Here is a 55,108-nt window from a genome sequence, read left to right as displayed (position 1 = left end):
CACCGAGACCACCGACGCACCGGCCCGGTCGATCCCGGTCTCCGAATGCACCCGCTTGCCGACCCGCAACCCGTGCTGGGCCAACTCGTGCAGTGTGCGCCCGACCGCCTGCTGACCGTCGGCGCTGGCGTAGGCACTGCGGATCTGGCTGAGCACCTGCTGCTCGCCGACGACCATCGAGTCCAGACCGCTGGCCACCGCGAACAGATGCTCGGCCGCGGCCTCGCTGTAGCGCACGTAGGCGTGCTTGGTGAGATCGCCGAGCGGCAGCCCGGAATGCTTGGTAAGCAGCTCGCTCACCTCACCGAGGCCGCCGTGGAAGGCGTCGACCACCGCGTAGACCTCGACGCGGTTACAGGTGGAGACGATCATCGCCTCGGACACATGGCTCGACGAGAGCAGCCGATCCACCAGTTTCGGCCGGTCGGCCTCATTGATGGCGACCTTCTCCAGCACCGATACCGGGGCGCTCCGATGCGAAATCCCGACCAGCAGCACACTCATGCCCGCACCTCACCGTGTCGCTGATTCGCTCGCCGACGCTCGCTCATGGCGTGATCACCGATCCCTTGGTGCTTGGCTCCGTTGCCGAGTGGGGGGTTGCCGAATGCGGCGCGGTGCGACGCGACGGCCTGCCGCGAGCCGGTTCGACCGGCGCGGCATGCGTGAGGTGGTTCGGCGGCGGCACCCGGCGCGCGATGCGGCCGGAGCCCACCTGGGCGATCTCGGGTGCGTCGTTGCGGGCGGCGTCGAACGACAGCATCTGCAGTTCCATCGCCAGGTCGACGCGGCGAACCTGCACATGGGCGGGCGCGCGAAGTTCCAGCGGCGCGAAGCTCAGAATCGACGGCAGTCCGGCGTCGACGAGCCGATCGCACACATCCTGGGCGGCCTCGTCGGGCACGGCCACCACGGCGATCGTCGGTGCCAGCGCCGGAATCTGGGCGGTCAGCAGCTCGACATCGCGCACGACGAGACCGGCGTACGACTGACCGATGACCGCCGGGTCGTTGTCGAAGATCCCGACCACGGTGAAGCCTCGTACCCCGAATCCGCCGTAACCGACCAGCGCGCGGCCGAGATTGCCCGCGCCGATCAGCACTACCCGATGTCCCTGCGACAGTCCGAGCACATCTTCGATCCTGGTGCGCAACTTGGCTACGTCATAGCCGACACCCCGCACACCGTTGGGTCCGAGAAAGGAAAGATCCTTGCGCAGCTTCGCCGAATTGACACCCGCCGCGACAGCGAGTTCCTCACTCGATACGATGGCAACACCGGAGTCGGCCAAGCCGGCGAGAACCCGGAGATAGGTAGCCAGACGAGTCACCGTGGCCTGCGGGATGTCCCGCACGAGAGCCTTGCCGGAGACGCCACTCGGCGTCTCGTGCTGCTCTGTCACGTCGTCGGCTCCTCGTTCCGGGCCTGATCACGGTCCGGTTCCTCTGCTTGTTCACCGGTGTGGGTCGCTGCGATGTCGAGAGCGCGACCGGTGCCATAGGGGCGGTACAAACCCGGCCACCGCCGCCGCGTAGTGCGGCGGTGCGGATTGCGTGTCACCACCGTAACCGCTTGTGCAGGCGTTCACAAAGTCGGTGAATTCGGCCTCATTTTCCGTCGCGACCAGCGATCCGGCTCAGGTCGGCCCGTAAACGGGGCTCATCGACGTCGAAATAGCTGTGTTCACGGCCGTTCAACAGGACCACCGGCAGTCGATCGCCGTATTCGGCGCGCAGTCCCGGGTCGCTGACCGCGGCTTCGTCGACGTCGATGGTCGCCACCGGGAGACCGAAATCACCACAGATCGTCTGTAATTGCGTCAGTGCCGTGGTGCACATGCCGCAACCTGCGCGGGTCAACAGGGTCACCGTCGGTGTGGGATCAGTCATGAGCCCTATTTAATCCCCGAGCCCCCAGCGAGTTGTCGGTGCCGCCGGTTACTGTGGACAGGGTTCGCGCGACTAGCGGAGGGTACTGGTGCCGGAACGTTCGAAGGTGACTAGGTCCGGATTCGTCGCAGGGCGATTCGGGGAGTTCCCTGCGCGGTGGCAACCGAGCCGCCTCGGTCAGGAACTGCAGGAACAGTTCGCACGGCTGCCGCGCAGCCCGTTCGGGCCGAGCGAAGAAGAGCTGCGCGCCAATCTGGCCGGTGAGGCCAGCGCCGACGCCGCGCTCGAGCTCCACGATGCCGAGCTCGCCGAGCAGGGCACCGACGACGGCCCCGAGGTCCCCCGCGACCTCACCGCGGCGGCGTTCTTCGATGTCGACAACACCCTCGTGCAGGGTGCCTCGATCGTGCACTTCGCCCGAGGATTGGCCGCGCGCAAGTACTTCAAGACCTCCGACCTGGTCGATGTCGCCTGGAAGCAGGTGAAGTTCCGGGTCACCGGTAAAGAGAATTCGTCGGACATGGTCTCGGGCCGGGAGAAGGCGCTCAGCTTCATCGCGGGCCGCCCCACCGCCGAACTCGCCGCGCTCGGCGAGGAAATCTACGACGAGATCATCGCCGACAAGATCTGGCCCGGCACCCGCGCACTCGCCCAGATGCACCTCGACGCCGGCCAACAGGTCTGGCTGGTCACGGCCACCCCGGTCGAACTGGCGAATGTGATCGCCAAACGCCTCGGCCTCACCGGCGCGCTCGGCACGGTCGCCGAAAGTGTCGACGGCAAGTTCACCGGCCGCCTGGTCGGCGACATCCTGCACGGCCTCGGCAAGGCACACGCCGTGCGCACCCTCGCCGTCCGCGAAGGCCTCAACCTCAAGCGCTGCACCGCCTACTCCGACAGCCACAACGACGTTCCCATGTTGTCACTGGTCGGCACCGCCGTCGCCATCAACCCCGACTCCGACCTGCGCGAAGTAGCGAAGAACCGAGGCTGGGAAATCCGCGATTTCCGCACCGGCCGCAAAGCAGCCAAGATCGGCGTCCCCACTGCACTGGCACTCGGCGCGGCAGGTGGGGCGGTGGCGGCGGTCGTCGCCCGCCACCGCGAGCACTAGCTAGCCGAGCACCACATTCCGGCGCTTGGCCAGCAGCTTGTAGAGAGTCTGCTGGATGGTCTCGCGGACCTGGTCGGTGACATCGAACATCGTCATCGGGTCATCGGCCTCTTCCGGCTCGAACGCCGTGGTCGCGATCGGCTCACCGAACTCGATGTACCACTTCGACGGCATCGGCACCGCACCCAACAGCCCCAGGTGCGGGAACAGCGGCGTCACCGGGAAATACGGCAGCCCGAGCAGACGAGCGAGCGGCTTGATATCGGCCAGCTTCGGGTAGATCTCTTCCGAGCCGACGATCGACACCGGAATGATCGGCACCCCGGCCCGCACCGCCGCCGACACGAACCCGCCGCGCCCGAATCGTTGCAGCTTGTACCGATCGGCGTAGTTCTTGCCGACGCCCTTGAACCCCTCCGGGAACACCCCCGCGATGTGCCCGGAGCGCAACAGCCGCTCGGCATCGGGATGGCAAGCGAGGGTGTGCCCGGCCTTGCGCGCCAGCGCGCCGAGCAGCGGCATCTCGAAGATGAGGTCGGCGGCCAGTAGTCGCAGTGCTCGCTGCTGCGGGTGCTTGTCGTGCACGGCCAGCTGCAGCATCAGCCCGTCGATCGGCACCGTGCCCGCGTGGTTGGCGACCAGCAGCGCGCCACCGACCGCGGGAATGTTCTCGATGCCAGCGACCTCGACGCGGAACCAGTAGTCCGACAGCGGCCGCAGCGCGGGCAGGATGACCGATTCGAGCAGGTGCCGGTCGTAGCCGAACTCGTCCACCTGGTAGTCGCCGGTGAGCCTGCGGCGCGCGAACTCCGCGGTCTTCTCGATCTGCTCGCCGACCGCATCGCGCACGATGTCGGTGAGCGACTTCGCGGGCAGCGCGGGCATGCCGGGCCGACGCTCGCTGAGGGAGGTGACCGGCATCGCCTGCATCGGCTGATCCGGCCATCGCCGGGTCTGCGGTCGCTGTCGGGTCTCGACATTCACGTCGAGACGAATGACTTTCGCTCCCTCGTTCATGTACGCGCTCCTGTACCGGCCCCGATGAGGCCGAGCAGTTTGTGTTCTGCGGCGTCGATCCAAGCCGGATCGAAGACGGGCCGCAACGCTGCGCCCGCGATGAAGTCATCGAACGCCTGGATCGTGGTCCAGCGTGGGGTGAAACCGAGTTCGGTACGCATACGGGTGGTGTCGAGCCCGCAGCCGAAATAGAAATAGTCGGGTTGTTCGCCACTGAATCCGCGCATGATCGGGCCCATCAGCGAGCGGCCGAAGGTGCGGAAGACGAAAAAGGGAACCGGCGCGACGATGCGCCCGGCTCGGCGGATGGCCTGCGACATGGCCAACGCGCCGTCACCGGCGACATTGACCGTGCCACCGTGCGCACGCTGCGCCGCGTGCACGAGCACCGCGACCGCGTCTTCCTCGTGCAGCAATTGCAAGCGGGCTTCGCGACCGAGCACCGTCGGGGTGATCGGCGAACGCAGATATTGCACGCCACGATCGGCCAGGCGTGGACCGACGATCGGCGCGAACCGCAGAATCGATGCGGAGATATCGGGCCTGCGCCGCGCCATGCCACGCACCAGCGCCTCGATATCGATCATGTCGCGCGCGAACCATCCCGCGGGCGGGGTGCGCGCGCCCATTTCCTCGGTGAATTTCGCCGGGTCCTTGGCGCTGCAGCCGTATACCGCCGACGACGAGCGCACGACCACACGCCGCACCGACGGCGCCTTCTGACACACGGCGAGCAATTGCATAGCGCCGAGCACATTGAGGTCCTTCATCACCGCGCGACCACCACCGGCGGGCGGACGGGTGAGCACGGCCGCGTGCACGACGGTGTCGACGTCGTTGTTCTCGACGACCTTGCGGATCAGCGGGTTTCTGATATCGGCGCGCACGAACTCGGCACTACCCATTTTTCGGCGCAGCTCACGGCTAGGGGTGACGGTGTCCACCGCGATGACACGTTCGACGCCGGGTTCGGCAGCCAAGCGTGCCGCGACGTTGCCACCGAAGAAGCGGCTGGCACCAGTGACCAGCACAACCTTCGGCGCGTGTCGTTCCCGTGTGTCGGAACTCGAACCTGACCCCACTCAAAGCCCCCTGCTCATCGTGTTTCGCGTACCAGAGTAGCCGCATTCGCGCCACTCACCGTAACGATCTACAAGCTTTTAACACTGGCGAGGTATTCGCACACAGCAAGATTCACAAACCTGGTCATTTCACAGCGAGAGCCCGCCACCATCGAAACGGTGACGGGCCCATCGCAGGCACGCAGGCTTACTTGCCGAGTTTGCGCCGCTGAACACGCGTGCGGCGAAGCAGCTTGCGGTGCTTCTTCTTCGACATACGCTTGCGGCGCTTCTTGATCACAGAACCCATAGGGTTTCCTCGCGTTCTCTCTACTCGGCATACACACGCGGTCTTCACGTGCGTCGTTTGGCGCCCGCGCCGCCGGGGCAACCGGACACCACGAACGGTGCCACCGGCAGGCGGACACGAACCAGTTGTCCATGCTACCGGGACACCCTCGCAGCAACGAAACCGCCCTTATACCTGGCCGGACCAGCTCATCCGGCGTCGAAGTACGACGTCTCCAGGTAGTCGTGCACCGCCTTCGCGTGCACCCGGAACGAGCGTCCGACCCGCACCGCGGGCAGTTCACCCGAGTGCACGAGCCGGTACACCGTCATTTTCGACACCCGCATGAGATCGGCGACTTCGGCGACGGTGAGAAACTGAGTGCCACCGCCGATCACCGTTTGCGGGGTGGCGCCGACCCGCGGCCCGGGCGAACCCGAACCACCGCCCGACGCCGATGGATTACTTGACATTCTGTTCGCAGACATCATGGCACCATTGACCTCCGGCACGCCCGCGCCGCCGGCTTCCCCACCAGCGGAACAGACACGCACGTGCTTCTACGAGCTTAGCGGGACCAGTGGGATTACTGCGACGGGTGGGAGAAATCGGTTTTCAAACCGGGTACCCGTTTGTCACTCGTTCGTTGCACCCTGTTCGGCGGAGCGCCGCTTGGCCGCGTGTAGCGCCTCGGTGAAGGTCGAGCGCAGCGCGCCGCGCTCGAGTTCGCGCAGTGCCGCGGCGGTGGTGCCCGCGGGCGAGGTGACCGCGGCGCGCAGTTCGGCCGCGCTCTGGCCGGTTTCGTCCAGCAGGGCCGCCGAGCCGATCATGGTCTGCACCACCAGTTCGCTGGCCACCTCGCGGCTGAGACCGAGGCCGACACCGGCATCGATCATCGCCTCGACGACGAGGAAGAAATACGCCGGTCCCGACCCGGACACCGCGGTGACCGCGTCCATCTGCGCCTCGGGCACGGTCACCACTTTGCCGACCGCTTCGAGCATCTCGCCGACCTGCTCGAGCTGCTCGGGCTTGGCGTAGCGTCCGGGCGACTGCACGCACATACCCTGTCCGACCAGCATCGGAGTGTTCGACATCACGCGCACGACCGGATAACCGGCAGGCAGTTTCGACTCGAGACGCGAGGTGGAGACACCGGCGGCCAGCGAGACCAGCACCTGATCGCGACCGTTGTCGAGGTCGGCCTTGGACAGGTCGGTGAGCACCGAGTCGACCACGCCGGGCTTGACCGCGATGACCACGATGTCGGCGCCCTCGACCGCGTCGGCGACCGAACCGCTCACCCGAATCTTGAAGCGCTCGGCGAGCTGCGCGGCGCGCGCGGCGACCGGCTCGACGACAACCAGATCCTTGGTCGCCCTACCGGATTCCAGCAATCCGGCCACCAGAGCCTCACCGATCCGACCGCCACCGATAACCGCAATTCTCGTCATGGTGACAAGGTTAGTTGGCCGGTCGGGGTCAGCGCGCCGCCGGGATCAAGGCCAGCTGACGACTCTGCGCGACCACGGCGCCGGTGGAGTCGATGACCAGGTGGTCCTCGTCGAACATGCGCTCACCGACCTCACGCGCGGTGGCGATCACGCGCAGCCAGCCGGGGGCGGGGATGCGGCGCAGGTAGGTGGTCATCTGGACGGTCGGCGACCAGCCGAAGTGGCCGAGGTTCATCGGCACCGGCGGGCTGATGTCGGCGGCCATCATGGCGAAGGCGGCGCGGGCGCGCGGGTCGGCCTCGTCACCGTCGAAGGGGCGGATCCACAGCCGCAGCCGGGGCGGGCCGGTCTCGCCGCGCAGGAATTCGCCCCAGGTGGGGTCGATCACCATGTGCGAACCCTGGCTGACGTGCACGATCTTGCCCATCGGGGAGTCTTCGGTGTAGCGGAACGCCTCGTCGACGGGCTCGGCGGCCATGTCGGTATCGGGGCCGCTCCAGCGGGTTTCCGTCGAATCCAGGTGACCGAAGGTGAACGCGGTGCGCACGAGGGTGCGGCCGTTCTGGATCAGGTCGACGTCGGCCAGGCAGATCTGGCGGCCCTTCTTGCGGATGTGCACCGCGTATTCGACCTCGCCCGGATCCGGGGCGCCGAGGAAGTCGGTGCTGGCCGCGATGGGGGCCATCTGGGCGAGGGATTCGTCGGCCTCGGTGAGCCAGCGGGTGGCCGCGGCGGCGGTGGCCGCGACCATGGTGCCGCCGTGGACCTTGGGGCCAATGGTCCAGGTGGGGGCGATGACGCCGGCGTAGCGGCCGGTTTCGGCATCGGTGGTGAGCTCGGTCAGGTCGAGGACCTGGCTGAACGGCGCGTCGGTCGCGAGTTCTCGCGTCATCGGTCACTCCTGGTCGGGGGCACAGCGGTTCGTACAGCGTACAAGCGTGGTGGGGTCGGAAGTATTCCGCGCTGGGTGGTGACAGGCAGGGGTGTGCTGGGGTCGGGTGGGTTTGGCTGGTGGTTTACCGGGCCCGGGTGGTTTTGGCTGGCGGTTTACCGGGCCCGGGGTAGCTGTGCCTTGCTGTATTTTTGGAGCGCTGGCGCGCTCGAGCGGGGCCCTCCGGTGCCCCGATCTTCCCTCCCTGCGGGTACTCCTTCGTCGCACCCTCCGGTCAGTCCAGATCGGGGCGGGCCCCTTTGGTAGAGACTTCCTGGGGATTACCCGGCCCAGGTTGTGGACACATCGGTCTTTACACATCCACGCCTACCCGACCCAGGATGTAGACATCGATGGTCGCTACGCATCCACCCGACCCAGGATGTGGACACCTGTCGCTACGCATCCTGTCGACCCGACCCAGGACGTGGACACCGGGCGCAACGCATCCTGCCGACCCGACCCAGGACGTGGACACCGGGCCCAACGCATCCTGCCGACCCGACCCAGGACGTGGACACCGGGCCCAACGCATCCTGCCGACTCGATCCGTTCCGTTACGGGAGGTCGGCGTGGTGGGGTTGGGGGTCGGGGGTGGCGCCGGTTAGGTGGCGGCGGGCGAAGTCCAGGGTGCGGGCCAACTGGGCGGAGCGTTCGGTGGTGGTTCGGGCGTTTTGGGTGTTGATCTCGGCTACGGCGTGGCCTCGGAAGCCGGTGTGTACCAAGTGTTCACAGAGTTGGGCGCAGGGTTGGGTGCCGTCGCCGGGGACCAGGTGTTCGTCGTGGGCGGCGCCTCGGCCGTCTGCCAGGTGGAGGTGGACCAGGCCCTCGCCCATTCGGCGGGCCAGGGCGAGGGCGTCGGTGCCGGCGGTGGCGGTGTGGGAGAGGTCGAGGGTGTAGTGGTCGAAGCCGGTGTCGGTGGGGTCGTAGGAGGGGCTGAAGGCGCTCACCGCGCGGCCGGGGCCTGCGCGGCGTTCGAGCCTGCGGACGGCGCCGTCGCGGAACAGGGTGTCGGCGCGCATCGGGAACATGTTCTCCACGGCGACCTTCACCGGGTGGTGCGCCTCGAGCTCGCCGACCTGATCGGCGAAACCTCTGGCGTAGCGGCGTTGCCAGCGGAACGGCGGGTGCACGACCACGGTGTCGGCGCCGAGCGCCTCGGCGGTGCGCACGCTACGTTCCAGCTTGGCCACGGGGTCGGCGCCCCAAACCCGTTGCGAGATCAGCAGACACGGCGCGTGCACGGCGAGCACCGGCACGCCGTAGCGCTTGGCGTAGGACTGCACGGTCGCGATGTCCTGGCTGGCCGGTTCGGCCCACACCATCAATTCGACACCGTCGTAACCCAATTCGGCGGCATAACGGAACGCCGCCTGCGTGTTCTCCGGATACACCGAGGCCGTCGACAACCCGATCGCGATGTCCGCTCGTGCGTTCCCCACAGCCCACTCCCTGTATTCAGCTGGTACTGAGGAGAAAGGCTAGCGGTCCCAGCGTCACGAAGACGCCCACGACGACGGCGATCACAGTGCTGAAGATGTCGTCGGTGCGGCGCAGGATGCGGACCAGTGCGACCAGACCCAGGATCACGACCGTGGCCAGCGCCAGCGCCACCAACGCCATCGACTCCCACAGCGTCTCGAAACCCTTGAACAGCAACATTCCGGCGATCGCCGCGCCGACACTCTGCGCACCGAGAATCATCCACTGGCGGCGGTTGTCGTTGTCGTCGTTGCCGCGCGCCATGCTCGACACGCGCGCGGCCCGGCCCGCCATCGATCCACCGGCCCGATTGCCCGCCTTCCGGCTCGCTGCTCGCGACTCCGCGAGACTCGCGGGCTTCGACCCGGCACGACCCTTCGACTCGGCGCGGCTCGCGGTCTTCGAGTCCGCGCGGCGCGACATTTTCGACTTGGCCCGGCTGGTCAGCTTCGACGCGGCGGCCTTGGTCGCAGCGCGCCTGCCCGCTCTGGTCGGCTTCGGTTCGTAGTCGTCGTCGTAGTCGTCGTCGAAAGCCGCGTCGTCGTAATCGGATTCGGCGTAGTCGGCATCGGAGTAGTCGTTGTCGACGTAATCGCGGTCGACGTAATCGGACTCGGCGTAGTCGTCGGTGTCCTCGTCCTCGGTCTTGCCGACGCCGAGGCGGTGCACCTCGGTGTGCGCGTCGGAATCGTGATCGGCCCGCTGCCGCAGCAGATCCCCGGCCACCGACTGCCCGGCAACCAGCGGCTGTTCCTGGCTGACCGGCGACCAAGCGGCCGTCGGAAAACCTCCACTCTCCGGCGCGGACGCACCCTTGTCCGGCCGGTGCCTACGCGCCGACCACGACGGCAGCCCACCGGACTTCGGCTGACCGCGTCGCCGATCGAGCGAGGGTCGCTGATCGCCACCGCGGGCAGGCGGAGCATCCACACCCGGCGCGAGGTTGTAAGCCTGTGTCGCATCCGCATTGGGCGAATACCCGTTGGAAGCAGCACCCCCGCTGAATCCGGGAGCGTCCCCACGACCTGGCGCGGACTGACCATTGAACCCGGGAACAGCGTCGCCACTACCCGGCGCGGGATGTCCGTTCGAACCCGGCGCGTTGAACCCCGGCGCACCGTTACGCCCCGCTCCGTTGAACCCTCGCGCGGAATCAAGGCCCGGTCGTCCATCGGCGGGCTGACCGTCGAAAAACTCACCAGGGCGCCCGTTGAAGCCCGATGCGGGCCTGCCGTCGAAAGACTCGCCCGGTCGGCCGTTGAAGCCTGGCGCGGGCCGGGGGTCGAAGCTCGGCTGCTCGCCGAACCCGGGACCGATCTCGGGAAGATCGGCCAACCCACGCGACTGCCCCGGACGACCCATGAACGCCTGCGGCGCGTCGATACCCGCCTCGTACAGCGGCGCGTCGAACGACGGCCGAGGCGCGGGGCTCGGCTCAACAGCTTCTTCCGCGGCTTCGGCGGCCCGCCTGCGCGCCGCGCGCCCACCGGTGACCGGCGGCGGCTTCGGCGGCTCGGGATACGCCGTGGCCTCTGGTTCCTCCGGCCGATGGCGTCTGCCGCCGCCGACAGCGGGCAGCGCACCGGAACCGAACATCTCGGCGATACCGGGATCGACAGGCTGGGCGGGACCACCGGGAGCACCGAGTCGACTGGGAACGCGCCCACCACGTGTGGTGGTGTCGCGTGCTTCGGCGCGGAAGGGCCCGAACGGATCCGACGCCGGTCGCTGTTCGCCGAGACCGAGCGGATCGGAGTTACCCGCGTCGGGGTCGAATCGAGTGATGGGCCCCGACATCGGCGAGAACGCGGGCTCGGCCGGTCCGGGCGGCGGGTAGGGCGCGGGCTGATAGCTCGCGGGCGGTTCGTACGCCGGTTCCGGCGCGTAGGTCGGCACGTAGGCGGGCGGGGGTTCCGGTGCGGGCGCGGCGTGCGAATTGGGCTTCACGGCCGCGTTCTCGCCGGTCAGGTCGTTGACCGAGACTCCGCGTCCGCTGCGCCGACGTCGTCCGCCACCGCCGGAAGCCGCGGGTGCGGCGCCTTGCGCGGCGTTTCGAGCCAGCAACTCGGCCACCGACAGCTGTTTGGAATCCTCGCCACTCATACTGCGTCCCTCCGGCACGCTCTACTGCCCCGCGAACTGCCGCGAGCCACCGCCTTCGACCCAGCAACACCAACAATGCTCATGCTGTTTCCCTCCGGCATGCTCGGGCGCCCTGCGTGGTTACGCTCCGCTACCGCCTCCGGGCGCTGACCGCTCATGCTGCTTCCCTCCGGCATGCTCGGGCGCCCTGCGTGGTTACGCTCCGCTACCGCCTCCGGGCGCTGACCGCTCATGCCGACTCCACTTCCGCGACTGGTGTCACCGGCGGCACACCGACCGGTCCGCCTCCATTGGGCTCGGCATCCAGTTTGCGCAAGATGAGGCCTTCGCGCAGCGCCCATGGACAGATTTCGATGCTGTCGAGCGACAACGCCCGCATACTCGCCTCCGCGACCAATGCGCCTGCCACCAATTGCTGGGACCGGTCCGAACTCACGCCTTCCAGTTCCGCGCGGTCGGAGGCGGTCATCCGGGAGATGAACGCGATCAGCTGGCGCAGACTGGAGCTGGTCAGTGTACGGCGCACCCGTGGGCCCGCGGCCGAGGGTGCGGATCCGGTCAGCCGGGCCAGCGAACGGAATGTCTTGGAGGTGCCGACGGCAAGATCGGGGCGGCCCGCGTCGATGATCGTCTTGGACGGCGCCACGAGTTCGGCGTCGAGCCAGTCGCGCAGGACCGCGATCTTGCGCTTGCCCGGCGGGTCGTCGCGCAGCCATTCGCGGGTGAGTCTGCCCGCGCCGAGTTGCAGCGACAGCGCCACGTCGGGTTCCTCGTCGCCACCGTTGGACAGCTCGAGCGAGCCGCCGCCGATGTCGAGATTGATGATCCGGCCCGCGCTCCACCCGAACCAGCGACGCACCGCGAGGAACGTGAGCCGGGCCTCGTCGTCGCCGGAGAGCACCTGCAGATCGACCCCGGTCGTGGCTCGCACACGGGCGAGCACGTCCTCGGAATTGGTCGCTTCCCGCAGCGCCGAGGTGGCGAACGGCATCAGCTCCACGCACTTGGAATTGCGTGCCAGATCAGCGAATTCGAGGATGGTCGCGATCAGCCGCGCCTCACCCTCCTCGGTGATCCGGCCCATCGAGTCCATGCTCTCCGACAGCCGCAAAGCCGACTTCGACGAGCTCATGGGCATCGGGTGGCCACCACGATGCGCGTCCACCACGAGCAGATGGACGGTATTGCTTCCGACATCGAGAACACCTAGCCGCACACGAATACGGTACTTGGTGATCCGGTACAACAGGCCAGGCGACTGAACTGTTAGCGTCACGAGTTGTGACCGAAGGCGCAGCTGGCACCGCGGAGACCGGGCTCCGACCTGGGGGAAAGATCGATCCGACCCCAGAAGTCGAGCTCGATTTCCCGCGTGAGTGGATCGAGTTCACCGACCCAGCAAACGACGAGCACCAGATCGTCGCCGATCTGACGTGGCTGCTGTCGCGCTGGTCGTGCGTGTTCGGCACGCCTGCCTGCCAAGGCATCATCGCCGACCGCCCCGACGACGGCTGCTGTTCGCACGGCGCTTTCCTGTCCGACAAGGACGATCGCAAGCGCCTGGCAGCCGCTGTGAAGATGCTCACAGCCGATGACTGGCAGAACCTGGACGAGGCCACCGAGAACGGCAAGGTCGTCAAGAAGGGTTACCTCGAACTCGACGAGCTAGAGGACGAACCGGCCCTGCGCACCCGCCGTTTCGAGGGTGCGTGCATCTTCCTCAACCGCCCCGGTTTCGCGGCGGGCCCCGGCTGTTCGCTGCACATCATGGCGGTGCGCAAGGGCATCGAGCCACTCGAGGTCAAGCCGGACGTGTGCTGGCAGCTGCCGATCCGGCGCACCCAGGACTGGGTGGAACGTCCCGACGGCGTGCAGATCCTGCGCACCGTGGTCACCGAATACGACCGGCGCGGCTGGGGGCCGGGCGGCCTGGATCTGGACTGGTATTGCACCGGTTCTCCGGACGCCCACGTCGGCGCGAAGCCGGTCTGGCAGTCCTACGGCCCGGAGTTGCGTGAGCTGCTCGGTGCGCCCGCCTACGAGGAACTCTCCCGGCACTGCCGCCGTCGCGAGGGTCTCGGCCTGGTGGCGGTGCATCCGGCGACCGTCGAAGCCGAGCGGATGAATCCCGAAGCTCACAGTTCGAATCACGCGGAGTGAAAGCCTCGTAACCATGTGGTTCACCTGTAGGTCGTGCAACTGTCACCGAACTCGGGTTGGATAGCTGACCATGTCCAAGAAAGCGATCTACGCCGCGACCCTCGCGATCGGCGCGACCCTCACCATGACCGGCCTTGCCAACGCCGAACCGAACGGCGACCCGGCCGCGTACGCGGACTTCACGGCCGACTTCGTGAACTACAACGACCCGGCCGCGATCGATGCGGCCAAGAACGGCAAGTACATCATCATCTCCACGGTGGGCACGTCGTCCCCCATCGGCTGCCGTGGCAACGGCGCCGACGTGCCGATCTACGACTGCAAGCAGTTCGACGGCGTGGACGTGGTGTCCCTGAAGAAGATCGAGACCCCGCTCGGCGCCGCATGGAGCGTGATCTGAGCACGGTCGCACCACACGACAGAACCCGGCATCACGTGATGCCGGGTTCGTTCGTTTCTAGGCTTCGAGCTTGTAGCCCAGGCCGCGCACGGTCACCAGGTGTTCCGGCTTGGCGGGGTCGGCTTCGATCTTCGAGCGCAGGCGCTTGACGTGGACGTCGAGGGTCTTGGTGTCGCCCACGTAGTCGGCGCCCCAGACCCGGTCGATCAGCTGGCCACGGGTGAGCACCCGGCCGGAGTTGCGCAGCAGGTATTCGAGCAGGTCGAACTCCTTGAGCGGCAACGTGACCTGGCCACCGTTGACGTGCACGGTGTGGCGATCCACATCCATCCGCACCGGACCCGCCTCGAGCACACCGTTCTCGCTGCCGGAGTCCAGCTCGTCGCCGGCACCGCGACGCAGCACGGCCCGGATGCGCGCGATCAGCTCGCGCGCCGAGTACGGCTTGGTGACGTAGTCGTCGGCGCCCAGTTCCAACCCGACGACCTTGTCGATCTCGCTGTCACGCGCGGTCACCATGATCACCGGCACGCCGCTGCGCGTACGCAACTGCTTGCACACATCGGTGCCGCTCATGCCGGGCAACATCAGGTCGAGTAGCACGATATCGGCGCCGGAGCGGTCGAATTCGGCCAGCGCGGACGGGCCGTCGCCGACGACGGTGACGTCGAAGCCTTCCTTGCGAAGCAGGAACGCCAGCGGCTCGGCCAGCGAATCCTCGTCTTCGACGATCAACACACTCGTCATCTGCGTGCCTCCACACCGTTCGTTCGTCCCGCGAGAGTGCGCGCGACGTTGGTTTCTCTTGTGGTGAGCTCCGGCGTCTGTTCCACGTCCTCGTCCCCATCGGTTTCCAGATGGGCGGGGATGCGCAGCGTGAACGTCGAACCGGTGCCCAGTTTGCTCCACAGGGTGATCTCGCCGTTGTGGTTGGCCGCCACGTGTTTGACGATGGCCAAGCCGAGCCCGGTGCCGCCGGTCGAGCGGGAGCGGGCCTTGTCGGAGCGGAAGAACCGCTCGAACACCCGTTCCTGGTCTTCCTTGGCGATCCCGATGCCACGATCGGTGACCGCCATCGCGACATGATCGCCGCGCAGCGACCGGCTCACCGACACGTGCGAACCCTGTGGCGAGTACGCGATCGCGTTCTCCACCAGGTTCGACAGCGCGGTCACCAGCAACGTTTCGTCACCGAGCACTTCCAGCCCACTCGGCCGGTCGGTGCTGACGGTGATGCCCGCGGCCTCGGCGGCGGTGCGCGAGCGGTCGACCGCCTGCTGCACCACCGTGTCGACGTCGACCACGGCCAGGTCGGGCAGTTTCTCGGCGCCCTGCAGTCGCGACAGCGCGATCAGCTCGGTCACCATCTTGCCCAGGCGCCGCGACTCACCGAGCACGCGGGAACCGAAGTGGCGCACGGCCTCGGGATCGTCGGCCGATTCCAGCATGGCCTCGGCCAGCAGGCTCATCGCGCCGACGGGCGTCTTGAGTTCGTGGCTGACGTTCGCCACGAAGTCGCGCCGCGTGGCTTCCATGCGGGCCTGCTCGGAATCGTCGTCGGCGAACAGCACGACGAAGCTGGTTTCCTCGCGGGAGAGTTTGCGGGCCACACCACGCACAGCGATCCGGCCGCGACCGGGTAGCGGGTTCTTGGCGGTGAGGTCGTATTCGGCGGATTCGCCGGTCGCGAGCACCTTCTCCACGGCGGCCCACGCGCGTTCGTCGAGCAACCGGTTACGGACCAGCCCGAGTTCCTCGGCACGCGGGTTGACCAGCACCACATCGCGGTATTCGTCCACCACGGCGATGCCGGACTCGGACGCGAGCACGATCAGATCGAGCACCTGCGACATCGTCAGCCCGGTGTCTTCCTGGGTCCGGGCGGCCTGCCTTGCGGTGACGAACGGGATCAGCAGGCCACCGACTGCCAGTCCGACGACAGCCGCGAGGACTGCCAACAGCACTGCCTGCGGAACACTCACATGATTGATCGTACGAGCACAGACCGACATAACGTCGCCGGGTCGACGAAGTTTCGCGCAGGTCACAGGCACTTGGCACGGCGTTCTCTTGCCGTTCACCCGGCAGGCACCTTGGCCTCCGCCGGGCGTGTCAGCCGGGCGGTTCGCCGTACATCGCGGTGGTCACCGCGGCCCCGTGCCGGTCGACCCATGCACCGAGCGCATAAATGGGAACGAGCAGATCGCGCCCCGCTTCGGTGAGTTCGTATTCGACCCGTGGCGGTGCCTCGGCGTACCGCCGCCTGCGTACGAGCGTCATCTTCTCCATCCGCCGCAACGTCTGAGTCAACATCTTCTGACTGATCCCACCCGCGCCGGCGAGAAGTTCGCTGTGACGTTGCGGACCATCGCGCAGCAGGTACACCACCACCGGCAGCCACGAATTCGCGAACAGATCCACGGCCATCCGCGCGGGACAGTCGGCCTCGAAGTCGCCGTAGGGCGGGAACTGCGCCGCGGTGGTCACGTGTTCCAGCGTGCCACCGCCGAAAGGCACCCGCAGGTGCCTTTCGGCCTTTCTAGCGTCGATGTGGTCGATGCCACCCGGCTCGACACTGCGACAGGAGTTCACATGCGAATCGGAATCATCGGCGCGGGCGCGATGGCGGCGGCCTTGGGCGGTGGCTGGACCGCGGCCGGTCACGAGGTGCGGATCGGCGCCCGCTCGATCGACTCGGGGCGGGCGCTCGCGTCCGAGATCAACGCGGGACACGGCGGAGCTCACCGGAAGGTCGACTCGAACGGAACGCCCACCCCGGTCGACGTGCACGCGACGACCATCGACGAAGCAATCGCCTTCGCCGAGGTGGTGCTGCTCGCGGTGCCGGTGAGTGCTCTCACCGAACTGCTCAGCACACATGATCTGGCCGGAAAGATCGTCATCGATTGCACCAATGCCTTCCTCCCCGACGAATCCGCCCCCGACGGCGTCACCGCGTTCGTCCTGAGCGAGGACGCGGTGGCCGAGCGGATCGCGGCCAGCGCACCGAAAGCCCACGTGGTCAAGGCTTTCAACCTGCTCGCGGCCGAGGTCTGGGCGGGCACCGATCGAGTCTTCGACGGTGTGCGCCTGGCCGTCCCGATCTGCGGCGACGATCCCGAAGCCATCCGAACTGTCGCCCACCTCGCCGAAGACCTTGCCCTGCAAGCCTTCCCGGCAGGCGGACTGCATCGAGCCAAATATCTGGAGGCCACGTCGGTGTTCACCGTCGGCCTCTGGTTCGCAGGCAGCGACGCCCGCTCCATGCTGCCCCCGCTGTCGGCCGCCTTCGCCGTAGCCGACGCCTGAACGGCGATCAGCCCGGCGTAATCGTACAAAACGACGCTCGAGAATCAGTTTTCTGATTGTTCGGCGGCGAAGTGGGCGATTACGCCGGGCTGGATGGACCGCAGTTCACGCCGCGAGGCCGAGGCCCAGTGCCACTGCGACCGGGGCCAGGTACAGCACCGGGAAGGCGACGGTTTTGTACGACCGGGCCCGCAGGACCGTCACCACGGCGCCCGCGAAGTAGAGGATCAGGCCGATGGCCGCGGCAACCCCGATCACCGGGACGAACAAGCCGATCAGCAGCCCGACAGACCCGAGCGCCTTGGCGATGCCCAGCGGCGTCCACCAGGTCTGCGGGACGCCGTAAGCCACCAGGGGTTCCACCACGAACGGGGCCCGGCGCAACAGTGAGAACGCCGAGAACCCGACCCACAGTGCGGCGACGACAGTGACGATGACGTAGGCGGTGTGCATGTGCGTAACTCCTTCGGCGGCCGCGTTTTTCGCGGCGTCTACTCCAGGTGACGACACAGCCGACGCGAGTGTGACATCACGGCCGGGCCGACCTGTGGATCGTGGTCGCACCACCATCAGATCGACGCCGCGTCGCCGGCGAAACGCGTCCAGCAGCGCAAAACGGCCCCACACCGTTCGCGCGGTGTGGGGCCGAAAAGGCTGACGGGTTACTTGCCGCCCTGGTTGGCGACCGCGGCGGCGCCGGCAGCGGCGGCGGCCGGGTCCAGGTACTCGGCGGGCTTCACCGGGCGCATGTTCTCGTCCAGTTCGTAGACCAGCGGGATACCGGTGGGGATGTTCAGGCCGGAGATGTCCTCGTCGGAGATGCCGTCGAGGTGCTTGACCAGCGCGCGCAGCGAGTTACCGTGCGCGGCGACCAGCACGGTCTTGCCGGTGCGCAGTTCGGGCGCGATGGCGTCTTCCCAGTACGGGACCATCCGGGCGACAACGTCCTTCAGGCATTCGGTCTTGGGGACCTCGATGCCCGCGTAGCGCGGGTCGCCTTCCTGGCTGTACGGGTTGTCGGGCTGGATCGGCGGCGGCGGGGTGTCGTAGCTGCGACGCCACAGCATGAACTGCTCCTGGCCGTACTGCTCGCGGACCTGCTCCTTGTTCTTGCCCTGCAGGTCGCCGTAGTGGCGTTCGTTGAGGCGCCAGTCGCGCACGACCGGGATCCACAGCCGGTCGGCGGTGCCGAGCGCGTTGTCGGCGGTGCTGATGGCGCGGCGCAGCAGCGAGGTGTAGACGATGTCGGGCAGGATGCCTGCTTCTTTGAGCAGCTCACCGGCCCGTTTACCCTCGGCGATGCCCTTGTCGGTGAGTTGCACGTCCACCCAGCCGGTGAACAGGTTGAGGGCGTTCCATTCGCTCTCGCCGTGGCGCAGCAGCACGAGGGTGTAGGTCATAGGGTCATTCTGACATCACGGCGATGTCAGGCCCACTCGACCTCGTCGAAGCCGATGTTCAGCTCGTAGGGTCCGCCTTTGACCAGCGCGTCGACCTGTAATCGCGACGCCACCGAGTCGACTTCGCGCACTACGGCGCACACCCCTTGGAACGGACCCTCCGGAATATGGACGACATCGCCCGGCACGTAGTCGGTAGCCACCTGCTCGAGGCTACGCCCGCCGCGGTCCACTCCGAGCGAACGCGGCCGAAGACATCGGAAGTCTTTGGCGCCCTGGTTGCGACCAGGGGCCCGTAACCCGCGGCGCCAGCCGCTAATTCGACAGAGCGTCGACCGCGAGCACTCCGGCCCCCACCAGCGTCGCCCCCTCGCTCAGTGTCGAGAGTTCGACCGTCAGTTCCCGAATGAAATCGAGCCGCGAATGCCTGGCGACGGCGGCACGCAACGGCCCCCACAGTGGCTCCCCCGAATGCGCGAACCCACCGCTGATCACCACCCGGTCCACATCCAGGAGCGCGGCCGCCGATGAAATCGCCTGGCCGAGAGCGGTTCCCGCGCGAGCCAATGCGGCGAGCGCGATCGGGTCACCATCGTGCGCCGCCGCGGCGAGCTCCACCCCGTTGTCCCCTTCCCAGCCGCGCGCCCGCGCCCACCGCACCGACGACATCCCACTCGCCACCGCTTCCACACACCCGAATCCCCCGCAGGGACAAGCGGTGTCGTCGCCGGGCACCACGATGTGCCCGATGTGTCCGGCGTTTCCCGTGCGTCCCACCACAACTCGCCCGTCGGCGATGATCCCCCCACCGACCCCCGACGACACCGTCAACGCCAGCCCGTTGTCCACCCCGCGCAACCCGCCGACCCGGTGCTCGGCCAGCACCAGACACACGCCGTCGATCGCCAACCGCACCACCGCGTCAGGGAACAGCGCCCGCACGTGTTCGACGATCGGGAACCCGTCACGCCACGCCGCGAGGTTCAACGGCCTGATCACTCCGGCGGGCACATCGACCGGCCCCGCCGACCCGATCCCGACCGCGCTGACCTCGTTGTCACCTGCCACAGTGACCAGAAGGTCCCGGCACGCCGACCACGGATCGTCCGAGGCGGCGACCACCCGCCGCACCCCCTGCAGCGCGTAGTGCGGATCCACAACTCCCGCCGCGAATTTCGTCGCCCCGATGTCGAGCGCGAGCACCGTCATCACCACTCCTGCCTACCGCGTCGGGCCGAACCGTCACCCATGGTGCCGAGCTCGATGTGAATTATCACAACATGTGGCACGCGACACTTTGACTACTGGTCGGTACAAATCACAGCTTTTCGTTAGATACTTCTGCACGGGTCGGGTCATTTGGTTGGGCAGCACTACTGTTGATGAAGGAAAGCTGTGTCGAAAATAGCTGTTTTGGTGTTGAGTCTGCTCACAGTGGGCTTGTTCGCCGCTCCGGTGGGTGCGAACCCGCTGTATCCAACGCCTGATCCGGACCCGTTCTTCACCGCGCCCGCGAACATCGGCGCGCTGGCGCCCGGCGATGTGGTGCGGACCCGGCACATCAACACGTGGATGTACCCCGGTACCGAGGGCCACCAGGTGGCGTTCCGCTCCACCAACTCCGCGGGCAACGCGATCATGGGCGTCACCACCGTGCTCATGCCGGTCGGCGTGAAGAACCCGCCGCTGGTGTCGTACCAGGCGCTGATCAACTCGATCGGTACCCGCTGCAACCCGTCGCAGTCGCTGTTCAACGGCGAGCTACAGGACGCGCCGGGCGCGATGTTGCCGCTGGCGCGTGGCTGGGCGATCTCGTTCCCCGATTACCTCGGCCCGACGGTGGCCTACGGTGCGGCCAAGCTCAGCGGCATGGTCACCCTCGACAGCGTGCGGGCCGTGCAGAAGGTCGCCGAGCTCGGCGTCGGTAACTCGCCGGTCGCGATCGCCGGTTACTCCGGCGGCGGCATGGCCACCGCGTGGGCGGGCGCGTTGCAGCCCACCTACGCACCGGAGCTGAAGCTGGCGGCCGTGGTGTCCGGCGGTATCCCCGCCGACCTCGAGATGATGGCCGACGCACTGGGTTTCTCGCCGCACCCCGGGTTCGGTCTTGCCTTCGCCGCGGCGATGGGCATGGAGCGCGAGTACCCGAAGGAGCTGCCGATCTCGGATCAGCTCAATCCTGAGGGTCTGTGGTTCCGGGAGTTCACCAAGGACGCCTGCCGCCGCTTCCTGCTGTTCCACGGCATCCTGCGCAACGCCGACCAGATGGCGGCCTCACGCGAGTTGATGACCAGCGAGGTGGCCCGCGGCGTGCTGCGCGAGAACAGCCTGGTGCACTTCAAGGGCGCGCCGACCGCACCCACCTACATCTGGCAGGGCAAGTACGACATCCTCACCCCGTACGAGCCGGTCGCCCAGACCGTCGCGCACTGGTGCAAGTCGGGTTCGCCGGTGCAGTTGAACACGGTCGAGATCTCCGAGCACATGACCGCCGCGGTGGCGGGCTTCCCCGATGCCTGGAACTATGTCGAGGCCCGCTTCCGCGGTGAACCGGTGCCGACGAACTGCTGAACCGAGAAATGATGCCGGACAGGAACTCTCCTGTCCGGCATCATCTGTTTCAGGACTTGTCGGCCTCGTCGATGAGGTGCTCGAAGGCGCGCAGGTTCTTCAGCGACTCACCCCGCGAGACCCGCCACTTCCATTCCTTGCGAATGGATTCGGCGAAACCGAGCTCGAGCAGGATGTTGAAGTCGTTGTCGACGGCTTCGAGGATTTGACCGAAGATCCGGTCGAGTTCGTCAGCGGTAACCGATTCGGCCGACATCCGGCCGACCAGGTAGATGTCGCCGACATTGTCGAGGGTGTAGGCCACGCCGTAGAGCCGGCGGTTGCGCCGCAGCAGATATTTGTAGACGCCTTCGAAATTCTCGTCGGGCTTGCGGCAGACGAACGATTCGATGCGAACCCCGTGCTTGCCGACGGTCAGCATCACGGTCGTCTTCAGCTTGCGCTCACCCGGCAGCACGACGATGAACGTGTCGTCGCCGTGGCGGGTGTATTCGATCTCGCGATCGCGCAGCGTGTCGTCGATGACCTGCGAAACTGCGCTCACCTGCGCACTCCTGTCCGGCGCCGCAACAGCGCCCGCGATCTGGCCTGTCTGGTCTCGCCCGCGTGCAGGGCGATGGGACCGCGTTCGGCGCGGAATCCGGCCATCGCGGCAGCGTAGCTGTCGAGCAGGCCGTCGGCGGTGTGCGCCCAGGAGAACCGGCTCGCGTGCTCGACGGCGGTGGCGCCCATGCGGGTGAGCCGGTCGGGATCGTCGAGCAGGGCGGCCAGGGCATCGGCCCAGTCGGGGGTGCGATGGCCAGGTACCAGCAGCCCGGATTCGTGATTGCGGACCGCGGTGCCGAGACCGCCCACGTCGGCGGCGAGCACGGGCGTCCCGCTGGCCTGCGCCTCGATGGCGACCAGGCCGAAGGATTCGTTGTAGCTGGGCACGGCCACCACGTCGGCCGCGCGATAGACCTGGACGAGCCTGTCGGCAGGTTGCGGCGGCAGGAAGGTGACCTGTTCGGCGATGCCGAGGTCGGCGGCCAGTTCGATCAGCGCGTCGGGCCTGGCCAGCCCGGTACCGGACGGCCCGCCCACGATCAGCACGCGCAGCTTGCGATTCGGGTCGCGGCGCAGCAGCTCGGCCGCGGCGCGCACGAGTACGTCGGGGGCCTTGAGTGGCTGGATGCGGCCGACGAACGCCACGATCTGCTCGTCGGCGCGCAACCCGAGTTCGGCACGCGCGGCGCGCTTGTCACCGGGCCGGTAGCGGGTCAGGTCGGCGCCGGGGGGAACGACGTCGATGCGGTCGGGCGAGGCGCAGTAGAGGTCGACGAGCTGCCGCGCTTCGTCACCGGTATTGGCGACCAGCCGGTCGGACTCGGCGATCACCTGCTTCTCCCCGATCACCCTGGTCTCGGGTTCGGGGGTGTCACCGTCGGCGAGCGCGGCGTTCTTCACCGCCGCGAGAGTGTGCGCGGTGTGCACCAGCGGCACCCGCCAACGATCGCGCGTGAGCCAGCCGACCTGACCGGACAGCCAGTAGTGCGAGTGCACGAGGTCGTAGTGGCCGGGCAGGTGCCGGGCTTCCTGGCGCAGCACCTCGGCGGTGAACGGGCACAGTTGGGTGGGCAGCTCGTGCTTGTCGAGTCCCTCGAACGGTCCGGCGACCACATGACGCACGATCACGCCCGGGCCGGCTTCGGCGACCGGCGGCAGTTCCGAGGAGGTAGCGCGGGTGAAGATCTCCACCTCGGTACCACGTTTGGCCAGCTCGAGCGCGGTTTGCAGCACGTAGACGTTCATCCCACCCGCGTCCCCGGTGCCGGGCTGCGCCAGGGGCGAGGTATGCACCGACAGCACCGCGATGCGATGGGGCAGAAGATCGGGACGACGCTGGCTCACACCCTCCAGTGTGCACGCCGCGACGCCGCCACCGTTGCCCCTACCGGGTTCGGTGACGGCTGTCACAGCTCAAACGCGTGTGAGTTCACGTACTCGTCAGCGTCGAGACTGCCCGATCCGGCGGCCGAGCGCGAGCGGATTTCGGACGTCACGCTCGGTTCAGCGCCGCCTCGAACACGGGCCACGATTTGTGCATGTCCTCTTCCCAGTAGCCCCACGAGTGGGTGCCGTAGGGGCGCATGTCGATTGTCGCGGGGATGCCGAGCGTCTGCAGGCGATCCCGCAGCTGCTGGGTGCACACATGGGTGATCGCTTCCAACGAGGAGCCGAAAAGCAATTGCTGGGTGAGCTGGAGCACGCTGCCCTGTGCGCCCGCGATGGTGTCGTACGGCCCGGGCAGGCCGGTGCCGGAGGAGATGTAGACCTCGGTGCCGCGCAACGACTCCGCGTGCAGGTAGGGGTCGTTGGCCGACCACTCGGGGTCGGTCGGCGGGCCCCACATATTGGCCGCGTTGCCGAGCCTGCTGCCCACCACGGTCCGCACGATCGCCTGCCCGCGTGGGTCACTCGTGCGCACGCACCCGCTGTAGGACCCGATGGCCCGGTACAGGCCCGGTTCGGCGAGCGCGAGCTGGAACACCGAGGTCCCCGCCATCGACAGTCCCGCAATCGCATTGGCGCCGGTGCCGTCGAACTCCGCGTCGATCACCGGCGGCAGTTCCTTGGTGAGGAAGGTGGTCCACCGCTGCTTGCCGAGCACCGGGTCGTCGGTGCGCCAGTCGGCGAAATAGCTGCCTGCCCCGCCGAACGGGATCACGACGTTGACCTGTTTGTCCTTGAAGAACTCGACGACATCGGTGCGATCGAGCCAGTTGCCGTCGCTACCCCCGCCGACCCCGTTGAGCAGGTACAACGTCGGCGCCGGCGCCTCGGGATCCGCGGCCCGCAGCACCCGAACCCTGGTGACGATATCCATCGCGGGCGAGTACACGCCCATGTCGATGGTGCGATCCGGCTCGACCCGCTGATCCTCGATCCGCGCGTGCCCAGGATCGGCGGCGACCGGCCCCCCGACAACCGCCCCCGCGACCAAACCCAGCACAGCCACTACGACCCGAGCGCCCACTGCTCGACCGAACATCATCGAACTCCGTTCTCGACGCCGAATCTTCCACTCCGTCTTCGATCCAACGACATTCCAGAACGCTACATACGGATTCGCAATAAGTCTGTGACGATTCCCAGAAGATTATCCGGGATACTGTTTCCGCAGCTGGGGATAGTTCGCCGAAACAATCACGGCACGATCACGTCGGCGCCGCGAACCAATCAAATCATCCGGTCGACCTGCGCGGATACCTCAACCATACCCACCCGCACCGGCAAATTTATGCGGCGTATACAGACCAATAGGGCCATCGCACCGATGCCACGAATTGCAAAAGGCGAACGCAAGAGGGTTGCGAATTTATTTGCCGAACGGAAAACTTCGAGGTCAGGCCGAAGATGCCGACACTCAGCCGACGCGCAACGCCTCGGCGAACAGCGGCCAGGAACGTCGCAGGTCGTTGCGCCAATATCCCCAGGAATGGGTACCGTCGGGCCGCAACTCGACAGTCGCCGGGACGGCCAGGTCCCGGAATCGCGTGGCCAGTTGCTGAGTGCACACCGCGGTCACCGCGTCGAGGGCGCCGCCGATGACCAACTGATCGACGAGCTTCATCGAATCCCCCTGCAGCCCCGGCCCGTCGACGGTGTCGAGCGCGCCGGGCAGTCCGTTGCCGGAGGAGACGTAGATGGCCAGCCCGCGCAGGCGTTCGGCGTGCAGGAACGGGTCGTTGGCGGCCCAGAGCGGGTCGCCGGGGTGTCCCCACATGTTCACAGGGTCACCGTTCTGCCCGGAGACAACGGTTTTGACGATGGCATGACCCTGCGGACCGCTGGTGGAGACGCAACCGCTGTACGAGCCGACCGCGCGATAGACACCCATGCGCCACCTCCATGCCCGGCCACGGACAAGGCCGTCGACCACAGAGTAGGTGGTCTTCACCCACCGCGGACATGTTTCTGAAACATTTACGATTCACAGTGAGTGAGGGCGGGTGGAGCTCACTCCAGCGCGTCGACGAATGCGCTGACCTCGGCGAGGAAGCGCGCACGGTCCTCGATGAACAGCCCGTGCTGCGCACCCTCCCAGAACGAACCGCGCGCGTTCGGGACGTTGTCGACGATGTACTGACCGGCGGCCGCCGGAACCACCGGATCGGCGGTGCCGTGCAGTACGAGCACCGGAACATCAAGGGCGCGAAGGGTTTCGGTGTTGTCGATCGTGCGGTAGAACAGCGCCTTGCGCACCGACGGCGGGGTCGCGAGGCTGCCGCCGAACAACCGCTGCGCATCGACACCCTTGTCGTCGCCGGGCCCGGTGTTGGCGTTGCCGAACACCGCGAACGCGCGCACCGCCCGCCCGGCCGCCTCGTCGAACACCCCCGGTATCGCCTTCTCCATCGCCGGTCCTGGCGCCGCACCGGGCACATCGCGGCCGATATGGGCGGGCGCACCGCAGTAGATGACACCGGCGACCGCGGAAGTCCCATAGGTGGCGAAGTAATCGGTGGCGACGATCCCGCCATAGGACCAGCCCAGCAGCACCGCCCCGGCATCGATGCCCTCGGCGGCCAGCACCGCGGCCACATCGCCCGCCCACGCCTTCGGATCGTCGTAGCCGGCACCGGGATCGTCGGAGTAGCCGTGCCCGCGCAGGTCCACCGCGATCACCCGGTACCGTTGCGCCAGCTCGTCGGCGGCCGCACCCCAGCACCGCAGATTCCCGGCCCACCCGTGCAACAGCACCAGCGGCCTACCGGTCCCGCTCACCCGGTAGACGATCGTCGTTCCATCAGCGCTGACAACGTCACGAATAGCCATCCCGACAGGTTAATCGGCACCGTGATCTGAGCCATGGCGACCGGATATCCAGGGCGAATAAGATCGACAAACATGAGCATTCGCACCGCTGTCGTCACCGGAGCCAGCTCGGGCATCGGTGAGGCCACCGCCCGGGAACTGGCCAAGCAGGGTTATCACGTCTATGTGGGTGCCCGGCGGTTCGACCGAGTGCAGAGTCTGGCGTCGGAGATCGGTGGCACCGCGCTGGAACTCGACGTCACTTCCGAGGACTCGGTGCGCGCGCTCACCGACGCGATCGACCACGTCGACGTGCTGGTCAACAACGCGGGCGGCGCGAAGGGGCTTGCCCCGGTGATCGACGCCGACCTCGACGACTGGCGCTGGATGTGGGAGACCAATGTGCTCGGCACCCTGCGCGTCACCAAGGCGCTGTTGCCGAAACTGATCGCCTCCGGCGACGGCCTGATCGTCACCGTCACCTCCATCGCCGCCATGCTCACCTACGACAACGGCTCCGGCTACACCTCCGCCAAGCACGCCCAGGCCGTCGTCCACCGCACCTTGCGCGGCGAGCTCCTCGGTCAACCGGTCCGCCTCACCGAGATCGCCCCCGGTGCGGTGGAAACCGAGTTCTCCCTGGTCCGTTTCGACGGTGACGCCGAGCGCGCGGCCAAGGTCTACGAGGGCATCGACCCGCTCTACGCCCAGGACATCGCCGAGATCGTCGGCTTCGTGGCGTCGCGGCCGTCGCACGTCAACCTCGACACCATCGTCGTGAAGCCGCGCGACCAGGCGGGGCCGGGCTCCTTCGCCCGCCGCTCCTGAACCTGTTTCCCCAGCTCCTAGCTGAATCAGCCATCTAAACGTGACACTCGACACCCCGGTGTTCACGCCCCGTCGCGACCCGCTTCGCCTGCCGAACCGATCCGGAAGCTCAATTCGAGGACGCGACAGGCGAATCCGGGCTGCCGCCCGTTCGAGTAGCGAGGTCGGCGACCGGAATTGATACTGACAACGACCCGTTCACGCATTGCCGCGAGTTCGCCATGCCGCGTGAACGGCCGTTAACATGGCCGTTTGCCGTTAGCCAGCCTTAGGAGTGCAAGTCCAATGCTCGGTCTGAAGTCTGTATTCAGTGGGTTCAAAGATTTTCTGATGCGCGGAAACGTCATCGATCTCGCGGTCGCTGTGGTGATGGGTACCGCGTTCACCGCGGTGGTCACCTCGGTCACCAAGGGCATCGTCAGCCCGCTGCTCGCCGTGTTCGGTTCGACCAATGAGCTGGGCCTGGGCTTCCAGCTGGTCGCCGGTAAGCCGGCCACCTTCATCGCCGTCGGCCCGATCATCACCGGCCTCATCGATTTCGCCATGGTCGCCGCGGTGCTGTACTTCGCGCTGATGCTGCCCATGAAGACGCTGAAGAACAAGTTCGGCACCACCAAGGCCGCCGAGCCCACCGAGACCGAACTGCTCATCGAGATCCGCGACCTGCTCGCCAAGCAGCAGGGCCTGACCACCGACCAGGCCGTCGAACTGAGCAAGGAACGCGCGAACGAGTCCGTCGAGGCCTGAGACGCCGCTCCGGCCGGTGGCACCGAGGCCACCGGCCAGGCTGCTACTCCGCACGCCGTCTCGGCAGCAAGAGCGCGGGAACGAGCGCGAGCGCGATCATGATCGGTGCGATCAGGTAGGTGTGCTGGAAGGCGTCGGCCAGCGCCGGGGCCAGGTCGGCGCGCTGATCCACGGACATAGCGTGCAGGGCCTGGAGCCCACCCGTCACCGGGAGCAGCGCGCCCAGCGTCACCGATGCCACCGCGGTGCCGATTGCCATCGACGTGGTGCTGATCATGTTCAGCACCGTCGACCCGACCGGCTGCTGCTCCCGACTCAACGACCGGGTCGCGGTGGTCATTACCGGCATCAGCGTGCCGCCACCGCCGGCCCCCATCAGCACCATCGTGAGGCACAGTGCCCAGTACGGCGCGTCCGCGTCGAGCTGGAGCACGAACAGCGCGAACCCGGTGAGCGCCACCGTGATCGATGCGGGCAGGTACCGGCCGGGCGGAATTCGATCGATCAATCTGCCCGCCACCTGCATCGTCGCCCCCGACGCCAGCGCGAACGGAATCCCCAAAGCGCCTGCCACCAACGCTGATTCACCGCGCACCACCTGGAAGTACAACGGCAGCAACAGCATCGAACCGAAATAGCCACCCGCGAACACCCCGAGCAGGACCGCGGCGGTGCCGGTCGTCCGGTTGCCGAGCACGCGCAGATCCAGCAGCGGGGTGGCAGTGGTCAGCGAATGTCGCACGAATGCGGCGATCAGACCGGCTCCCACCAGCAGCGGCACCAGCACGGCGGGCGTGGCGAACCCGGCACTCTCACCCGCCGCCGTCACGCCGTAGATCACCAGCGCCAGCCCGGGCGACATCAGCAGTAGCCCCCGCACATCGAGCGCGCGTGGCGGTTCCGGCGCGTCGTCGGGCACCACCCGGGCCGCCAGCACCAGCACCAACGCGCCGAGCGGCACATTGACGAAGAACATCCACCGCCACGACACCTCGTCGATGAGATAGCCGCCGATCACCGGGCCGAGCAGCGGGCCGACCAGAATCGCCAACCCGAGCGTGCTCATCAACTGGCCCAACCGCTCCGGGCCGGCCGCACGCAGCAGGATCGTCATGCCGACCGGCATCAACAGTCCACCACTCGCCCCCTGGATCAGACGAAATGCGATGAGCGACTCGATGTTCCACGACAGACCGGCCAGCACGGAGCCGACCACGAAAGCGACGATCGCCGTCAGGTACAGCCGCTTGGCCCCGAACCGGCCGACCAGCCACGCCGAGGTCGGCACCACGGCACCGAGGGCGAGCGAGTAGCCGGTAGCGACCCACTGAATCGTGCTCAGGCCCGCGTCGAATTCCTCCGAGAGTTTGTTGACGGCGACGTTCACGATGGTCTGATCGAGCGTCGCCATGATCATCCCGACCACCAGTACCAGGGCGATCCGCAGCGGAGTGCGCGCGGCGGTCGGTGTCACGGTGGTGAGCACGGCCGTCACTTCCCGTACGGCTGGGCCAGGCGGGCGGTGCGCAGGGCCTCGCCCCACCAGCTCAGCTGATCCAGCATGGTGGCCGCGGCTTCGTCGGCGCCGTTCGGCGCGGTCAGCTCGCCCGCGGCGTCGAATCGGCCCCACGGATTCGGGAAGGCGACCGAGTCGCGCACGGTGACGGCGTGCAGTTCGGCGAAGACCGGGCGCAGGTGTTCGACGGCGCGCAGGCCGCCGGAGATGCCGCCGTAGGAGACGAACCCGACCGGTTTGGCCTGCCATTCGGAGTGGTGGGTGTCGATCAGGTTCTTCAGCGAGCCCGGGTAGCTGTGGTTGTACTCGGGGGTCACCACGACGAACGCGTCAGCGCTGGTGAGGGTTTCGGTGGCCTCGGCGACGGACGGGTGGTCGGTGGCGGCACCGAACGCGTGCGGGAGTTCGATTTCTCGGGTGTCGGCGATGTCGACGGTGAGAGTGTCGCGCAGGGCGGCTTGCCGGACGAACCAGTTCGCGACCGTGGGGCCGAATCGCCCCTCCCTCGTGCTGCCGATGACGACCGCGAGCCGCAGCGGGCGAATGGTGGTGCGGGCGTTGTCGATCGTGACGCTCATGACATTCCTGTCCGTCGGTGGCGACCCCTCGGGTCGCCGCTGCGCTCCACCGTCCTACCTCAACATTCCTTGAGGTCAAGTCGAAGAATTCTGGTGGCGCGGGAATACTCCACGCCTTATGCTGCTTATTGCATTCATACGCAGATAAGCAGTATCGAAAGGGTCGCGCCATGACCACCTCACTGTTCGCCCACCGCGACTACCGACTGCTGTTCACCGCCCAGGTCGCGGCCCTTTTCGGCACCGGACTCACCACCGTGGCGCTGGGCCTGCTCGCCTACGACCTGGCCGGCGGCAACGCGGCCATCGTGCTCAGCACCGCCTTGACGTTGAAAATGGTCGCCTACGTCACCGTCGCGCCGATCGCGGGCGCGTACGCGGGTAAACTCCCGCGCAGGCAATTCCTGATGGCGCTCAACGGCATTCGCGGTGCGATTGTGCTCGCCCTGCCGTTCGTCGACGCGGTCTGGCAGATCTACGTGCTCATCACCGCACTGCAGATCGCCTCCGCCGCCTACACCCCCACCTACCAGGCAGTTCTGCCCGACATCCTCCCCGACGAACGCGACTACACCAAGGCACTCTCGGCCGCCCAGCTAGCCGCGACCATGGAAACCCTGCTCAGCCCGATGCTCGCGGCACTGGCCTTGAGCCTGATCAGCTTCCACTGGCTGTTCGTCGGCACCGGCCTCGGCTTCGCCGTCTCCGTCGCCCTGGTGACGGCCGCGCACATCCCGAACGCGGTGGTCGGCGACGGCGCGATCAAGGAACGGCTCGCCGCCGGAGTGCGACTGTTCGCGGCCACTCCACGGCTGCGCGGGCTGCTCGGCTTGAACCTGGTGGTCGCCGCCGCGGGTTCGGTCGTGATGGTCAACACCGTGAACTACGCGCGAGACGTGCTGGGGGGCAACCAGTCCGGCGTCGCCCTGCTGCTCGCGGCGAACGGCCTCGGTACCATGCTCATCGCCCTCACCCTGCCCAAGATCCTGGACCGCCGGGGCGAGCGCCCCGTCATGCTCACCGGCGCCGCGGTCCTCATCACCGGCCTCACCGCCGCCCTGACCCTGTCCACGCTCCCGACCGGCACCTGGCACTGGCCCGCCGCCCTCACCACCTGGGCCACCATCGGCGCGGGCACTGCCCTGATCCTCACCCCCACCGGCCGCGTCCTACGCCGCTCGGCCCGCCCCGAAGACCGTCCGGCCCTGTTCGCCGCCCAGTTCTCCCTCTCGCACGTGGCCTGGCTGATCACCTACCCGATCACCGGCTGGCTGGCCACCACCGCGGGCTTCACCACCACCTGGGCAACGCTGGCCACCATCGCCGCCCTCGGCACAGCGGCCGCCGTCCGCTTCTGGCCCCGTCACGACCCGACCGAGATCACCCACGTCCACGAAATCGGCTCGGTCGACCCCGCGATCCTGGCCGACGCCATCAAAGTCGGCCCCCGCCACTACCAACACACCCACCCCTACGTCATCGACAGCAACCACCCCCGCTGGCATACCCGCCTCTCCGCGTCTTTTGCCGACCGCTGAGAGCGCAGCCTGTCACGTATCGGGCATGCGGGCTTCGGGTAGTCGAATTATGGGCGCACCCGGCGAGTTACCCATGTACACCAGAAATCCGTTGTCACCACCGGCCAACCGGCTCTGCGACAGCATGACCAGCGCGGTGGCGGTCGCGCTCCCGCCCGGCGTAATCGCCCACTTCATCTCGTTCCAGTCAGTTTTCTGACTTTTCGGCGGCGAAGTGGGCGATTACGCCGGGTGTCGTCAGGACTAGCGCGGCTGCGCGACTCCTGATCCGGCGGGCAACGCCGACATGGACTCCCACGTCGACCAGTCGATGGCCCAGTCGTAGATATCCCCGTCGGCCTGGGACAACTCGATCGAGGTGCCGGTGACTTCGACCGGGTCGCCGTAGCGGGCGGTCGGGAAGTAGGCCTGGGCATCGGCGGGTGAGAGGTTGATGCACCCGTTGGTGACGTTCGACGAGCCCTGGGCCGAGAGGGATTCGGGGTTGGCGTGGATGAATTCGCCGTTGTTGGAGATGCGCACCGCCCAGCGTTCCCGCACGTTGGTGTAGTACGGCGGGTTCGACATCATGAAGTCCTCGTACTTCTCGGTGACCACGTGTACGCCCGACCGAGTGACATTGCGCGGTTCGTTGCCTTCGCCGTAGGACACCCCGAAGTCGAAGACGGTGACACCGTCGCGAACCACCTGCATGCGGTGGCTCGGGGCGTTCGCGATGACGATCTGGCTGCGGCCGATGGTGAAATCGGAGGTCACATCGGCGTCGCCGTAGGCACCGTTGCCCAGGTCCACGCCGTAGAGCTTCGCGGCGACGTGCACGGTGGTGCCGGGGGTCCAGTAGTTCTTGGGCCGCCAGTGCACGCGCGAACCACCGTCGTCGGGCAGCCACGCCCACGACCCTTCGGTCGGCTGACTGGTGGTGACGGTGAGCGCCTTCTCCACGGCCGCCTTGTCGGCGACGGGCCCGGCGAACTTCAGAATGATCGGCGCGGCGATGCCGACCTCCTGGCCGTCGCCGATGTTGAGCGTGGCCGGAATGGTCGACTGCGGGCTGATCGTGGTGAAGGTGCCGTCGATCGGAACCGGCTTCGCATCGGTGCCGATGGCCGTGCCGGTCCAGGTGTAGGATGCGCCGTAGCCGAGCGGTTCGGACACCTCGTAGGTCGTGCGGTCGGGGCTGAGCTCACCGGTGATCTGCTTGCCCGCGGCATTGGTGAGCGCGATCTGGTCGATCGTGCCCTGCGCGACCGTCACCGAGACGGGCGCGACCGGGTCGACATCGGTGGCGCCGGGCGCGGGCGCGATGGTGACCCTCGCGACCGGCCCAGCCGGTTCGGAACTCCCACCCGACCCGCCGCCCGCACACCCGGTCAGCACAACGAGCACCGCCAGCAAGATCACCGCAACCACGGAACGCCCACCACGAACACGCATTTCACGCCCCCGCGCCGACGAACTCCGCCGCGCAGCCTTCCGCGCGCGCAACAACCCGGTTACCGAAAGTTTGCTCACGCATCGAATGTACGCCGAGCTACCGATCTCGACCTCGTGAGCGCTGTCACCGACCCGAACCTGAGCTCGTCGATCGCGCGGATTACGTTCGGCGCGGTGGACCGTCTCGGTGGCCGCGCCGTGGCGAACGGCCGCGCGCACGGCTCGTCAGGCGGATCGCCCCGAGCCGACTCCGAGTCCGGTGTAATCACACAATCGGCCTCGTTCGAATCAGAATTCTGACTGGAACGGGCCGTTCTGCGTGATTACGCCGGTGGTTCGCCGAAACTACTGGCGGTTGAGCCATTCCTCGGTGAAGGTGGCCTCGTTGCCGAGCAGTTCGATCAGCCGCTCGGAGATGGCCGCCTCGATCTTGCCGCCGAACAGCGGGATCTTCACCTCGATGGTGCCCGCGATGGCGGTGGTGGAACCGGTGCCGCCGTCGGGGGCCATGGTGACCGTGCCGCGCACGACAGCCGGAGCGCCGTCGACGTGGGCTTCGAAGATGCCACCGGTACCGGTGTAGGACTCGGTGCGCGGGATGACGAGATCGCCGGGGCGCACCGCGGTGATGGCCGGGGGAAGCTGGTCGGCGGGGATGGACTGCACCATCTGGACACGGACCTGATCGCCCTCGACAGCGAAGGAGTCGAGGCGGGCACCGGGGCCGCCGACCTCGGCGATCCGGGCCTTCCAGTACTGCTCGTCGGAGTACGCGGCGCGCACCGCGTCAACGGAATGCGTGTAGCCGGCAGTGAACGCCAGAGGTGTAGCCATGCTCGACACGGTACCGTCTGCGGACGTGCGTACAACACGGGTGGTGTCCTCCGATCAGCTGCGTGAACTGCTTGCCGAGACCGGCGCAACAGTCCGCGATTCGGTGCGTTTGTCCGAATTGACGACGTTGCGGGTCGGCGGGCCCGCGCTCGTCGCCGAATGCGCGAGCACCGAGGCACTGGTGGCCACGGTGAAAACCCTGGATGCGGCCGGTATCGCGGTGCTGTTGGTGGCGGGCGGGTCGAACCTGCTCATCGACGACGCGGGGTTCGACGGAGTGGTCGTCCGGGTGCTGACCACCGGTGTCGAGCTCGGGCCCGGCGGCGTGGTGGCCGAGGCGGGCGCCAACTGGGATTCCGTCGTCGCGGCGACCGTCGCGGCCGGTTTGGGCGGCCTCGAGTGCCTGTCCGGGATTCCGGGTTCGGCCGGTGCGACGCCGGTGCAGAACGTCGGCGCGTACGGGGTGGAAGTGGCTTCGCTGTTGCGGCGGGTCCAGCTGCTCGATCGCAAGACCGGCGAGGTGCGCTGGGCCGAGCCCGCCGAACTCGGCTTCGGTTATCGGACGAGCGTGCTCAAGCACACCGACGACGGCGTGATCCTCGCCGTCGACTTCGCCTTGGACCCGAGCGGGATGAGCGCGCCGCTGCGCTACGGCGAACTGGCGAAGGTGCTCGGTGCGGGCGACGGCGAGACCCGCCCCGTCGCACAGGTCCGTGCGGAAGTGCTTCGCCTACGGGCAGGCAAGGGCATGGTCCTCGACCCCGCCGATCACGACACCTGGAGTGCGGGTTCGTTTTTCACCAACCCCGTCGTCACCTCCGACCAGCTGCCACGGGTACTGGCTGCGATCGCCGCACACGTCGGCGACGACGTGAAGGTCCCCACCTACCCCGCCCCCGACGGCACCAAGCTCTCGGCAGGCTGGCTCATCGAACGCGCCGGTTTCGCCAAGGGCTTCCCCGGTGAAACCGCCGCCGCGCGCCTGTCGACCAAACACACCTTGGCCCTGACCAACCGCGGCACAGCGACCGCCGCCGACATCGTCGCCCTGGCCCGCACCGTGCGCGCGGGCATCCAGGAACGCTTCGGCGTGACCCTGGAGCCGGAGCCGGTCACGGTCGGCCTCACCCTGTAGAACACGCAGCCAGCTGGCGCGGCGTCGCCCGGACAACCCCAGCCGGGCGCTCGGCCCTCGTCGGTGCGCGCCGATGGCGTACGTCAGCGTGGCGTGGCGACGTGACGTGGCGTGGTCGAGACGTGGCGACGACGTGGCGTGGTCGCGACGTGGCGACGGGGGGCGTAGCGACGGGGTGGCGTGGGACGACAGTTCGGCACGCCGCACGCCGAACACGGCCGCTCGAATTGGGAGCCTCAACAACATCCCCACCTCTTACGTCAGTGCCCGGCTCAACCCCGTAACGTGTCCTGCCATGGCACGCAGACTGGACTACTCCGCTCGCTACCCCCTGCACACCACCGAAGAGCTGTACGCGGCACTGCAGAGCAGGGACTACTGGGAAGCCCGCGTCGCCGAGATGCGCAAGTACGCGCCCAACAACGAAGTGGTCAGCCTCGACGTCTCCGACGACGGCATCGACGTGGTCCTGCACCACACCCTCCCGCGCGAGATGCTGCCCGAGATCGCCCAGACCGTCATGCGCAAGGACATGGTGATCACCCGCAAGGAGAGCTGGGGCCCGTTCGACCACGACGAGACCGAGGGCAAGTTCTCCGCCTCGATCCCCGCCGGTCCCGGCAGCCTCACCGGCACCATCCGCCTTTTCCCCACCGAGACCGGCGCCACCATGCGCTTCTCCCCCGTCGCCAAGGTCTTCATCCCCATGGTCGGCCCGCGCCTGGAACAGCTCATGCTGGTGAACCTGGTCGACCTGTTCCGCGCCGAGCAGGAGGAAACCCTGCGCTACCTGGATCCGCAGACCGCCGACAAGTCGGTCTGACGCACCCCAGAGAAACTCAGTGGCCCCGAGCCGCAAGGCCGTCGCCCCGGTCGGCACCATCACCCGCGGCACCACCGGCGTCAACCGCTTGCGGCGCAGCGACCGCTGGCTCGTCAACGACGAACTGGTCAGCACAACCCTGCGTGAATCCACCACCCCCTTGGTCGTCGATCTCGGTTACGGTGCCGCCCCCTGGACCACCTTCGAACTGGCCGCCCGCCTGCGCACGGTCCGCCCCGATCTCGAGGTGGTCGGCCTCGAGATCGACCCCGCGCGAGTGGTCGAACCCCGCGACGGCGTCCGCTTCGCCCGCGGCGGCTTCGAACTCGCGGGCCTGCGCCCGACCCTGGTTCGCGCGTTCAACGTCCTACGCCAATACCCCGAGGACGCGGTCCCCGAAGCGTGGGCCCGCATCCAGTCCAATCTCGCCCCCGACGGCCTCCTGGTCGACGGCACCTGCGACGAACTCGGCCGCCGCTGCGCCTGGGTGCTGCTCGACCGCCACCGTCCCCTCTCCTTCACTCTGGCCTGGGATCCCTTCACCGTAGACCGACCCTCCGACATCGCCGAGCGTCTGCCGAAAGCCTTGATCCACCGCAACATTCCCGGCGAGAAGATCCACGCCCTGCTCACCGCGGCCGACCAGGCCTGGGACCGCTCGGCGGCCATGGCACCCTACGGCCCGCGCATCCGCTGGCGAGAAGCCGCGGAGATGTTGCGCGCCAACGGTTTCCCACTGCGCACCTACAACCGCAGAATGCGCGACTGTGTGCTGTCGGTGCCGTGGGACGTGGTCGCCCCGTCATACCCGGCTTAACGCCCGCCGCACCCGCGTCGCCGCCCGCGGCGCCAAAAGCTGTCCACCCCACCAGATCTCGTCGGTATCGCACCGATGAATCGCCACCGCGTCGGCCACCACCTCGTCCAATGCCGACTGCGAGATCTCGGTCTCGGCCAGATCCAGGACCGTCCGCACCGGCGTCGTCACCAGGAACGGCCCCGCCGATTCCACATCCGCACCGGCGAGCTTGCGCCGCGTCAGCACCAACCGGGTCGTCACGGGCGGGCGACCCGCCGACACCGACAGGTGCAGAAATCGCGGCTGCAACCGTCCGATCCCGTGCAGTTCCGCCGCACTCTGATACGACACCGCCGCCGCCCCGTCGAACCACGCCGCCCACATCGCGTACTCGTCGAGCGGTCCCACCCGCCACTGCCCCAGCCGCATCATCCCGACCCCGGCACGAGTCACCGACCCGTCCCCTAAAGCCGCCCTGACCTGCGATTCACACCCGGTCCGCAACACCTGACGCGTCGTGAAGAAGCCCGCGTGCCGCCCGGCAAGGCGCCGCAGCACCCGCCATCGATGATCCGCTGTCCCCGCCACCCGGCGCGCGCCCTCGCCAGTCATAAGACCCAGGTTACGCCCGAGTGAGTGCGCCAGGTCACATTTTGCTGGGAAGGCTTTCACGCGGTCCTCAGAGCAGACTCATAAAGATCGGGAAGAATCCGATGCCATGACCACACAGAAACCTCCACGCCCCAGAATCGGTCGGCGCCCGCTGGTGATCGCGTTGGTGGTGGTCGCCATCCTGCTCGTCGCGGCCATCGGCGGCACCGAAGCCTATGCCCGCCACAAGATCTCGAACTGCATCAGCGGCGCGTTCGAGCAGCAGATGGGCTCGGGCATCGACGTGGGCTTCGGCGCGCGGCCGATCCTGCTGTCGTATGTGGACGGCAAGGTCGGCTCGGTCACTGTCGACAGCGAGGACAACAAGTTCGGTCCCGCGGTCGGCATGGTGGTGCACGCGAAATTCAACGACATCGAACTGGTCGACCGCGGTCGCGGCGGCGGCACCATCGACAGCTCGTCGGCCGATGTGACCTGGAACAACGACGGCATCCGCGAAACACTGGGCACCATGGTCAGCGGCGTGCGCTCCTCGGCGAGCACCGGCGTACTGACCCTCGACGTGCTCGGCGGCCTCGCCCAGCTCGAGGTACAGCCGATGGTCCGCAACGGCAACATCACCGTGGACACCAAGTCGGCGCAGCTGCTCGGCATCGGCCTGCCCACCGACCTCGTGCAGGGCATCGTCGAAACCTTCACCCAGAGCCTGCAGAGCTACCCGCTGGGCCTGCGCGCGCAGGAAGTGAAGGTCACCGATGACGGTGTGACAGTGCACCTTTCGGGCGCCAAGACCACTCTCGACTCCGCGAGCAACACCTCGGGTCAGCAGTCCGACTTCACCTGCTGATCAGTCGGGAAAACCGTCGAGCACCACAGCCGATTTCGACAACCCGAGCCGAGTGGCACCGGCCTCGATCATCGCGGCGGCGTCCTCGGCGGTCCGGATTCCACCACTGGCCTTCACCCCGAGCCGCCCACCGACCGTCTCGGCCATCAACCGCACAGCGTGCACGCTCGCACCGCCCGCGGGATGAAAACCGGTGGAGGTCTTCACGAAATCGGCACCGGCCTGCTCGGCCGCCCGGCACGCGCCGACGATCGCCTCGTCGGTGAGTGCGGCCGATTCGATGATCACCTTGAGCACGGCCCGCTCCGCGGTCGCCTCACGCACGGTGATGATGTCGGCGAGCACGGCATTGAAATCACCGGCCAGCGCGGCACCGACGTCGATCACCATGTCGACCTCGGCGGCGCCCTGGTCGACAGCCAGCCGCGCCTCGGCACCCTTCACCAGCGAATGATGTTTACCCGACGGGAAACCCGCGACCGTCGCCACCACCAGCCCCGGCGCACGCACCGGCAGCATCGAGGGCGAGATGCAGATCGCGTACACGCCGAGCTTGCGCGCGTCGGCGATCAGCGCATCCACCTCGGCCGGAGTCGCTTCCGGGGCGAGCAGGGTGTGATCGATCATGTCGGCCACGGCGGCCCGAGTCAGCGGCGCGGAAGTCATTTCCCGAGCATTCCACATTCAGGGGCGAACATTTCGGGCACCGCACATCATTGCGCTCCCGTACCCAAATCCTGGACACTTAAGCCTGTGCTGATCCGTCGCGAGACCCCAGCGGACGCCGTGGCGATCGCCGCGATCCACCGCGCCGCCTTCGCCCCGCATTACGCGGGCGATCCGGCCGTCATCGAACCACCCGAACCCGCCCTCGTCGACACGCTACGCACCGACGAGTCGTGGATGCCCACACTGTCGCTGGTCGCGCTCGAATACGACACCGTCGTGGGGCACATCTGTCTCACCCGAGCCGGTATCGGCCCGTTCCCGGTACTCGCACTCGGCCCGCTCGGCGTCGATCCCGAGCATCAGAAGTCCGGCGTCGGCTCGGCGCTGGTCCACGCCGCCCTCGGCGCCGCGGATGCCCTCGACGAATCGGTCGTCGGCCTGGTCGGCGATCCCGACTACTACGCCCGCTTCGGCTTCGTCCCCGGCCCGCGCCTCGGCATCGTGCCCGATCAGGCCGACTGGGCGCCGTACTTCCAGGTCCGCCCGCTCACGGCCTACGATTCCGCCGTTACCGGCGAATTCCGTTATGCCGCACCGTTTTACGACCTGTAGGTCACTCGAAGACGACCGTGCGCCGACCGTGCACGAGCACCCGGCCCTCGAGGTGCCAGCGCAGCCCGCGTGCGAGCACCACTCGCTCGATGTCGCGTCCCTGACGGACCATGTCGCGCACGTCGTCGGCGTGATCGACCCGGATCACGTCCTGCTCGATGATCGGCCCCGCGTCCAGCTCGGCGGTGACGTAGTGACACGTCGCCCCGATCAGCTTCACCCCGCGCGCGTATGCCTGGTGATAGGGCCGCGCGCCGACGAACGAGGGCAGGAAGCTGTGGTGGATATTGATCGCCCGCCCGGCCCAGTGCGCGCACAGCTCGGCGGGCAGCACCTGCATGAACCTGGCGAGCACCACCGCGTGCGGATCGTGGGAGTCGACGAGCTCGCGCACCTGCTCGAAGGCCGGACCGCGCTCGGCCGGGTCCTTCGGGAACGGCACGTAATGGAATTTCACCCCGTGCGCCTCGGTCATCCCCGCGAGGTCGGGATGGTTGCCGATCACGGCCTCGATGGTCGCGGGCAGCTCACCGGCCTGCGCACGTCCGAGCAGGTCGTGCAGGCAGTGCCCGTCCTTGCTCACCAGCAGCACCACCCGCCGCGGCGCACCGGAATCGTGCAGCTGCCACTCGGTTTCGGGCCCGAACTCGGCCGCCACCTCCGCGAAACGCGCGCGCAGTTCATCGATGGAGAACGGCACCGTCGAAGCCTTCACGGCCTGACGGGTGAAGAACCAGCCGATGTCACCGTCGGAGTGGTACCCGGCCTCGGAGATCGAGCCGCCGAACTCGGCGATGAACGAGGAGATCCTGGCGATGATGCCCGGCCGGTCCGGGCACCCGAGGGTGAGCACGAACCGGCGGTCGTCCGAGGTCACAGCGGTATAGCTCATCCGCCGATTCTCGCAGGCGATCAGGCCAGCGCGCGCACGGGCTCGCGGACGGAAGCGAGCACTTCGGCCACTTCGGCATTGAACAGGTCGAAGCGTTCGACATTGCCGAGGTGCCCGGTCGGCAGCACCTTGAAGCCCGCCAGGCAGCCCGCTTCCTGCAGCAGCGCGGCCAGGCGCTCCGCGTGCAGTGCCGGGGTCATGTCGTCGCGGTCACCCGCGAGCACGGTGGTCGGGACCGAGAAGTTCTTCGCGTCATCGCCCAGGTGCAGCTCGGTGAGCAGGAACCCGTAGCGCGAACGCGTCATCATCGGGCAACCGCGCACCACCGACAGCGCGTAGTTCAGTTTCTCGCGCGAAGTGTCGAGAGTCATCACCTGACGGGCGAAGATCCAGCGCACCGGCTTGATCGGCGGGAGCACCACGGGGGTGCCGAGGATCAGCTTGCCGAGCCAGTCCGGCGTCGGCATCGCCCGGCCGCGCAGAATCCGCAGCGGCACATTCAGACCGGGCACCATGGTCGACACCTCGACCAGCGAATGCGCGCCGGTATTGGTGAGAATCACGGCGGCGGCCTGCTCGGCGACTCGCTCGGGGTAGCGGCCCGCCCAGGCGATGAGCGTCATCCCGCCCATGCTGTGCCCGGCGAGGACCGCGCGCTGACCCGGCAGCAGGACGGCGTCGAGCACGTCGCACAGGTCATCGGCCAGCAGGTTCGTGCTCGGGCGGGCGTAGCCGTTGGTGCTCTCGCCGTGGCCGCGCTGGTCGTAGGCGACCACGCGGTACTCGCCGGCGAAGGCGTTGATCTGGGCGTTCCAGTATTCGAGCGAACAGGTCCAGCCGTGCGCGAACACGATGACGGGCGCGTCGACCGGGCCGTAGGCGTGCACCCGCAGGCGGGCGCCGTCGGCGGTGACCACCGGGATCACCTCGTGGGGCACCCGTGGCGGATCGAAGGCCGCGATCCCGTGCGAACGGGTCCGCAGGTCGGCCCGGTGGGCCGCCAGCACGGTCTTGACCACGGTGGAAGCCTGACCGACCAGGTTCACCACAGCCGTCGGCAACGTTGCACGCATCGGCACACTCCTTCGTGTTACTGCTAGATACAGTAACACCGCGTACCACGCACCCGCGAGCCCTCAGCGCGACCGATTTACCAGCGCGGGCCGCGCTGCACCTCGTCGACCTTCGGCCGCACATCGGCCAGGTAGACACCGGTCGCGACGATGCCGATGATCGCGATGAACCCCAGCCCGCCCGCACCGAGCAGCAGGAACACCAGCGCACCGCCCAGAATCGCCAGCCAGATCGGCTTGCTCAACTTGTCGACCGCGGTGAAGGCGTCCGCACGCTGCCGGATCGCGTGCACGATCGCGAACAGGGTCGCGCCGAGGGCGCAGGCCCACAGGACCAGCAGGATCAGCGAGGTCAGACTGTTCACGATGTTCACATCCCCCATCATACGAACAGCGGCCCCGCACACGCGTGGTGTGCGGGGCCGCTGTCGGCAGTGATGCGAAGGGTATTAGACCTTCTTCGGCGCGGCGACCTTCTTGGCCGGGGCCTTCTTGGCCGGAGCGGCCTTCTTGGCGGCCGGAGCCTTGGCCGGAGCGGTCTCGTCGGTCACGGCGACGACCTCGGCCTCGACAACAGCCTCGACCTTGTCGGCCACAGCCTCGGCCTCAGCCTTGCCACGGCCCAGCAGGTCGTTGACCTTGGTCAGGGCGTCCTCGGCGCGAGCCGAAGCATCCTTGTAAAGGGTCTCGACGCGGCCGATCTGCTCGTCGACGGCCTCGTTGGCACGCAGCCGGTCGACGGTCTCCTCGCCGCGCACGGCGAGGTCGGCGTAGATGTCGAGCGCCTGGCGGTAGTACTGCTCGGCCAGCTTGCGCAGCTCTTCGGGGGTGAACTTCTCGCGCAGCTCGGCGAGGTCCTCCGGCAGCTCCGAGGGCAGGCCGGAGATGCGCTCACGCAGGGTGTCGAACTGGGCCTGCACGTCGGCGGGCACGTTCGCGATGCGCTCGCGGGCCTCTTCGACGCGGGCCTTCGGGTCGGCGGTGGCAACGCGGCCACGGACGTCGGCGACAACGTCGTTCACGGCGGCGTAGAGGGCGTCACCGGCGCCGACGGTGGCGAACAGCGGCTTGGTCACAGTGGCGGTCTTCTCGGTCATCAGTCTTCATTCTCCTGGTGTGGCGGAGTGTCAGTTGTCGTGAACGAAACGTCAGTGTCTCGTTCGTTCCCCCCTGAGCCGGTGTCTTCCCCGTTTTCCCGGCGAAACGACTCATAGATTTCCAGCAACACCTGTTTCTGCCGTTCGGACACCGAAGTGTCGGCCAGCAGGGCGTCACGGACCGGGCTGTGCGGACGCTGTTCCAGAAATCCGGCCCGCACATACAACACCTCCGAAGAAACCCGCAGCGCCTTGGCGATCTGCGCGAGTACTTCAGCGGAGGGATTACGTAATCCGCGTTCGATTTGGCTCAGGTACGGATTACTTACCCCCGCCAGAGCGGCGAGCTGACGCAGGGACACCTGCGCTCCTTCGCGCTGTGCCCTGATGAAACCTCCGATATCTTGAGCCGCGTGCGCTACACGACTCTCGGGTTGGTCTGTCATCGCTCACCTTCTGGCGTTGTAAGGCCAATACTAGAACAGGGTGCTAGCTATTGCAAGCACTACAGTTAGCACTCCGGCTGCTAACCCTCGCTACCAGCACTTTCAGTGGAAAAGCAGCTGCGAGATCGTGTAGATGACCAGGCCGGCGAGTGATCCGACCACCGTGCCGTTGATCCGGATGAATTGCAGATCCCGACCCACCTGCAATTCGATCTTCTTGCTCGCCTCGTCGGCATCCCAGCGCGCGACCGTATCGGTCACCAGGGTCGAGATCTCGCCGGAGTAGTTACCGACCAGATAACGGGCACCACGATCGATCCACCCGTCCACCTTGCCACGCATCGCCGGATCGTCACGCAGACGCTCGCCCAGCTGTTGCACATTCTCCGCCACCTTGCGACGCAACGTGGAATCGGGATCGTCGGCCGACTCCAAGATCAGCCTTTTCGCCGCGCGCCAGGTGGCCTCGGCCATTCCGGTGATCTGCTCGCGGCCCATGATCTCGGCCTTGACCTTCTCCGCCTTGGCGATCATCGCATCGTCGTGTTGCAGATCCTCGGCGAAATCCTGCAGAAAGCGATCGGCGGCCCTGCGCAATTCGTGATCGGGATCCGAACGCACCTTCCAGGTGAACTCGACCAATTCCCGATAGATTCGCTCGGAAAGCAACGTATTGACGAATTTCGGTGCCCACTGCGGCGCATCGCGCACCACGATCCGGTCGATCGTGTCCTGCGAACCGAGCGCCCACTGATGCGCGCGCTCGGCCAGCAGATCGATCAGCGGGCGCTGCCGGTTGTCGGCGATCATCTCCGAGAGCACCCGCCCCAGCGGCGGCCCCCACAGCGGTTCGGCGATCCGCTTGACGATGGTGTTGTCGATGATCTGCTCGACGTCCTCGTCGCGCAGGGTGTTCACCACCGCGGTCAGGATCGTCGCGCTCTCCTGCGCCACCCTGGCCGCGTGCGCCGGATCGGCCATCCAGCGGCCGACGCGCAGCGAGATCTGCGCCGATTCCAGCCGGGCCGAGACCACATCGGGCGCGAGGAAGTTGGTGCCGACGAAGGCGCCGAGGCTCTCGCCGAGCTGGTCCTTCTTCTTGCGGATGATCGCGGTGTGCGGGATCGGCAGACCCAGCGGGTGCTTGAACAGCGCCGTCACCGCGAACCAGTCGGCCAGCGCGCCGACCATGCCCGCCTCCGACGCCGCGCGCACATAGCCGACCCACTCGCCACCGCCGCCGCGCGATTCGAGCCAACGGCACAGCAGGTAGATCACACTGGCCACCACCAGGAAACCGGTGGCGAGCGCCTTCATCTTGAACAGGTCGCGTTTCTTGCCCGCCTCGTCGGTCAGCAGCGCGAAGCCGGCGGGCTGCGTCGCGGTCTCGGTGCGCGGCGTGAGAACCGCCGTGTTGCCGGGAGATTTCTCCATGCCTCCCATTCTGCTGTGCGCGCGGCGAGTGTGCCGCCGCCAACCCCGCGTGGCGCCGCCTACGACACGCGAACCGCGTGGTTTGTCGTACGCGCGAGTAAACAACGAAGTGTGGTAAATGCCCCAACGTGGACCAAAGGAGCGCCACCCCACACAGGCGCGCCTAAGCTGTGGGGCAGAGACGCCAACATCGATCACAAGGGGGCTGTTCTGTCCACCGAAGACCTTGTCGAGATCGGCGAGCAGTCGAGCCGGGCAACCGCGCGCGGCGGCGCCCAGGCCGACGGCCGCAAACGTCGGTGGCGCCAGCACAAGATCGACCGCCGCGAGGAGCTGGTCGACGGCACCCTCAACGCCATCCGCGCGAAGGGCAGCCAGGCGGGCATGGACGAGATCGCCACCGAGATCGGCGTGTCCAAGACCGTGCTCTACCGCTACTTCGCCGACAAGAACGACCTCGTGCACGCCACCATGCAGCGGTTCATCGAGACCACGCTGCTACCGCGGGTGTACGGCGCGATCAACCTCGACGCCGACGAATACCAGCTCGTGCGCGCCGCGATGACCGAATACGTCGGCACCGTCGACGACGACCCCGAGGTCTACCGGTTCATCATGAGCAATTCCGCGGGCGACAAGTCCTCGCTGGCGGAGTTCGAGCGGCTGTTCGCCGAGGTGGTCGCCGCGGTGCTGATCGATCGGGCGGGCGCGAAGGGCGTGCACACCGACGGCGCGATGCTGTGGTCCTACGTGCTGGTCGGCGGCATTCAGCTGGCCACGCACTGGTGGACGACCACCGAGAAGGCCATGCCCCGTCAGGACGTCATCGACTACCTGACGATGATGGCGTGGAGCGCGCTAGAGGGCATCGTGCGCGCCGGTGGCTCACCGGCGTACTTCACCGCGCAGCCGCACCTGTTCCCGGAAGTTCCCCCGGAACTGGCCTGACCGGCGCTTTCGTCCGCTAACGGGAGCCGGGCTCGACAACGCCACACGGTTGGCTACGCTGAACCCGGGCGGGACGCTGTGGCTTGCGTCACCGCCGTGCGCGTCGGCACCAACGGAGGTATCTCGATGGCGAAGAACGTGCCGACTTCCCGGCTTGCCCGCGGGACGAAGCTGGGCGCGGTCGCGGCGGGGTCGGTTATTCGATCGAAGAAGACCAGGCTGTCGATGCGCGGCCGGTCGGAGGCTGTGCGCGAGCGGATGGCCGAGGAGTCGATGATCCGCACCACCGAACAGGTGGTGATGGTGCTCGGCACCATGAAGGGCGTGGCCATGAAGCTGGGCCAGATGATGTCGGTACTCGATCTGGACCTGGTGCCCGAGGCCCATCGCGAGCGGTTCCAGCAGCGACTTGCCGTGCTGCGCAATGCTGCGCCGACGGTGTCGTTCGAGTCCATGCGCGCGGTGATCGAGCAGGATTTCGGTGCCCCGCTGGCGGAGATCTTCGCCGAGTTCGATCCGGAACCGATCGCCGCCGCCTCGATCGGCCAGGTCTACCGGGCCACGCTGCACGACGGTCGCGCCGTCGCGGTGAAGGTCCAGTACCCCGGGGTCGACGCCGCGGTCCGCGCGGATCTGAAGAACCTCACCATGTTTCGCCGGGTGCTGGCCTCGGCGATGCCGTGGATCACCCCCGCGGTGCTCGACGAGCTGAAGCTGAACATGGAGAGCGAGCTCGACTACCAGGCCGAGGCCGCCACCCAGGCCGAGATCGCGCACCTGTACCGCGAGCACCCGTTCATCGTGGTGCCCTCCTCGGTGCCCGAGCTGTCGACCACCCGGGTGCTGGTCACCGAGTTCATCGACGGCGACGGCTTCGACGAGATCCGGAAGATGCCTGCGGCGCAGCGCAATCGGGTCGGCGAGATCATCTACCGCTTCTATGTCGGTTCATTGTTCAGCTTCAACGAGTTCTGTGGCGACCCGCATCCGGGCAATGTGCTGCTCGCCCGCGACGGCCGGGTGGCTTTCCTCGACTTCGGGCTGTTCAACCGGATGGACCCGCAGCTGGTCGAATTCGAGAAGCAGTGCCTGCGCGCGGCGGCCGAGGATCGCGCGGAAGATCTGCGGCAGTTGATGATCGATCGCGGCGTGATCGATTCGCCCGAGGAGATCGGCGCCGAGGAATGCCTCGAATACGTGCTCGCCGCATCGGAATGGTGTCTGGTCGACGAGGAACTCACCATCACCCCCGAGCTGGCCAGCGGCGCCTTCCTGCTCGCCGTCGACCCGAGGGCCAGCGAGTTCACCGGCATGAAGCAGCAGAATCTGCCGCCCGAGCACCTGTTCTCGCGGCGCGCCGACTTCCTCACCTTCGGCATGCTCGGCCAGCTCGACAGCACCAACAACTGGCATTCGATCGCCCGCGAATGGCTCTACGGCGAACCGCCGATCACCGAACTCGGTCTGGCCCACCGCGATTGGCTCAGCACCCATCCACCGAAACCGGTGAAGAAGACGCGCGCCCGCAAGGCACCGGCCACCAAGCCCTGATCATCTTCTCGAAAGGCGCACCATGCCGCAGCACCGTGAGTTCGACCTGATCCTGTTCGGCGCAACGGGTTTCGTCGGCAAACTCACCGCCGAGTACCTGCTCACCGCGGCCCCGGCCGATGCCAGGATCGCCCTGGCCGGTCGCTCGGCGGGCAAGCTCGCCGCCACCCGCGACGATCTGGGCCCGGCCGCCGCGAAGTGGGAACTCGTCGTCGCCGATTGCAGCGATCCCGCCTCCCTGGCCGCGATGGCCGAGCGCACCAAGGTCGTGGTCACCACCGTCGGCCCGTACCTGCGCTACGGCATGCCGCTGCTCGGCGCGTGCGCCACGGCGGGCACCCACTACGCCGACCTCACCGGTGAGCCGCTGTTCATCCACGACGCCATCGAGAAGTACGAGCAGACCGCGATCGACTCCGGCGCCAAGATCGTGAATTCCTGTGGCTACGACTCGATTCCGTCGGATCTGAGCGTGTACGAGATCTACCGCGCCACCCTCGCCGACAACACCGGTGAACTCGAGGACACCACCCTGATCGCTTACCTCAAGGGCGGCGCGAGCGGCGGCACCATCGATTCCGGGCGCGCCATGATGGAAGACGTCGCGGCGGATTCCTCGCGCGGCAAGATCCTGGCCCACCCGTACTCACTGAGCCCGGACCGCAGCATGGACCCCGAGGTCGGCCGCCAGTCCGACCAGGCGCTGGCCCGTGCCGACAGTATCGACCCCAGCCTGAGCGGCTGGGTCACCACGTTCGTGATGGGCTCGCACAACACCAAGATCGTGCGCCGCACCAACGGCCTGCTCGGCTGGGTGTACGGCAAACAGTTCCGCTACCGCGAGGTGATGAACGCGGGTAACTCCGCCGCCGCACCACTGGTCGCCGCCGGGATCGCGGGCGGCATCGTGGCAGGCATGGCCTCGGGCGCGGTCCTTTCGAGGGTTTCGCTCGGCCGCAAGCTGCTCGACCGCATCCTGCCCAAGCCCGGTACCGGCCCCGACGAAAAGGCCCGCCGCAGTGGCTGGTTCACCATGAAGACCTTCGCGCGCACCAGTTCCGGTGCCAAGTACCAGGCCACCTTCTCCAGCACCGGCGACCCCGGCTACCAGGCCACCGCCGTGCTGCTCGGCCAGGCGGGCCTGAGCCTGGCCTTCGACACCCTGCCCGACCGCGCGGGCGTGCTCACCCCGGCTTCGGCGATGGGCGAAGCGCTCACCGAGCGGCTGCGCGCGGCAGGCATGACGATCGAGGTCGCACGGCAGTGAATCTCGCCCGCAAGACGATGAACGCCCCGGCGCTGGCGGCGGTGTACGAGCACGCGTGGCGACCCACGCTGTTCTACCTCGCCAGCGGCCGGACCACCGGCACCGACCGCCGCGAAGCGGTCGACCGGCTGCGCCTGAGCGGCCCCATGAAAGTCCTCGACCTGGCATGTGGCCCAGGCAATTTCACGGAGTACCTGAGCACCTACCTCACCCGCGGCGGCTTCGTCACCGGCCTGGACTACTCCCCCGCGATGCTGGCCAAGGCCGCCACCGACAACGCCAGCCCACGCGTCGGCTACGTCCGCGGCGACGCCCGCACCCTGCCCTTCGCCGACGGCACCTTCGACGCCGTCTGCTGCTTCGGCGCCCTCTACCTGATCCCCGACCCCCTCACCGCCACCCGCGAAATGATCCGCGTCCTGAAACCGGGCGGCCGCATCGCGATCAGCACCAGCTACCGCGAGAACAACCTATTCGGCTCCGCGAGCAGCATGGCCGCGAGCCTGAGCGGCCTGCGGCTGTTCGACCGCGACACCTTCCCAAAGCTGTTCGTCAGGGCGGGCCTCACCGAAGTCGACCAGCGCGTCCACCGCTTCATGCAGTACGTCGACGCCACTAAGCCGCTCTGACGTGGTGTAGCAAACTTGCTACACTCGTAGCATGACCGCCGTGCCAGCTCGCGACCTGCGCAATCACACTGCCGAAGTGCTGCGGCGCGTCGAGGCGGGGGAGGAAATCGAGATCCTGCGGGACAACCGACCCGTGGCGAAACTGATTCCCTTCCCCACTCGCCGAGAGTGGATCCCAGCGGCAGAGATCATCGGCGAACTGGTCCAACTCGGCCGCGACACCACCGGAATGCGTGCCGACCTCCGTGAAATCCTGTCCGAGACCACGGATGACCTCCGTTGGTGAGTGAATCACGGCGCGCACTGGCCGACACCTCGATCTTCATCGGACTGGAAGCACAGCGGTTCGACCGAGCCGCAGTCGCGGACTACGAGTGGGGCGTGTCCGTGGTAACCCTGGGAGAACTGCGGCTGGGCGTCTTGCACGCGAACGACCCCGAGTCCGCGTCGCGGCGGCTGTCGACCTACCAACTCGCACAACGCTTCACCCCGCTCGGCATCGACGAGAAGGTCTCGGAGTCGTGGGCGCTGTTGGTTTCGAGACTACGAGCCGCAGGCCGCAAGGTTCCGGTCAACGACAGCTGGATCGCCGCCACGGCCATCGCCCTCGATATTCCACTCGTGACACAGGACAGCGACTACGACACCATGCCGGGTCTTCAGGTCATCAAGCTCTGACAGGTGTTTCAGACCAGGCTGAGCCAGTAGTCCTGGAACTTCAGGAACACCAGCAGCAGCACCACCGCGTAGAACAGCACCACCAGGGTCCAGCGCCATTCGGCGAGGATGCCGAGCACCCCGCGCGAGCGGCCCCACAGTTCCTGCGTGGTCACCGCGAACAGCACCGGCACCGCTGCCCACACCACCATGCAGTACGGGCACAGGGCGTTGATCCGGTACAGGCTCTGGAAGATCAGCCAGCACAGCCCGGCGATGCCGAGGACCGTGCCGATCCACAGACCACCCCAGATCCAGCGCGGGAAACCGACGCCGACCACCGAGAGCACCGCGAGAGTCACCACCACCGAGAACCCGACGACGCCGATCAGCGGGTTCGGGAATCCGAAGACCGCGGCCTGGTCGGTCTTCATGATCGACCCGCACGACAGCACCGAGTTGATGCTGCACGAGGTGACGTAGTCCGGGTCGACGAACAGCTTGAACCGTTCGACGGTGAGCGTGAACGACGCCAGCCAGCCCGCCAGCCCGGCGATCAACAGCAGCCAGGCCGAGCGGGCGGGGGCGGTGATCACTTGGCCGCGTCAGCGATCACGGAGGCCAGGCCGTTCTCGGTGAAGATCGCGTCGGACTGGTTCAGCTGACCGTTGATGTACACCGACGGCGTCGACTCCACCCCGCTCTGCAGCGTGGCCTGGGTGAAGCGCTGGATGTCGTTGTTGTAGGGCTTGTCGTTGATGCAGGTCGCCACGGCGGGATCGGTGTACCCGACGTCGGTGGCGACCTTGATGAGCCCCTCGTTGCTGGTACCGGCACCGCCCTCGGCGGGCTGCTGGTCGAACATGGCCTGCAACCAGGCCTGGTACTTGGTGGTATCGGACTTCGCCACGCAGAAGGAGGCGTTGGCCGCGCGCGAGGAGTACTGGTTGGTCGAGGCCTTGTCGAGGAACGAGATGATCTGGTACTCGACCGAAGCGGTGCCGTTGGCGGCGGCCTCGGCCAGTGCGCGCCCGTTGGCGGTCTCGAACTTCTTGCAGGCCGGGCACTGCAGGTCGGCGACGACGCGCACCTTGACCTTGGCGTCGGGATTGCCGATCACGACCGAGCCGGTGGGGGTGACCGCCCCGCCCGTCGCGGGCAGCTGCGCCGCCGACGTGGTGGTCGATTCCTTGTCGGAGTCGGACTTCTTCACCGCCAGCCCGATGCCGATGGCCGCGACCAGCGCGACCAGCACCGCGGCCACGCCGACCTGAATCGCGATCTTGCGCTTCTTGTCGGCCGCCTCGGCCGCCGCCAGCGGATTCTTGCCTGAAGGCCGGTTGCTCACCGTCGTCACACGCCTTTCGCTCGTTGGCCCCCTCGGGGAACATCATGCGGGCCGAACCTGAGAGTTTCCGCAAAGCTCGTTTCAGGACTCGTCGAGTCGCCGCAACTGCTCGGCGATGTCGAAGTTCGCGGGCGGCCAGTCGAGTTTCAGCTGCGCCAGCGCGCCGATCAGCAGCTCGGTGACCGCCAGGCGCGAGTACCACTTGCGGTCCGAGGGCAGCACGTACCAGGGGGCGTAATCGGTGTTGGTGCGATCGAGAACAGCCTGATAGGCCTTCTGGTACTCGGGCCAGTAGGCGCGCTCGGTGATGTCGGCAGGGTTGAACTTCCAGTACTTGTCCGGGCGTTCCAGCCGTTCGCGCAGCCTGCTCTTCTGTTCGTCGAGGGAGACGAACATGGCGACCTTCACGATGACGGTGCCCGCGTCGGTGATCTCCTTCTCGAAGGCGTTGATCTGGTCGTAGCGCTTGCTCCACTCCGATTCCGGCACGAGATCGTGCACGCGGACCACCAGCACGTCCTCGTACTGGGACCGGTCGAACACCCCGATCTGGCCGTGCGCGGGCAGCCGCTTGCGAATCCGCCACAGGAAATCGTGCTGCTTCTCCAGCTCGGTCGGCACCCCGAACGAGGCGTGATCCACACCCTGCGGGTCGACCGAACCGATGACGTGGCGCACGATGCCGCCCTTGCCCGCGGTGTCCATGCCCTGCAGGATCAGCAGCACACTGCGTTGCCCGCCGACGCGACCGTTCGCGAACAGTTTCTCCTGCAACACCGACAGCACCGTCGCGCGTTCGGCCAGCAACGCTTTGCCCTCGGTCTTGTCTCCGTCGAAACCCGGTGTGCTCGAAGTGTCGAGATCGGCGACGCGCTGACCGTCGGCCCGTAGTGCGAGATCAGCCCGTTCGGTCCATTGTTTCGCCATTTCCCATGCCTACCACTAGTCGCCTGCTTTGCCGGGCAAGCTCGACGCAATCGTTGTCTGCCAGCACTGGACGCCCGCCGGGTCGGCGATGTCGGCACTGTGCACGTAGACCGGGTCCTTGCCCGCGCGCCGCTGGGCCCGGTAGTCGGCGAGCAGGCGGAACGCGATCGCACCGAGCGGGATGATCGCGGCCAGGTTGACCAGGGCCATCGCGCCCATGAACACATCGGCGAGGTTCCAGACCAGGGCCACCGAGCCGAGCGCGCCACCGAACACCGCCACCAGCACCAGCACCCGGAACGCGGTGAGCGCCTGGGGACGGGTGGTGATGAATTCGATGTTGGTGCGCCCGTAGTAGAAATTACCGATCATCGAACTGAACGCGAGCATGAACACCACCGCGGTGAGCACGTGCCCGGCCCAGCTGCCGAGGGTGTCGTGCAGTGCGCTCTGGGTGAGGTCGGCGCTGCGCCGTTCGGACAGGTCGGGGTCGCTGGTCAAGATGATGAACGCGGTGATCGAGCAGATCAGCAGCGTGTCGAAGTAGACGCCGAGCGACTGCACGAGGCCCTGCTTCACCGGATGCGAAACATCCGCTGCCGCAGCGGCATTGGGTGCCGAGCCGAGACCGGCCTCGTTGGAGAACATGCCGCGCCGAATACCCTGGACGATCGCGACACCGATCCCACCGCCCACCACCTCGCGCAACCCGAACGCCCCACCGACGATATCGGCGACCACGCGCGGCAGGTCACCGATGTTGAGCGCCACGACCGCGATCCCGAGCAGCAGGTACACCAGCGCCATCACCGGCACCAGCACCTCGGTGATGTGGCTGATCCGGCGCACCCCACCGAAGATCACCAGCCCGAGCAGCACGACCAATCCGAGCCCGACCAGCGGGGCATACCAGTCGCCGTCGAGGCCCGACAGCGAGGCGCGGCTGGTGGCCACGATGGTGTTGGCCTGCACGGCGTTGAACACGAACCCGAAGGTCACCGTGATGATCACCGCGAACAGCAAACCCTGCCAGCGCCGCCGCAACCCGTACTCCATGTAGTACGCGGGCCCGCCACGAAAGGTCCCCGGCTCGCTCTCGCGCCGCTTGTAGAGCTGGGCGAGAGTCGATTCCACGAACGCCGACGCGGCGCCCACCGTGGCCATCGTCCACATCCAGAACACCGCGCCCGGCCCGCCGACGCTGATCGCGGTCGCCACGCCCGCGATGTTGCCGGTCCCCACCCGCGCCGCCGCCGAGATGCTGAACGCGCCGAACGCCGAGACCGACTTCTTCCCGTCGGCCGCCGTCGGCCCCTTCTCCGCGACCACCCGGAACATCTCGGGCAGCATCCGCACCTGCACCACCCCGCTGCGCAGCGTGAAATACAGCCCGGCCACGATCACCAGCGGGATCAGCAGCCAACTCCAGAAGACATCGTTGATGTCGACGATCACCGAGTTCAGGGTGTCCATCCGGCGAACGCTACCGCCGTCACGCGCCCTCGCCGGTCAGGCTAGTTGGGTGTGCCCTGCGCCAAGACCGCGTCGACGGTGCGGGTGACGCCGTCCGGGGAGGTCACATCGAGCCGGACCGAGTCGGCGGGTTTGCGGATGTTGATGGCCGCGCTCAGTGCTTTCGCGGTGGTGATCGAGACGCCGTCGACCGCGGTGATCACGTCCCCGATGATGATTCCGGCCTCGCGCGCGGGTTGTCCGTAGAAGGCCCAGCTCACCTGGGCGCCTGCCGGTCTGGCGTCGATGACCTGCACCCCGAGGCTGGCGGTCGGGCCGATGTGGACGGTGTCGGTGGGCACTCCCGAACGGATCTGCGCCACGATCCGCATGGCCGTGTCGATCGGGACCGCGTACCCGTTGGGCTGTTTGCCCGCAGCGCGCGAGTCCTCGCCCGAGGCCGCCGTGATCACCCCGACCACCGCGCCCGACGCGTCCGCCAGCGCCCCACCGGACTGCCCGCCCATCACCGGCGCGGCGACCTCGACCATGCCGTCGAGTGCCTTGCGGGTCAGATCGGCGGAGTTCATGGCGACGATCGTCGCGTCCAGATCGGTGATCGGTCCGGCCACCGAGGTCGGTTCGCCACCGTCGCCGCCCGCGTCGCCGATGGCCAGCACCTCCTGGCTGATGCGCAGGTCGGCGGAGGTGCCGAGGCGGGCGACCGGCAGATCCGACGCGCCCGCCAGCGACAGCAGCGCGATGTCGGCGCCGGAGTCGTAACCCAGGACGGTCGCGTCGTAGACGAGGCCGTTGCCGATATCGGTGACGCGCAGCTCGTCGGCGCCCTTGATCACGTGATGACTGGTCAGAATCTGCCCGTCTTCGGTGAGCACGATCCCCGACCCGGCCGCCCCGCCCCCGAAACCCGAGGCCTCGACGTCGATATTGACCAGCACCGGCTCCAGCTGCCCGGTGACCGCCACGGGATCGAGCGGCACCAGCACCGGCGCCTGCGCTTGCGCCACGAATTCGGGCTCGACCAGGGCGAATTCCCCGCGATACCCCAGAAACGCGCACATCCCCAGCAGCGCGACCAGCATCGTCACCAGCACTCGTCCGACACGTTTCACAGCACATGTCCTCTCTTACGAGCCGACCTGTCCATTGTCACCCGTTTTCCGCGTCCGCTGGTCTCGAAATGGACGCGGTACTTGGCACAGCACCCATGCGGCTGTAGGCATGTAGCCATGAGCACCGCTGCCGCCTACGCCAAGCCCTCCCCCGACGGCGCCTTCGAGAAGGTCACCATCGAACGTCGCGAAGTCGGCCCCGACGACGTGCTGATCGACATCAAATACGCCGGTATCTGCCATTCCGACATCCACACCGCGCGCGACGAGTGGGGCGGTGCGAAGTACCCGTGCGTGCCCGGTCACGAGATCGCCGGCATCGTCGCCGCGGTCGGCTCGTCGGTGCGCAAGTACCAGGTGGGCGACCGGGTCGGTGTCGGCTGCCTGGTGAACTCGTGCGGCAAGTGCGTGCCGTGTCTGGCCGGCGAGGAGCAGTACTGCACCAACGGCCCCACCTGGACCTACAACTCCCCGGTCGCCGAAACCGCGCAGCCCGGCGGGTACACGATGGGCGGCTACTCCACCCAGATCGTGGTCGACGAGAGCTTCGTCGTCGCGATTCCCGAGGGCATCGGCCTCGATGTCGCCGCGCCGCTGCTGTGCGCGGGCATCACGCTGTATTCGCCGCTCAAGCACTGGAACGCGGGGCCGGGTAAGAAGGTCGCGATCATCGGGATGGGCGGGCTCGGGCACGTCGGGGTGAAGATCGCCGCGGCGCTGGGTGCGGAGGTCACGGTGCTGAGCCAGTCGCTGCGCAAGCGCGATGACGGCCTGCGCATGGGCGCCGATCACTACTACGCCACCAGCGACAAGGAGACCTTCCGTCAGCTGCGCGGGCAGTTCGACCTGATCATCAACACCGTCTCGGCCGATCTGCCCATCGACAACTACCTGCGTCTGCTCGCCCTCGACGGCACGCTGGTCATCCTGGGTCTGCCCGAGAACCCGATGAGCGTCAGCGGGCGCAATCTGGCCGGGTTCCGTCGGTCGCTGGCCGGGTCGATGATCGGTGGGGTTGCGCAGACGCAGGAGATGCTGAACTTCTGCGCCTCGCATGGGATCGGCGCGGAGATCGAGGTGATCTCGGCGGACGAGATCGACTCGGCGTATGACCGGGTGGTCGCCAGTGATGTGCAGTACCGATTCGTGATCGATACCGCGACTGTGTGATTGGAGTGCTCGAGCGCGGGCTTGCGTGGCGAGTTGTCTGGCAGAGCCTTCGGGGTTTGAGTTGTCCCAGAGGTTTTAGGCTGTGTTTGTTGGAGCGCTGGCGCGCTCGAGCGCGGCCCCCTTGGGGCCGCGAGT

The 55,108-nt window shown here is 67.4% G+C and carries 62 protein-coding genes (1 of these 62 cut by a window edge); 20 read left to right on the top strand and 42 right to left on the bottom strand.

All coding sequences use genetic code 11. The features are described from left to right. From ACFWUP_RS10850 to ACFWUP_RS10840, 3 genes are all read right to left on the bottom strand, one after another. A protein-coding gene (locus tag ACFWUP_RS10850; protein ID WP_379232992.1) for a glutamyl-tRNA reductase crosses the window boundary here: on the bottom strand, positions 1-504 show its beginning. The gene continues 969 nt to the left of window position 1, outside the view; only the first 504 of its 1,473 coding nucleotides appear in the window; the start codon lies at positions 502-504; its stop codon lies beyond the left edge, outside the window. Positions 505-547: 43 nt separating this feature from the next. Further along, positions 548-1,402 carry a redox-sensing transcriptional repressor Rex gene (locus tag ACFWUP_RS10845; RefSeq protein ID WP_379232990.1) on the bottom strand — a complete coding sequence of 285 codons (855 nt, stop codon included), beginning with the start codon at positions 1,400-1,402 and terminating at the stop codon, positions 548-550. Positions 1,403-1,607: 205 nt separating this feature from the next. Next, positions 1,608-1,889 carry a glutaredoxin family protein gene (locus ACFWUP_RS10840; RefSeq protein ID WP_379232988.1) on the bottom strand — a complete coding sequence of 94 codons (282 nt, stop codon included), beginning with the start codon at positions 1,887-1,889 and terminating at the stop codon, positions 1,608-1,610. 88 nt (positions 1,890-1,977) lie between these two features. Between ACFWUP_RS10840 and ACFWUP_RS10835 the strand changes: the two genes are divergently transcribed. Next, the gene (locus ACFWUP_RS10835) at positions 1,978-3,003 is read left to right on the top strand and encodes an HAD family hydrolase (RefSeq protein ID WP_379232986.1); all 1,026 of its coding nucleotides are present in this window, start codon (positions 1,978-1,980) and stop codon (positions 3,001-3,003) included. Here ACFWUP_RS10835 and ACFWUP_RS10830 read toward each other — a convergent pair whose 3' ends face one another. The 9 genes from ACFWUP_RS10830 to ACFWUP_RS10790 form a co-directional block, all read right to left on the bottom strand. Beyond that, a complete protein-coding gene (locus ACFWUP_RS10830) occupies positions 3,004-4,020 on the bottom strand; it encodes a lysophospholipid acyltransferase family protein (protein ID WP_379232984.1) in 1,017 nt (338 codons plus the stop codon). After that, positions 4,017-5,051 (bottom strand): NAD-dependent epimerase/dehydratase family protein, encoded by a 1,035-nt coding sequence (locus ACFWUP_RS10825; RefSeq protein ID WP_379232982.1) that lies wholly within the window; start codon positions 5,049-5,051, stop codon positions 4,017-4,019. The genes ACFWUP_RS10830 and ACFWUP_RS10825 overlap by 4 nt, the downstream gene beginning before the upstream one ends. 238 nt (positions 5,052-5,289) lie before the next feature. Next, positions 5,290-5,391, bottom strand: coding sequence for a 30S ribosomal protein bS22 (locus ACFWUP_RS10820; protein WP_003402602.1), 102 nt, complete (start codon positions 5,389-5,391; stop codon positions 5,290-5,292). A 188-nt stretch (positions 5,392-5,579) separates the two neighbouring features. Next, complete coding sequence (locus ACFWUP_RS10815; RefSeq protein WP_378902047.1) at positions 5,580-5,861, bottom strand: helix-turn-helix domain-containing protein; 282 nt, start codon at positions 5,859-5,861, stop codon at positions 5,580-5,582. A gap of 144 nt (positions 5,862-6,005) precedes the next feature. Continuing rightward, positions 6,006-6,824, bottom strand: coding sequence for a pyrroline-5-carboxylate reductase (gene proC / locus ACFWUP_RS10810; RefSeq protein ID WP_379232980.1), 819 nt, complete (start codon positions 6,822-6,824; stop codon positions 6,006-6,008). 28 nt (positions 6,825-6,852) lie between these two features. Further along, positions 6,853-7,716, bottom strand: coding sequence for a thioesterase family protein (locus ACFWUP_RS10805; RefSeq protein WP_379232978.1), 864 nt, complete (start codon positions 7,714-7,716; stop codon positions 6,853-6,855). A 596-nt stretch (positions 7,717-8,312) separates the two neighbouring features. Further along, the gene (locus ACFWUP_RS10800; RefSeq protein ID WP_379232976.1) at positions 8,313-9,197 is read right to left on the bottom strand and encodes a sugar phosphate isomerase/epimerase family protein; all 885 of its coding nucleotides are present in this window, start codon (positions 9,195-9,197) and stop codon (positions 8,313-8,315) included. A 16-nt stretch (positions 9,198-9,213) separates the two neighbouring features. Next, entirely contained in the window at positions 9,214-11,340 is a 2,127-nt protein-coding gene (locus tag ACFWUP_RS10795) for a hypothetical protein (protein ID WP_379232974.1), read from the bottom strand. Between the two features lie 229 nt (positions 11,341-11,569). Further along, the gene (locus tag ACFWUP_RS10790; RefSeq protein WP_379232972.1) at positions 11,570-12,556 is read right to left on the bottom strand and encodes a hypothetical protein; all 987 of its coding nucleotides are present in this window, start codon (positions 12,554-12,556) and stop codon (positions 11,570-11,572) included. Positions 12,557-12,675: 119 nt separating this feature from the next. Between ACFWUP_RS10790 and ACFWUP_RS10785 the strand changes: the two genes are divergently transcribed. Continuing rightward, positions 12,676-13,500: a hypothetical protein gene (locus tag ACFWUP_RS10785; protein WP_379233307.1), complete on the top strand. Its 825-nt coding sequence runs from the start codon at positions 12,676-12,678 to the stop codon at positions 13,498-13,500. Between the two features lie 70 nt (positions 13,501-13,570). Then, positions 13,571-13,900: a hypothetical protein gene (locus ACFWUP_RS10780; RefSeq protein ID WP_379232970.1), complete on the top strand. Its 330-nt coding sequence runs from the start codon at positions 13,571-13,573 to the stop codon at positions 13,898-13,900. A gap of 57 nt (positions 13,901-13,957) precedes the next feature. Here the strand turns inward: ACFWUP_RS10780 and ACFWUP_RS10775 are convergent, their stop codons facing one another. From ACFWUP_RS10775 to ACFWUP_RS10765, 3 genes are all read right to left on the bottom strand, one after another. Beyond that, positions 13,958-14,647, bottom strand: a complete 690-nt coding sequence (locus tag ACFWUP_RS10775) for a response regulator transcription factor (protein WP_056814516.1) — start codon at positions 14,645-14,647, stop codon at positions 13,958-13,960. Beyond that, positions 14,644-15,882 carry a sensor histidine kinase gene (locus tag ACFWUP_RS10770; protein WP_379232968.1) on the bottom strand — a complete coding sequence of 413 codons (1,239 nt, stop codon included), beginning with the start codon at positions 15,880-15,882 and terminating at the stop codon, positions 14,644-14,646. The genes ACFWUP_RS10775 and ACFWUP_RS10770 overlap by 4 nt, the downstream gene beginning before the upstream one ends. A gap of 130 nt (positions 15,883-16,012) precedes the next feature. Beyond that, complete coding sequence (locus ACFWUP_RS10765; protein WP_379232966.1) at positions 16,013-16,387, bottom strand: winged helix-turn-helix transcriptional regulator; 375 nt, start codon at positions 16,385-16,387, stop codon at positions 16,013-16,015. A 105-nt stretch (positions 16,388-16,492) separates the two neighbouring features. Between ACFWUP_RS10765 and ACFWUP_RS10760 the strand changes: the two genes are divergently transcribed. Continuing rightward, positions 16,493-17,209 (top strand): NADPH-dependent F420 reductase, encoded by a 717-nt coding sequence (locus ACFWUP_RS10760; RefSeq protein ID WP_379232964.1) that lies wholly within the window; start codon positions 16,493-16,495, stop codon positions 17,207-17,209. 105 nt (positions 17,210-17,314) lie between these two features. On the opposite strand, the gene ACFWUP_RS10755 is transcribed toward ACFWUP_RS10760, so the two are convergent. From ACFWUP_RS10755 to ACFWUP_RS10740, 4 genes are all read right to left on the bottom strand, one after another. Then, the gene (locus ACFWUP_RS10755; protein WP_379232962.1) at positions 17,315-17,662 is read right to left on the bottom strand and encodes a DoxX family protein; all 348 of its coding nucleotides are present in this window, start codon (positions 17,660-17,662) and stop codon (positions 17,315-17,317) included. A gap of 209 nt (positions 17,663-17,871) precedes the next feature. Further along, a complete protein-coding gene (locus tag ACFWUP_RS10750) occupies positions 17,872-18,609 on the bottom strand; it encodes a phosphoglyceromutase (protein WP_379232960.1) in 738 nt (245 codons plus the stop codon). A 26-nt stretch (positions 18,610-18,635) separates the two neighbouring features. Continuing rightward, a complete protein-coding gene (locus ACFWUP_RS10745) occupies positions 18,636-18,812 on the bottom strand; it encodes a hypothetical protein (protein ID WP_379232959.1) in 177 nt (58 codons plus the stop codon). A 112-nt stretch (positions 18,813-18,924) separates the two neighbouring features. Continuing rightward, positions 18,925-19,818 carry an ROK family protein gene (locus ACFWUP_RS10740; protein WP_379232957.1) on the bottom strand — a complete coding sequence of 298 codons (894 nt, stop codon included), beginning with the start codon at positions 19,816-19,818 and terminating at the stop codon, positions 18,925-18,927. A 186-nt stretch (positions 19,819-20,004) separates the two neighbouring features. On the opposite strand from ACFWUP_RS10740, the gene ACFWUP_RS10735 reads away from it, so the two are divergent. Beyond that, positions 20,005-21,180 carry a lipase family protein gene (locus ACFWUP_RS10735; RefSeq protein WP_379232955.1) on the top strand — a complete coding sequence of 392 codons (1,176 nt, stop codon included), beginning with the start codon at positions 20,005-20,007 and terminating at the stop codon, positions 21,178-21,180. 49 nt (positions 21,181-21,229) lie between these two features. On the opposite strand, the gene ACFWUP_RS10730 is transcribed toward ACFWUP_RS10735, so the two are convergent. The 5 genes from ACFWUP_RS10730 to ACFWUP_RS10710 all read right to left on the bottom strand — a co-directional run bounded on the left by ACFWUP_RS10730 (position 21,230) and on the right by ACFWUP_RS10710 (position 25,998). Further along, positions 21,230-21,724, bottom strand: a complete 495-nt coding sequence (locus ACFWUP_RS10730; RefSeq protein ID WP_379232953.1) for a YbjN domain-containing protein — start codon at positions 21,722-21,724, stop codon at positions 21,230-21,232. After that, positions 21,721-23,079: a D-inositol-3-phosphate glycosyltransferase gene (gene mshA, locus ACFWUP_RS10725; RefSeq protein WP_379233305.1), complete on the bottom strand. Its 1,359-nt coding sequence runs from the start codon at positions 23,077-23,079 to the stop codon at positions 21,721-21,723. Before mshA ends, ACFWUP_RS10730 begins: the two co-directional genes overlap by 4 nt. 139 nt (positions 23,080-23,218) lie before the next feature. Continuing rightward, complete coding sequence (locus tag ACFWUP_RS10720) at positions 23,219-24,211, bottom strand: alpha/beta hydrolase (RefSeq protein ID WP_379233303.1); 993 nt, start codon at positions 24,209-24,211, stop codon at positions 23,219-23,221. Between the two features lie 375 nt (positions 24,212-24,586). Beyond that, entirely contained in the window at positions 24,587-25,060 is a 474-nt protein-coding gene (locus tag ACFWUP_RS10715; protein ID WP_379232951.1) for an alpha/beta hydrolase-fold protein, read from the bottom strand. A gap of 119 nt (positions 25,061-25,179) precedes the next feature. Then, positions 25,180-25,998, bottom strand: a complete 819-nt coding sequence (locus ACFWUP_RS10710; protein WP_379232949.1) for an alpha/beta fold hydrolase — start codon at positions 25,996-25,998, stop codon at positions 25,180-25,182. Between the two features lie 72 nt (positions 25,999-26,070). On the opposite strand from ACFWUP_RS10710, the gene ACFWUP_RS10705 reads away from it, so the two are divergent. Continuing rightward, on the top strand, positions 26,071-26,805 hold the full coding sequence (locus ACFWUP_RS10705; RefSeq protein WP_379232947.1) for an SDR family NAD(P)-dependent oxidoreductase: 735 nt from the start codon (positions 26,071-26,073) through the stop codon (positions 26,803-26,805). Positions 26,806-27,135: 330 nt separating this feature from the next. Further along, positions 27,136-27,552 carry an MscL family protein gene (locus tag ACFWUP_RS10700; RefSeq protein WP_379232946.1) on the top strand — a complete coding sequence of 139 codons (417 nt, stop codon included), beginning with the start codon at positions 27,136-27,138 and terminating at the stop codon, positions 27,550-27,552. A gap of 43 nt (positions 27,553-27,595) precedes the next feature. Here ACFWUP_RS10700 and ACFWUP_RS10695 read toward each other — a convergent pair whose 3' ends face one another. Further along, positions 27,596-29,038: a DHA2 family efflux MFS transporter permease subunit gene (locus ACFWUP_RS10695; protein WP_379232944.1), complete on the bottom strand. Its 1,443-nt coding sequence runs from the start codon at positions 29,036-29,038 to the stop codon at positions 27,596-27,598. 5 nt (positions 29,039-29,043) lie between these two features. Next, positions 29,044-29,646, bottom strand: a complete 603-nt coding sequence (locus ACFWUP_RS10690) for an NADPH-dependent FMN reductase (RefSeq protein ID WP_379232942.1) — start codon at positions 29,644-29,646, stop codon at positions 29,044-29,046. A 170-nt stretch (positions 29,647-29,816) separates the two neighbouring features. On the opposite strand from ACFWUP_RS10690, the gene ACFWUP_RS10685 reads away from it, so the two are divergent. Continuing rightward, complete coding sequence (locus ACFWUP_RS10685; RefSeq protein ID WP_379232940.1) at positions 29,817-31,184, top strand: MFS transporter; 1,368 nt, start codon at positions 29,817-29,819, stop codon at positions 31,182-31,184. A 12-nt stretch (positions 31,185-31,196) separates the two neighbouring features. Here the strand turns inward: ACFWUP_RS10685 and ACFWUP_RS10680 are convergent, their stop codons facing one another. The 3 genes from ACFWUP_RS10680 to ACFWUP_RS10670 form a co-directional block, all read right to left on the bottom strand. Continuing rightward, a complete protein-coding gene (locus ACFWUP_RS10680) occupies positions 31,197-31,361 on the bottom strand; it encodes a hypothetical protein (protein WP_379232938.1) in 165 nt (54 codons plus the stop codon). Between the two features lie 66 nt (positions 31,362-31,427). Continuing rightward, on the bottom strand, positions 31,428-32,618 hold the full coding sequence (locus tag ACFWUP_RS10675) for an Ig-like domain-containing protein (RefSeq protein WP_379233301.1): 1,191 nt from the start codon (positions 32,616-32,618) through the stop codon (positions 31,428-31,430). A 345-nt stretch (positions 32,619-32,963) separates the two neighbouring features. Beyond that, positions 32,964-33,452, bottom strand: a complete 489-nt coding sequence (locus tag ACFWUP_RS10670) for a DUF2505 domain-containing protein (RefSeq protein ID WP_379232936.1) — start codon at positions 33,450-33,452, stop codon at positions 32,964-32,966. Between ACFWUP_RS10670 and ACFWUP_RS10665 the strand changes: the two genes are divergently transcribed. From ACFWUP_RS10665 to ACFWUP_RS10655, 3 genes are all read left to right on the top strand, one after another. Then, positions 33,451-34,587 (top strand): UDP-N-acetylmuramate dehydrogenase, encoded by a 1,137-nt coding sequence (locus ACFWUP_RS10665; protein WP_379232934.1) that lies wholly within the window; start codon positions 33,451-33,453, stop codon positions 34,585-34,587. The two genes, ACFWUP_RS10670 and ACFWUP_RS10665, sit on opposite strands and share 2 nt — an antisense overlap. Before the next feature lie 295 nt (positions 34,588-34,882). Then, entirely contained in the window at positions 34,883-35,410 is a 528-nt protein-coding gene (locus tag ACFWUP_RS10660; RefSeq protein WP_379232932.1) for a DUF2505 domain-containing protein, read from the top strand. A gap of 19 nt (positions 35,411-35,429) precedes the next feature. Beyond that, positions 35,430-36,227 carry a class I SAM-dependent methyltransferase gene (locus ACFWUP_RS10655; protein ID WP_379232931.1) on the top strand — a complete coding sequence of 266 codons (798 nt, stop codon included), beginning with the start codon at positions 35,430-35,432 and terminating at the stop codon, positions 36,225-36,227. On the opposite strand, the gene ACFWUP_RS10650 is transcribed toward ACFWUP_RS10655, so the two are convergent. Further along, positions 36,213-36,821, bottom strand: a complete 609-nt coding sequence (locus ACFWUP_RS10650) for a hypothetical protein (RefSeq protein ID WP_379232929.1) — start codon at positions 36,819-36,821, stop codon at positions 36,213-36,215. The genes ACFWUP_RS10655 and ACFWUP_RS10650 overlap by 15 nt on opposite strands. A gap of 106 nt (positions 36,822-36,927) precedes the next feature. Here ACFWUP_RS10650 and ACFWUP_RS10645 point away from each other — a divergent pair, with 106 nt between their 5' ends. Continuing rightward, positions 36,928-37,668: a DUF2993 domain-containing protein gene (locus tag ACFWUP_RS10645; RefSeq protein WP_379232927.1), complete on the top strand. Its 741-nt coding sequence runs from the start codon at positions 36,928-36,930 to the stop codon at positions 37,666-37,668. Here the strand turns inward: ACFWUP_RS10645 and deoC are convergent, their stop codons facing one another. Then, the gene (deoC, locus tag ACFWUP_RS10640) at positions 37,669-38,334 is read right to left on the bottom strand and encodes a deoxyribose-phosphate aldolase (protein ID WP_379232925.1); all 666 of its coding nucleotides are present in this window, start codon (positions 38,332-38,334) and stop codon (positions 37,669-37,671) included. Between the two features lie 87 nt (positions 38,335-38,421). On the opposite strand from deoC, the gene ACFWUP_RS10635 reads away from it, so the two are divergent. After that, positions 38,422-38,949, top strand: coding sequence for a GNAT family N-acetyltransferase (locus ACFWUP_RS10635; RefSeq protein WP_379232923.1), 528 nt, complete (start codon positions 38,422-38,424; stop codon positions 38,947-38,949). A gap of 1 nt (position 38,950) precedes the next feature. On the opposite strand, the gene purU is transcribed toward ACFWUP_RS10635, so the two are convergent. From purU to ACFWUP_RS10605, 6 genes are all read right to left on the bottom strand, one after another. After that, on the bottom strand, positions 38,951-39,841 hold the full coding sequence (gene purU / locus ACFWUP_RS10630) for a formyltetrahydrofolate deformylase (protein ID WP_379232921.1): 891 nt from the start codon (positions 39,839-39,841) through the stop codon (positions 38,951-38,953). 20 nt (positions 39,842-39,861) lie between these two features. Next, positions 39,862-40,914, bottom strand: coding sequence for an alpha/beta fold hydrolase (locus ACFWUP_RS10625; RefSeq protein ID WP_379232919.1), 1,053 nt, complete (start codon positions 40,912-40,914; stop codon positions 39,862-39,864). 77 nt (positions 40,915-40,991) lie between these two features. Then, positions 40,992-41,297, bottom strand: coding sequence for a DUF2516 family protein (locus ACFWUP_RS10620; RefSeq protein WP_379233299.1), 306 nt, complete (start codon positions 41,295-41,297; stop codon positions 40,992-40,994). Between the two features lie 66 nt (positions 41,298-41,363). Further along, the gene (locus ACFWUP_RS10615; protein WP_379232917.1) at positions 41,364-42,011 is read right to left on the bottom strand and encodes a heparin-binding hemagglutinin; all 648 of its coding nucleotides are present in this window, start codon (positions 42,009-42,011) and stop codon (positions 41,364-41,366) included. Then, on the bottom strand, positions 42,011-42,457 hold the full coding sequence (locus ACFWUP_RS10610; RefSeq protein ID WP_379232915.1) for a helix-turn-helix domain-containing protein: 447 nt from the start codon (positions 42,455-42,457) through the stop codon (positions 42,011-42,013). The genes ACFWUP_RS10615 and ACFWUP_RS10610 overlap by 1 nt, the downstream gene beginning before the upstream one ends. Before the next feature lie 102 nt (positions 42,458-42,559). Then, positions 42,560-43,891 (bottom strand): DUF445 domain-containing protein, encoded by a 1,332-nt coding sequence (locus tag ACFWUP_RS10605; protein ID WP_379232913.1) that lies wholly within the window; start codon positions 43,889-43,891, stop codon positions 42,560-42,562. 234 nt (positions 43,892-44,125) lie between these two features. Here ACFWUP_RS10605 and ACFWUP_RS10600 point away from each other — a divergent pair, with 234 nt between their 5' ends. The 6 genes from ACFWUP_RS10600 to ACFWUP_RS10575 all read left to right on the top strand — a co-directional run bounded on the left by ACFWUP_RS10600 (position 44,126) and on the right by ACFWUP_RS10575 (position 48,964). Then, positions 44,126-44,839 (top strand): TetR/AcrR family transcriptional regulator, encoded by a 714-nt coding sequence (locus ACFWUP_RS10600; protein WP_379233297.1) that lies wholly within the window; start codon positions 44,126-44,128, stop codon positions 44,837-44,839. A 126-nt stretch (positions 44,840-44,965) separates the two neighbouring features. Further along, a complete protein-coding gene (locus ACFWUP_RS10595; RefSeq protein WP_379232911.1) occupies positions 44,966-46,390 on the top strand; it encodes an ABC1 kinase family protein in 1,425 nt (474 codons plus the stop codon). A 22-nt stretch (positions 46,391-46,412) separates the two neighbouring features. Then, positions 46,413-47,657 (top strand): saccharopine dehydrogenase family protein, encoded by a 1,245-nt coding sequence (locus tag ACFWUP_RS10590; RefSeq protein ID WP_379232909.1) that lies wholly within the window; start codon positions 46,413-46,415, stop codon positions 47,655-47,657. Further along, positions 47,654-48,286 carry a class I SAM-dependent methyltransferase gene (locus ACFWUP_RS10585; protein WP_379232908.1) on the top strand — a complete coding sequence of 211 codons (633 nt, stop codon included), beginning with the start codon at positions 47,654-47,656 and terminating at the stop codon, positions 48,284-48,286. The genes ACFWUP_RS10590 and ACFWUP_RS10585 overlap by 4 nt, the downstream gene beginning before the upstream one ends. Before the next feature lie 31 nt (positions 48,287-48,317). Next, the gene (locus ACFWUP_RS10580) at positions 48,318-48,572 is read left to right on the top strand and encodes a type II toxin-antitoxin system Phd/YefM family antitoxin (RefSeq protein ID WP_379232906.1); all 255 of its coding nucleotides are present in this window, start codon (positions 48,318-48,320) and stop codon (positions 48,570-48,572) included. Next, a complete protein-coding gene (locus ACFWUP_RS10575; protein ID WP_379232904.1) occupies positions 48,569-48,964 on the top strand; it encodes a type II toxin-antitoxin system VapC family toxin in 396 nt (131 codons plus the stop codon). Before ACFWUP_RS10580 ends, ACFWUP_RS10575 begins: the two co-directional genes overlap by 4 nt. A gap of 8 nt (positions 48,965-48,972) precedes the next feature. Here ACFWUP_RS10575 and ACFWUP_RS10570 read toward each other — a convergent pair whose 3' ends face one another. The 5 genes from ACFWUP_RS10570 to ACFWUP_RS10550 form a co-directional block, all read right to left on the bottom strand. Next, positions 48,973-49,539 (bottom strand): vitamin K epoxide reductase family protein, encoded by a 567-nt coding sequence (locus ACFWUP_RS10570; protein WP_379232902.1) that lies wholly within the window; start codon positions 49,537-49,539, stop codon positions 48,973-48,975. Beyond that, positions 49,536-50,291 (bottom strand): DsbA family protein, encoded by a 756-nt coding sequence (locus ACFWUP_RS10565; protein ID WP_379232901.1) that lies wholly within the window; start codon positions 50,289-50,291, stop codon positions 49,536-49,538. Before ACFWUP_RS10565 ends, ACFWUP_RS10570 begins: the two co-directional genes overlap by 4 nt. Before the next feature lie 81 nt (positions 50,292-50,372). Beyond that, positions 50,373-51,218, bottom strand: a complete 846-nt coding sequence (locus ACFWUP_RS10560; protein ID WP_379232899.1) for a polyphosphate kinase 2 family protein — start codon at positions 51,216-51,218, stop codon at positions 50,373-50,375. A gap of 15 nt (positions 51,219-51,233) precedes the next feature. Then, the gene (locus ACFWUP_RS10555; protein WP_379232897.1) at positions 51,234-52,691 is read right to left on the bottom strand and encodes an alanine/glycine:cation symporter family protein; all 1,458 of its coding nucleotides are present in this window, start codon (positions 52,689-52,691) and stop codon (positions 51,234-51,236) included. Between the two features lie 41 nt (positions 52,692-52,732). Next, positions 52,733-53,803 carry a S1C family serine protease gene (locus ACFWUP_RS10550; RefSeq protein ID WP_379232895.1) on the bottom strand — a complete coding sequence of 357 codons (1,071 nt, stop codon included), beginning with the start codon at positions 53,801-53,803 and terminating at the stop codon, positions 52,733-52,735. Positions 53,804-53,920: 117 nt separating this feature from the next. Between ACFWUP_RS10550 and ACFWUP_RS10545 the strand changes: the two genes are divergently transcribed. Further along, the gene (locus tag ACFWUP_RS10545; protein ID WP_379232893.1) at positions 53,921-54,973 is read left to right on the top strand and encodes an NAD(P)-dependent alcohol dehydrogenase; all 1,053 of its coding nucleotides are present in this window, start codon (positions 53,921-53,923) and stop codon (positions 54,971-54,973) included. The last annotated feature ends 135 nt before the right edge of the window (positions 54,974-55,108 follow it).

The organism is Nocardia sp. NPDC058658 (assembly GCF_042716665.1).
Lineage (GTDB): Bacteria > Actinomycetota > Actinomycetes > Mycobacteriales > Mycobacteriaceae > Nocardia.
The sequence above is the reverse complement of the archived record's forward strand: the minus strand, read 5'-3'. Positions and strand labels throughout refer to the sequence as shown.

Bases quoted from the DNA above. Each gene is read 5' to 3' on its own strand.
- ACFWUP_RS10795 (WP_379232974.1), bottom strand. From the start codon at position 11,340: ATGAGTGGCGAGGATTCCAAACAGCTGTCGGTGGCCGAGTTGCTGGCT.
- ACFWUP_RS10595 (WP_379232911.1), top strand. From the start codon at position 44,966: ATGGCGAAGAACGTGCCGACTTCCCGGCTTGCCCGCGGGACGAAGCTG.
- ACFWUP_RS10610 (WP_379232915.1), bottom strand. From the start codon at position 42,457: ATGACAGACCAACCCGAGAGTCGTGTAGCGCACGCGGCTCAAGATATC.
- purU (WP_379232921.1), bottom strand. From the start codon at position 39,841: ATGAGCTATACCGCTGTGACCTCGGACGACCGCCGGTTCGTGCTCACC.
- ACFWUP_RS10625 (WP_379232919.1), bottom strand. From the start codon at position 40,914: ATGCGTGCAACGTTGCCGACGGCTGTGGTGAACCTGGTCGGTCAGGCT.
- ACFWUP_RS10645 (WP_379232927.1), top strand. From the start codon at position 36,928: ATGACCACACAGAAACCTCCACGCCCCAGAATCGGTCGGCGCCCGCTG.
- proC (WP_379232980.1), bottom strand. From the start codon at position 6,824: ATGACGAGAATTGCGGTTATCGGTGGCGGTCGGATCGGTGAGGCTCTG.
- ACFWUP_RS10590 (WP_379232909.1), top strand. From the start codon at position 46,413: ATGCCGCAGCACCGTGAGTTCGACCTGATCCTGTTCGGCGCAACGGGT.
- ACFWUP_RS10670 (WP_379232936.1), bottom strand. From the start codon at position 33,452: ATGGCTACACCTCTGGCGTTCACTGCCGGCTACACGCATTCCGTTGAC.
- ACFWUP_RS10840 (WP_379232988.1), bottom strand. From the start codon at position 1,889: ATGACTGATCCCACACCGACGGTGACCCTGTTGACCCGCGCAGGTTGC.
- ACFWUP_RS10715 (WP_379232951.1), bottom strand. From the start codon at position 25,060: ATGGGTGTCTATCGCGCGGTCGGCTCGTACAGCGGTTGCGTCTCCACC.
- ACFWUP_RS10620 (WP_379233299.1), bottom strand. From the start codon at position 41,297: ATGGGGGATGTGAACATCGTGAACAGTCTGACCTCGCTGATCCTGCTG.
- ACFWUP_RS10675 (WP_379233301.1), bottom strand. From the start codon at position 32,618: ATGCGTGTTCGTGGTGGGCGTTCCGTGGTTGCGGTGATCTTGCTGGCG.
- ACFWUP_RS10775 (WP_056814516.1), bottom strand. From the start codon at position 14,647: ATGACGAGTGTGTTGATCGTCGAAGACGAGGATTCGCTGGCCGAGCCG.
- ACFWUP_RS10805 (WP_379232978.1), bottom strand. From the start codon at position 7,716: ATGACGCGAGAACTCGCGACCGACGCGCCGTTCAGCCAGGTCCTCGAC.
- ACFWUP_RS10685 (WP_379232940.1), top strand. From the start codon at position 29,817: ATGACCACCTCACTGTTCGCCCACCGCGACTACCGACTGCTGTTCACC.
- ACFWUP_RS10555 (WP_379232897.1), bottom strand. From the start codon at position 52,691: ATGGACACCCTGAACTCGGTGATCGTCGACATCAACGATGTCTTCTGG.
- ACFWUP_RS10545 (WP_379232893.1), top strand. From the start codon at position 53,921: ATGAGCACCGCTGCCGCCTACGCCAAGCCCTCCCCCGACGGCGCCTTC.
- ACFWUP_RS10740 (WP_379232957.1), bottom strand. From the start codon at position 19,818: ATGACGGTGCTCGCGCTCGACATCGGGGCGACGAAATTCGCGGCGGGA.
- deoC (WP_379232925.1), bottom strand. From the start codon at position 38,334: ATGACTTCCGCGCCGCTGACTCGGGCCGCCGTGGCCGACATGATCGAT.
- ACFWUP_RS10690 (WP_379232942.1), bottom strand. From the start codon at position 29,646: ATGAGCGTCACGATCGACAACGCCCGCACCACCATTCGCCCGCTGCGG.
- ACFWUP_RS10560 (WP_379232899.1), bottom strand. From the start codon at position 51,218: ATGGCGAAACAATGGACCGAACGGGCTGATCTCGCACTACGGGCCGAC.
- ACFWUP_RS10615 (WP_379232917.1), bottom strand. From the start codon at position 42,011: ATGACCGAGAAGACCGCCACTGTGACCAAGCCGCTGTTCGCCACCGTC.
- ACFWUP_RS10820 (WP_003402602.1), bottom strand. From the start codon at position 5,391: ATGGGTTCTGTGATCAAGAAGCGCCGCAAGCGTATGTCGAAGAAGAAG.
- ACFWUP_RS10815 (WP_378902047.1), bottom strand. From the start codon at position 5,861: ATGATGTCTGCGAACAGAATGTCAAGTAATCCATCGGCGTCGGGCGGT.
- ACFWUP_RS10665 (WP_379232934.1), top strand. From the start codon at position 33,451: ATGCTCGACACGGTACCGTCTGCGGACGTGCGTACAACACGGGTGGTG.
- ACFWUP_RS10580 (WP_379232906.1), top strand. From the start codon at position 48,318: ATGACCGCCGTGCCAGCTCGCGACCTGCGCAATCACACTGCCGAAGTG.
- ACFWUP_RS10830 (WP_379232984.1), bottom strand. From the start codon at position 4,020: ATGAACGAGGGAGCGAAAGTCATTCGTCTCGACGTGAATGTCGAGACC.
- ACFWUP_RS10605 (WP_379232913.1), bottom strand. From the start codon at position 43,891: ATGGAGAAATCTCCCGGCAACACGGCGGTTCTCACGCCGCGCACCGAG.
- ACFWUP_RS10700 (WP_379232946.1), top strand. From the start codon at position 27,136: ATGCGCGGAAACGTCATCGATCTCGCGGTCGCTGTGGTGATGGGTACC.
- ACFWUP_RS10680 (WP_379232938.1), bottom strand. From the start codon at position 31,361: ATGAAGTGGGCGATTACGCCGGGCGGGAGCGCGACCGCCACCGCGCTG.
- ACFWUP_RS10780 (WP_379232970.1), top strand. From the start codon at position 13,571: ATGTCCAAGAAAGCGATCTACGCCGCGACCCTCGCGATCGGCGCGACC.
- ACFWUP_RS10750 (WP_379232960.1), bottom strand. From the start codon at position 18,609: ATGACCTACACCCTCGTGCTGCTGCGCCACGGCGAGAGCGAATGGAAC.
- ACFWUP_RS10760 (WP_379232964.1), top strand. From the start codon at position 16,493: ATGCGAATCGGAATCATCGGCGCGGGCGCGATGGCGGCGGCCTTGGGC.
- ACFWUP_RS10650 (WP_379232929.1), bottom strand. From the start codon at position 36,821: ATGACTGGCGAGGGCGCGCGCCGGGTGGCGGGGACAGCGGATCATCGA.
- ACFWUP_RS10710 (WP_379232949.1), bottom strand. From the start codon at position 25,998: ATGGCTATTCGTGACGTTGTCAGCGCTGATGGAACGACGATCGTCTAC.
- ACFWUP_RS10660 (WP_379232932.1), top strand. From the start codon at position 34,883: ATGGCACGCAGACTGGACTACTCCGCTCGCTACCCCCTGCACACCACC.
- ACFWUP_RS10720 (WP_379233303.1), bottom strand. From the start codon at position 24,211: ATGTTCGGTCGAGCAGTGGGCGCTCGGGTCGTAGTGGCTGTGCTGGGT.
- ACFWUP_RS10755 (WP_379232962.1), bottom strand. From the start codon at position 17,662: ATGCACACCGCCTACGTCATCGTCACTGTCGTCGCCGCACTGTGGGTC.
- ACFWUP_RS10705 (WP_379232947.1), top strand. From the start codon at position 26,071: ATGAGCATTCGCACCGCTGTCGTCACCGGAGCCAGCTCGGGCATCGGT.